Origin of the sequence: Xylophilus sp. GW821-FHT01B05, from assembly GCA_038961845.1 — a bacterium.
GTDB lineage: Bacteria > Pseudomonadota > Gammaproteobacteria > Burkholderiales > Burkholderiaceae_C > Xylophilus.
In genome coordinates this window covers 5,732,144-5,787,673 of sequence record CP152408.1, presented here as the reverse complement: position 1 = coordinate 5,787,673, position 55,530 = coordinate 5,732,144, and the positions used below count along the sequence as shown (strand labels likewise).

Sequence of the window (55,530 nt, the reverse complement as noted above, 5' to 3'; positions counted from 1 at the left end):
GAAGACCATCACTACCTACAGCTTCTCCAAGTGGCTGGGGCTGGCCGGCATGCGGCTGGGCGCGGTGATCGCCAGCCCGGCCACCATAGAGATGGTGGCCACCGCGCCGCCCAACAACCTGGGCAGCAACGTGGTGTCGCAGCGCGCCGCCATCGCGGGCCTCAAGAGCAAGGCCGAGTGGTTCCCCACCATCAAGGCACGCCTGCGTCGCAACCAGGCCGCCGTGCTGGCGGCCGTGCAGAAGGTGCCGGGGCTCTCCATCCCGGTGTACCCGTCACAGGCCAACCTGGTGGTGATAGAGACCATAGACGCAGGCATAAAGCCAGAGGCGCTGGTAGCGGCCTACCAGGAGGTGGGCATCATGATCCGCCAGGGCACCTATCACACGCAACGCTTCGGCCACCGCTTCGTCAAGGTCAGCCTGACCGTGCCGGAGGTCTGGGCCGATGCCTTTTGCGAGCAGCTGCCAGCCATGGTCGAGCGCGCCCGCAGCATCGAATTGCCCGCCCGCCTGTTCTGACGCCGCGAAAGGAATCCCCATGCCCTTCATCACCGCGCGCGACGGCACGCGCCTGCACTTCGAGGAAGCCGGCAGTGGCACGCCCATCCTGTTCGTGCACGAGTTCGGCGGCGACTGGCGCAGCTGGGAGCCGCAGATGCGCTACTTCACACGGCGCTACCGCTGCATCACCTACAGCGCGCGCGGCTACCTGCCGTCGGACGTTCCGCAAGACGTGGAGCGCTACTCGCAGGCCATCGCGGTCGACGACATGGCCGATCTGCTGGACGGCCTGGGTATTGACAAGGCGCATGTGGTTGGCCTGTCGATGGGCGGCTTCGCCACGCTGCACTTCGGCCTGCGCCACGCGCAGCGCGCACTGTCGCTGGTCGTGGCCGGCGCGGGCTACGGCGCCGAGAAGCAGTTGGAAGAGCACTTCCGCGGCGTGTCGCTGGAAGTGGGCCGGCAGTTCGAGGCGCAGGGCGCGCCCGCGTTCTCCAAGGTCTATTCCACCGCCGCCTCGCGCATCATCTTCCAGCAGAAGGACCCGCGCGGCTGGCAGGAGTTCGCCACCCAGCTGGGCGAGCACTCGTCCATAGGCTCGGCCCGCACCATGCAGGGCGTGCAGGCGCGCCGCCCCTCCATCTACGACCTGGAAGCCGAACTCAAGGCCATGGCACTGCCCATGCTGGTGCTGGTGGGCGACGAGGACGACCACTGCCTGCAGCCCGGCATCTTCCTGAAGCGCACCGTGCCGGCCTGCGGCCTGCTGGTGCTGCCCAAGGCGGGCCACACGCTCAACATCGAGGAGCCGGGGCTGTTCAACCAGTTCGTGTCGGACTTCCTGGCCACGGTGGAGCAGGGCCGCTGGGTGCCGCGCGATCCGCGCTCGGTGCCCTCCGAAATCATGAAAACGTCCTGATGCCGGAACGCGTGGCCATGGCTTCTCCCTCTTCCACCCAGGTGCGTGCGTCGGCCCATGTCGATGCGGCGCGCCTGCAGGCACGGCTGGATGCGCTGGCCCGCATCGGCGCCACGGCGCACGGTGGCGTGAATCGCCAGGCGCTGTCGCACGAAGATGCACTGGCCCAGGCCGAGATGACGCGCTGGGGCGCGGCCATCGGTCTGCAGGCCGCGCGTGACGCGGCGGGCAATTTCTTCCTGCGGCTGCCGGGCCGTGTCCCTGCCGCCGCGCCGGTGCTCAGCGGATCGCACCTCGACAGCCAGCCCACGGGCGGGCGTTTCGACGGCGTCTATGGCGTGGTGGCTGCCTTCGAGGCGGTGCAGGCGCTGGTGGAGACCGGCGTCGTGCCCGAGCGGCCGATAGACGTGGTCGCCTGGATGAACGAAGAGGGCTCGCGCTTTGCGCCCGGCATGATGGGCTCGGCCGTGTTCGCGGGCGAGCGCACCCTGGCCGAGACCGAGGCGGCCACCGATGCCGGCGGCACCAGCGTGGGCACTGCGCTGCGCCAGGTGCAGGCCACGCTGGCGCAGATGCAGACCGAGGGCCTGCCCGCCATTGCCGAACGTGCGCTGGGCGGCGCGGTGCATGCCTATGTCGAGGCGCACATCGAACAAGGCCCGCTGCTCGAACGCATGGCAACCCCCGTGGGCGTGGTCACCGGCATCCAGGGCAAGCACACCTGGCGCATCGAGGTGCAGGGCGAGGCTGCGCACGCCGGCACAGCCACCCGCGCCGAGCGCAAGGACGCACTGCTGGCCGCGCTGGCGATGGTGCAGGCCATGGCCGCGGCCTTCCATGACGCCGGCGACGTCACCAGGTTCACCGTCGGCCGCTTCGAGGTCACGCCCAACGCGCCTTCGGTGGTGCCCAGCCGCGTGGTGTTCTCCATAGATCTGCGCCACCCGGACACGACCGAGCTGCAGCGCATGGCCGATCTGGTGGCGGCGCTCTGCGATAAGCACCGCGGCCCATGCGAGGTGGCAGTGCACTTGCTGTCGGCCGCCGACTCGCTCAGCTTTCCAGCTGCGCTGCAGGCCCGCATCCGCGATACGGCGCGGGCGCTGGGCGTGCCCACGCTGGACCTGCCCTCTGCCGCGGGCCACGACGCGCGCTACCTGCACGGCATTGCGCCGGCGGCCATGCTGTTTGTGCCCTGCCACCTCGGCATTACCCACAACGAGGCGGAATACGCGCAGCCCGAGGACCTGTACCAAGGCGCCCGCGTACTCGCCGACGTGCTGCAGGCGCTGGCCTGCGAGCAAGGAGCGCCATGAATTCCGCCGCACTCCCATTCCCGCCTGCCGCAGCCAAGGCTGCGGCGGCCCTGCATGAAAGCACTGCCTTGAACCCTGACGCGCCCACCCCTGCCAGCGCCGCCGCGCCTGGTGGCAATGCCCTGCTCTCCCTGGCCGGCGTGACCAAGACCTTCGGCCCGGTCAAGGCGCTGGAAAACCTCGACGTGGCCATCCGCCCCGGTGAGTTCGTGACCATCGTCGGCCCCAGCGGCTGCGGCAAGAGCACGTTGTTCAACATCGTGGCCGGGCTGGAAGAGCCGGACGCCGGCGGCCAGCTGCGCTTCCTGGGCAAGGACTGCGCCGCGCGCAGCCTGCTGGGCCAAGTCTCCTTCATGCCACAGCGCGACCTGCTGCTGCCCTGGCGCACGGTGATAGACAACGCCATCCTCGCGGTGGAGATGGAAGGCATGCGCCGCGCCGATGCGCGCCGCATTGCGCTGGAGATGCTGCCCGAGTTCGGCCTGGCCGGCTTCGAGCGCCAGTACCCGCACCAGCTCTCCGGCGGCATGCGCCAGCGCGTGGCGCTGATGCGCACCTTCATGTTCAAGCGTGACCTCTTGCTGCTCGACGAGCCCTTTGGCGCGCTGGACGCGCTCACCCGCAGCATGATGCAGCGCTGGCTGCTGGACATCTGGCAGAAGCACCGCCGCACCATCCTCTTCATCACGCACGACGTGGACGAGGCCCTGTTCCTGGGCGACCGCGTGCTGGCCATGACGGCGCGGCCCGGCCGCGTGAAGCTGGAACTGCCGGTGGATCTGCCGCGCCCGCGCATGCCCGACATCGTCACCTCGCCCGCCTTCATGGAGCACAAGCGCGTGTTGCTGGAGGCGATCGAGGAAGAGAGCATGAAGTCCTTCATGTCCACGCAGGGCCGGCCGTGATGGACGCCGACCCGCGCTATCCCCGCCCGGCCCACATCGGTGCTGCCGAATGGCAGGCCCGCGTGGCGTTGGCCGCCACCTACCGGCTGGTGGCGCGGCTGGGGCTGGACGACATGATCTACAACCACATCTCGATGCGGGTGCCCGGCACGCAGGACCAGTTCCTGCTCAACCCGTACGGGCTGCTGTTCGAGGAGGTCACCGCCTCCAGCCTGGTGCGCATAGACCTGCAGGGCCGCAAGCTGGAGGACACGCCCTACGAGGTGAACGCTGCGGGCTTCGTGATCCACGGTGCCATCCACCAGGCGCGGCACGACGCGCTCTGCGTGCTGCACACCCATTCGGACGCCAGCCTGGCCGTCTCCGCGCAGGCCGAGGGGCTGCTGCCGTTGTCGCAGTTCGCCATGCGCTTCTACCGCCGCCAGGGCTTCCACGACTACGAGGGCGTGGCACTGGACCTGGACGAGCAGCAGCGCCTGGTGCGCGACATGGGCCAGCACCCGGTGCTGCTGCTGCGCCACCACGGCATCCTGACCGTGGGACGCACGCCGGGCGAGGCCTTCATGCTGCTCTATTACTTCGACCGCGCCGCGCGCATACAGCTCGACATGCAGGCCGCGGCCGCGGGCGGCGCGCCGATGCTGGTGCCGCCCCATGCGGTGGCTGAACACGCCGCGCGCCAGTTCTGGGAGCAGGACGGCGACATCCTGGTGGCCGGCGAGCGCGAGTGGCCCGGCCTGCTGCGCAGCCTCGACCGCCACGACCCCGGCTACCGCGCCTGAGCGCGGCCAGCCCTCGCATGCGTTTCCTGTTTTCCAACCCTCTCCACCGGAGCCGACCATGACGATGAAGCGACGTTTCCTGACCACCCTGGCAATGGCCGCCATGCTGGGGCTCACCACGCTGACGGCGCAGGCGCAGGCCCCGCTGGCCAAGGCCACGCTGCGCCTCAAGTGGCTGCCGCAGGCGCAGTTCGCCGGCTTCTACTACGCGCAGGCCAAGGGCTACTACAAGGATGCCGGCATAGACCTGACCATCAACCCCGGCGGTCCCAACCTGCTGACCGAGAACCTGGTGGCTACGGGCGCGGACACCTTCGGCCTGTCCGGCGGCACCGACAGCGTGATGGGTGCCATCGACAAGGGCCTGCCCATCGTGGCCGTCGGCGTGGCGCACCAGACCACGCCCTTTGTCTTCGTCACCCGCGCCGACGGCCCGGTCAAGACGCTCAAGGACTTCGAAGGCCGCAAGGCCACCACTTGGTTCACCGGCGCCAACTACGTGCTGTTCGGCATGCTGGCCAACGCCGGCGTGGACCGCTCCAAGGTCGACATACAGCCGCAGCAGGTCAGCGTCACGCCCTTCGTCAATGGCGAGATCGATGTGGTCACCGCCACCTGGTACAACGAGCTGTACACCATCCGCGAGCGCATGGGCGCGGAGAAGCTCAAGCTCTTCGTGGCCGAGGACTTCGGCATGACCTTCCCGCGCGACACCGTGATCGTGTCGAAGGACACCGCGCAGAAGAACCCCGAGCTGGTCAAGGCCTTCCTCAAGGCCTCGATCCGCGGCTGGCGCGACGCCATGGCCAACCCCAAGGAGGCGGTGGACATCGTCATGAAGGCCGCGCCCACGCTCAACCGCGCGCACCAGGAATTCATGCTGACCGAGGCCTATCGCCTGATGACCGCCGGCAAGGCCAAGACCGAGGGCCTGTTCAACATCGACATGGCCGCGATCAAGACCGCGCATGACTTCCTGCTGGCCAACAAGGCGCTGCCCAAGGCGGTGGACTTGAACGCTGCATTCGACCCGAGCTTCCTCAAGGCCATCGACCTGAAGGACCGCCTGCCGTGACGGCCGGCAGCGGCCTGCGGCGCGCCTGGGTGCCTGTGGCGCAGGGCCTGGGGCTGATCCTGGCCGTGGCCGTGCTGTGGGAAGGGGCGGTGGTCCTGTGCGGGATATCGCCCCACTACCTGCCGCGCCTGAGCGTGGTCCTGGCGTCCATGGCGGCCACGCCCGAAGCCTACGTCGCCGGCTTCCTGCGCACCCTGAGCGAGACCCTGCTGGGCTTTTGCGTGGGCACCGTGGTGGGCGTGGCCAGCGGCGTGGTGTTCCGCCAGTCACGCCTGCTGCGCGAGCTGGTGTTCCCGGTGTTCGTGATCTCGCAGACCATTCCCGTGATTGCGTTCGGCGCCGTGGTGGTGTTGTGGCTGGGCAACACCATCTTGGCCAAGGCCATGATCGCCTTCTACCTGACCTTCTTCCCGGTCACGGTCAACACCCTCAACGGCCTGGAGGCGGTGGACCGGCGCCAGGAAGACCTGCTGCGCAGCTTTGGCGCCTCGCGCTGGAAGCTGCTGTGGCAGCTGCAGCTGCCGGCGGCGCTGCCGCAGATCTTTGTGGCGCTGCGTCTGGCCTGCACACTGAGCCTGCTGGGCGCCATCGCCGGCGAATGGTTCGGCGATACGGTGGGCCTGGGCGTGCTGCTGCTGCAGGCCATGTACAACGAGCAGATGGTCGCGCTATGGGGCGCCATATTGGCCGCGGGCCTGCTGGGCACCTCCTTCTTCGGCGTGGTGGCGCTGCTGGAGCGCCGCATCGTCTTCTGGCGGAGCGAACTCTGATGAGCGCAACTGCATCACTGCCAACCGCGGTGGCGGCGGCACCAGCCACATCCCGCACCGTGCTGCGCGGCGCCACCGGCATCCTGGGCATCTTCGTGCTGTGGGAGGTGCTGACGCGCGCGCTGGGCGTGCCAGCCTACATCCTGCCCAGCGTCAGCAGCATATTGGCCGCCATCGGCCGGCAGCGCGGCGTGCTGGGGCCGGCGGCGGCCACCACCTTCTTCGAGGCGCTGGCGGGCTTTGCTGCGGGCTCCATCTGCGGGTTGGCGCTGGCCGTCGTGCTCACCCTGCTGCCGCTGGTGAAGAAGCCGGTGCTGCCGCTGGTGACCGCGCTCAATTCGGTGCCGGTGGTGGCCTATGCGCCGCTGATCCTGCTGTGGTTCGGCATAGGGCCCACCTCCAAGGTCATCATGGTGGCGATCGCGGTGGGCTTCACCGTGTTCCTGCATGCGCTGGCCGGGCTGGCGCGGGTGGACCCGCGCGTGGTCGACCTGATGCGTAGCTTCGGCTCGGGGCCAGCCGCCATCCTGTGGCGCATCCGTGTGCCGGCGGCCATTCCGCTCACCGCCGCAGGCATGCGCGTGTCCACCACGCGCGCCGTGATCGTCGCCATCGTCACCGAGATGCTGGGCGCGCAGCGCGGCCTGGGCTGGACCATCTACCAGGCGGTGCTGCAGGTGGACTTCGTGCAGGTCTGGTCAGCGATCTTCGTGGCCTCGGCCGGCAGCCTGCTGTTCTTCGGCCTCGTCAACTTCGTGGAGAAGCGCTATGTCTTCTGGAAGTAGCACTGCCGGCACGGCCCGTCCCTCGCTGGCCGCCATGGGTGCGCAGCATGCGGCCCAGCCCGCCAATGCGGCCGAGGCACAGGCCCGGTACTTCAACTCGGCCAACGCCTTCAACGTGAAGCTGCCCGCCGTGCCGGCCCAGGCCTTCACGGCGCAGGCCGCCGCCGCGCTGGATGCGGCCTCGCCCACCGGCTGGTGGGCCTGCGACCAGTCGCCCGCGCTGGGCGGCGGCTTTCCCGCCACCACGCCGCTGATGCTGGCGCGCTATGCCCGCATACGCGCGGGCGAAACGCTGGCTGCCGATTTCTGCGCCAGCGGCCTGATCTATCGCGTGATCGAGGGCCGTGGCTGGAGCCGCAGCGGCGGCGAGGAACTGCGGTGGGCGGCCGGCGATGTGCTCTTCCTGGCTGGCGGCCAGCCCTGGCTGCTGGGCGCCGATGCGGGCCAGGACGCGGTGCTGTGGGCCGTGACCGACGAGCCGCTCTATGCCCTGTGCCGCGCGCGCCCGGTGCCTGCGGCCCTGCCCACGGTGCACTACCGCGCCGACGACATCGCGCGCCAGCTGGACGCGGTGCACGCCGCCACGCCGGAGGCGGGCAATGCCGGCCTGGCGGTGGTGTTCTCCAGTGCCGCGCTGGAGGCGGGGCGCAACATCCTGCCCACGCTCACGCTGTCGCTCAACAGCCTGCCGTCGGGCGCCGACCAGGCGCCGCACCGCCACAACTCGGCGGCGATCACACTGGTCGTGCGGGGCGAGCATTGCCACACGCGCATCGACGGCACGCCGTGCGCCTGGCAGCCCTGGGCCACCCTGGTCACGCCACCGGGCGCCGCCCATTCGCACCACAACCGCGGCAGCACGCGGGCCGAGTTCCTGATCGTGCAGGACGGCGGCCTGCACTACCACGCGCGGACCATGGGGTTTGCGTTCCTGGACCAGAATGCTTGAAGAAAAAGGCCTGTATCCCTTATGAATAAAGGGCCTATTGCTATTATTTTGGTGGCGGAGGATCGAAGGCGCGTATCGGTGGCAGCAGGCCCTCGTAGCGCTCGACCTGCACCGTGCTCAGTTGGCCCGCGCAACCCTGGGCCAGCGACGAGGTGCCGATGTCGCGCGTCAGCACATTGGGGTTGCCGTGCGCGCACAGGGGGCGGCCCTGCGCGTCCAGCACCGGGTCGTACCAGGCGCCGGTGGGCAGTTGCACCACGTCTTCGCGCATATCGGCGCTGAGCTGCGCGCTGGCCAGGCAGGCGCCGATCTCGTTGAACAGCCGCACGATGTCGCCTTCGCCGATGCCGCGCGCTGCCGCCGCCGCCGGGTGCAGCGTGCAGACCTCGCGGCCCTGGCGTTTGCTGGCCTGGCTGTGGGCGCCGAAGTCGAGCTGGCTGTGCAGCTTGGTGTGTGGCTGGTTGGCAACCAGCCACAACGGGTGCTCGGCCGTCGGCGCGAATCTTGGTGGCAGCCAGGCCGGGTGGCCGGGGCAGTCGGCGTAGCCAAAGGCCGCCACCGCAGGTGAGCTGATCTGCACCTTGCCGCTGGGCGTGGGCAGCGGCGCGCCGGCCGGGTCCTTGCGGAAGGCGCGCAGGATGCCGCCGTCGTCATCGCGCTGCGGCAGCATGAGCTGGCCGCGCTGCCAGAACTGGTCGAAGGAGGGCGCCTCCAGTCCCAGGCCTTCCAGCCCGGCGCGGGTGCGCTCGTACAGGTGCGCCAGCCATTCGCGCGTGCTGCGGCCTTCGCTGAAGGCTTCCAGGCTGCCCATACGGCGCGCCAGGTCGCAGAAGATGTCGTAGTCGTCGCGGGCCAGGCCATGCGGCTCGGCGATGCGGTGCATGGCCACCACCATCGGGTCGGTCGGCGTGGCGCCGATGTCCTCGCGCTCCAGCGTCATGGTGCAGGGCAGGACGATGTCGGCGTGGCGCGCGGTGGCGGTCCAGGCGATCTCGTGCACGACGAAGGTGTCCAGCCTGCGGAAGGCCGCCGCCAGCCGCTGCAGGTCCTGGTGGTGGTGGAACGGGTTGCCGCCGGCCCAGTAGGCCAGGCGGATGTGCGGGTAGCTGCGGCGCTGGCCGTTGTAGTCGAAGGGCTGGCCCGGGTTCAGCAGCATGTCGCTGATGCGCGCCACGGGGATGAAGTCCTTCACGCCGTTGCTGCCCTGCGGCAGCGCGGCGGCCGGCACCGCGTTGTTGCGCTTGCCGTAGTGCGCCAGCGTACCCAGCGCGTAGTTGTAGCCGCCGCCGGGCAGGCCCAATTGGCCCAGCGCGGCGGCCAGCACCGCGCCCATCCACACCGGCTGCTCGCCATGCTCGGCGCGCTGCAGCGAGTGCGACACCACCACCAGCACGCGCCTGCCCACCAGTGAGCGCGCCAGCGCCACCAACTGCTGCTCCGGCAGGCCGCAGATCGGCGCGGCCCAGGCGCAGCTCTTGGGCTGGCCGTCGCTGTGGCCCATGAGGTAGTCCTCGAACACCTCCCAGCCGTCGCAGCAGCGCGCGATGAATTCGCGGTCGTGCGTGCCGTCGCTGACGAGCTGGTGCACCAGGCCCAGCATCAGCGCGGTGTCGGTGTTGGGCACGGCGGGCAGCCATTCGAACTGCGCCTCGTCGGGCAGGTCGCTCTTCAGCGGGCTGATGCTGACGAAGCGGCAGCCGCGCGCCGCCGCATCGCGCATGGCATTGCGCTCGACATGGCGGCTGATGCCGCCCGAGGCCACGCGCGAATTCTTCAGCGCCATGCCGCCGAAGGCCAGCACCACCTCGCTGTGCTCGACGACCTGCTCCCAGGTGACGTTGCGGCGCGCCACCTCTTCCATGGTGCCGATCACATGCGGCAGCATCGGCCCGGAGGCGCCGGCGCTGTAGCTGTTGACCGAGCGCACGTAGCCGCCCAGCGTGGTGTTGAGGAAGCGGTGCACCTGGCTCTGCGCATGGTGGAAGCGCCCCGCGCTCGACCAGCCATACGAGCCGCCGAACACCGCGCCAGCGCCGTGCCGGTCCTTCACGCGCTGCAGCTCCTTGGCCAGCAGATCCAGCACCTCGCCCCAGGGCATGGCTACGTAGTCGTCGCTGCCGCGCGCGGCGTCCGGCCCCGGGCCGCGCTCCAGCCAGCCCTTGCGCACCATGGGCGTGGTCACGCGCACCTTGTGGCGCAGCGCGTCGGGGAAGTTGTCGATCAGCGGGTTCGGGTCCGGGTCGTCCGGGTTCGGCTTCACGCGCAGCGTGCTGCCGTCCCAGGCGGCGGAGAACACGCCCCAGTGGGAGCTGTGGGGCTGGAAGGCGGGCGTGTCGTGCGTGCTCATGGCGATCAGCTTACGGAGGTCGGGGCGGTAGGGGCCCAGCGCTGGCGAGGGTGGCCTGAGGGACGTGTCACTACTCGGCTTTGAGGCCACCGCGCTCTACCGCGCGCTTGTAGTTGCCAATGTCCTTCACGATGAAGTCGCGGAAGGCATTGCCGGTGAGCGTGGATTCCTGCGCGCCGTCGGCACGGTAGACCTTGAGCAGCTCCGGGTCCTGCATGGCGAGCTTCACTGCGTGCGCGATGGTGTCGACCACATCCTTGGGCGTGCCGGCCGGCGCGGCCAGGCCGTACCACTGGGTCATGACCACGTCGATGCCCGACTCCTTGAGCGTGGGCACCTGCGGCAACGCGGCCACACGCCTGGCGCTGCTCACCGCCAGCAATCGCACCTTGCCGCCATTGATCTGGCCCATGAGCGGCGTGTAGGGCGCGAAGAAGCTGTCGACCTGGCCACCGAACAGGTCGTTGAGCGCCGGGCCCGAACCCTTGTAGGGGATGTGCAGGATGTTGAGGTCGGCCTGCTGCTTGACCATCTCCATCACGATCTGCGCCGCGCCGCCGGTGCCGGTGGAGGCATAGGTGAGCTTGCCGCCCTTGGCCGCCTCCACGTATTCCTGCACGGTCTTGATTTTCGAGTTGCTGCCGACCATCAGGCCAAAGGGTGTCTCCACCAACTGCGCGATGGGCACGAAGTCCTCCGGCACCTTGTAGGGCAGGTTGGGGCGCAGTGGGACCGTGCTGCCGAAGTTGCCGCTCATGGCGAGGATCAGCGTGTAGCCATCGGGCTTGGACCGTGCCACGGCCTCGGCCGCGATGTTGCCGCCCGCCCCGGCCTTGTTGTCCACGATCACGGTCTGGCCGATGTGCTTGCTGAGCGCCATGGCAATGGTGCGGCCATACAGGTCGCCGCCGCCGCCGGGCGGGAAGCCGACCACCAGCTTGATCGGCTGCTCCGGATAGGCCGCGTGGGCCACGCCGGCCAGGCCCAGCAGGCTGGCCGTGGCCACGAGGGCGGCAGTGCGGCGAAGAAGGTCACGTGTGCGCATGGATGTCTCCTGTGAATGGAATCTTTATTCGTCTATGAATGCAGCGCGGTCCAGGCCATGGACAGCGCAATGCCCGCCGCCAGCACGGCAAAGCCGCGCTGCAGCAGGCTGGCGGGCACATGCGGCGCCACGCGCCGCGCGGCCAGCATGCCGCCGGCCGCGCCCAGCGCGAAGCGCCAGGCCAGGGGCGCGTCCAGGTGGCCCATGGCGGCCGAGGCCGCCACGCCCCAGGCCGACACCAGCGCCACCACGGCCAGCGAGGTGCCGATGGCGGCCTCCATCGGCATGTCGGTGAAGCGGTGCAGCCCCGGCACGATGACAAAGCCGCCGCCCACGCCCAGCAGGCCCGAGAGCGCGCCCGCCGCCGCCCCCATGGCCGCCAGCGCGCGGGCGCAGGGCAGGGTCCAGAACAGGCGCCCGGTGCTGGTGTCCAGCCGGCAGGGCATGCGGGCGCCGGCATCACCGCTGCCGGGCTGCGCGCCGCGCCGCCACATGCTCCAGGCGACCCAGCCCAGCACTGCCGCAAAGGCCAGCGCCAGCGGTGCGGCCGGCAGCCGCTGCGCCAGCCAGAGGCCGGCGGGCGATGCGGCAATGCCCACGGCCGCCATCAAGGCTGCCGCGCGGTAGCGCACCCGCTGCGCCCGCCAGGCCAGCACGGCGCCCAGCCCCGCCGCCATGGCGACCGCGGTGAGCGCCACGGGCGCCACCACGGCCAGCGGCGCATGGGTGCCGGCCATCAGCAGCGGCACCGCCAGCACGCCGCCGCCGGCGCCGGTCAGGCCCAGGGCGGCACCGATCAGCAGGCCCAGCAGCAGCGTGGTCATGGGCAGGCTCAGTGGGCGCCGGTGGCGATGGGCGCGCCGGGCTGGGCGCTGTATTCGCTCCACGAGCCCGGGTACAGCGCCGCGCCCTTCAGGCCCGCGACCTCCATGGCCAGCAGGTTGTGGCAGGCCGTCACGCCCGAGCCGCACTGGTTGATCAGCTCGGCAGCGGGCCGGCCGCCGGTGATGGCGTCGAACTCCTGGCGCAGCTGGGCGGCGGGCTTGAAGCGGCCGTCGCTGCCAAGGTTGTCCTTGAACAGGCGGTTGCGCGCGCCGGGGATGTGGCCGCCGATCGGGTCCAGGGTCTCGTTCTCGCCGCGGAACCGGTCGGGCGCGCGCGCGTCCAGCACCTGCTGGCCCTTGCTCGCGATGTTGGCCTGGATGCCGGCGTAGTCCACGGTCTTGACCAGCGGGCTGCGCAGGCTGAAATTACCGGCCGAGCGCGCCGCGGGCGCATCGGTGGCGAGCGCCTGGCCGGCGGCCTTCCAGGCGGCAACGCCGCCGTCGAGCACGGCAGCGGCCCGGTGGCCAGCCCAGCGCAGCATCCACCACAGGCGCGCGGCGTACATGCCGCCGGCGTTGTCGTAGGCAACGACCTGGGTGTCGTCGTCCAGGCCCAGATCGGCCATGGACTTTGCGAAGGCCTCGCGCGTGGGCAGCGGGTGGCGGCCGTTGCTGCCGGTCTTGGCGGCCGACAGCACGTGCTCCAGGTGCACGTAGCGGGCGCCGGGCAGGTGGCCGGCGTCGTAGGCCTGCTGGCCGGCCTGCAGGTTGGTCAGCTCGAAGCTGCAGTCGAGCACCACGGGCGGCTTGGCGCAGCAGAGTTCGCAGGCAAGCTGCTCGACGGAGATGAGGGTGTCGTAGGTCACGGCTGTCATTCCTTGAAGTCGCCCAGCGCATCCATGGCGCGCAAGGAGTAGATGTAGGCGGCGCCGGCGTTGAGCGCGATGGCTGTGCCCAGGGCCTCGCTCAGCTCGGCCTCGGTGACGCCGGCCTTGCGCGCGGCGGCGGCGTGCGCGGCGATGCAGCCGTCGCAGCGGGTGGTGACGGCCACCGCCAGCGCGATCAGTTCGCGTGTCTTGGCGTCCAGCGTGCCGGTGGCGCCCTGCGCGGCGTTGAGCGCGCGGAAGGCCTCGATCATCTTGGGGTTGTGCTCGACCAGTGCGCCGGCGGCGCGCTTGTTGTTGGAGAGGGCGCTGGCCCAGTCATTCAGCAGCATTTGCGTTTCCTCAGAGGTGTGCGTTAGGGGGAAATTTCCTTGAGCAGCGCCGGTGTCATGGCGCGCTTGTAGCGCTCGATGTCGTCCAGGATGAAGCGGCGAAAGCCCTCCATCGGCAGGTCGCGCTCGGTGGCGGCGTCGCGGCGGATGGCCTCGCGTACCTCGGGCATGGCCAGCGCCTTGCTGAGGCTGGCCGAGAGGGCGCGCACGATGGGCTCCGGCGTGCCCGCGGGCGCCACCAGGCCATACCACTGCACCACGGGTACGTTGACGCCCAGCTCCTTGAAGGTGGGCACGTCCGGGATGGCGGCATTGCGCGTGTCGCCGGTGATGGCCAGCAGGCGCAGCTGGCCCTGGCGCACTTGACTGACGAGCGGCGAGGCGGTGGCGAAGAAGCTGTCCACCTGGCCGCCCAGCATGTCGGTGATGGCCGGGCCCGAGCCCTTGTAGGGCACGTGCAGCATGTCGATGCCGGCGGACTGCTTGACCATCTCCATGCCGATGTGCGCCGAGCCCCCCGTGCCGGTCGAGCCGAAGCTGAGCTTTTGCGTGCGCGCTGCATCCAGCAGCTCGCGCGCGGTCTTGAAGCGCGAGTTGTGGGCCACGAACAGGCCGTGCGGCGCCTCCAGGATCAGGCCGATCGGCGCGAAATCGTCAGGGGCCTTGTACGGAAGGCTCTGGGGCTTGATGGCGGGGGAGAGCGCCAGGTTGCCGCTCATGGCCAGCAGAACGGTGTAGCCGTCGGGCCGCGCCTTGGCGACGATGTCGGCGGCGATGTTGCCGCCGGCGCCGGCGCGGTTGTCCACCAGCACCGTCTGTCCGAGCGCCTTGCCCATGGCATTGGCGATCAGGCGTCCGTACAGGTCGCCGCCGCCGCCCGGGGGGAAGCCCACCACCAGCTTCACCGGCTGGTCGGGATAGGCCGCCCGCGCGGGCGTGGCGGCAAGGGCCAGCAGGCTTGCGCCGGCCAGCGCGAGGGCGCCCAGGCGCCGGCGGGTGGGGCTTCTCATGCTCTTGTCTCCATCTCTTTTCTTATGCGCCGCAAGGCGCGCTACACAGGCCGGCGGCCTATCTGGCCCAGCTTTGCTGTGCCACCACGCGATCCACCGAGGCGCCGCACTGGCCCAGGTAGGCGCTGGGGTCGGTCAGATCGCGGATCTCGTCGTCGCTCAGCAGCTTGCCCAGGCCTTCGTGCTGGCGCATGGCGTCGGCAAAGCTCAGCTTGCCGGTGATGCCGTGCATGGAGGCTTCGTAGATCCACTCGTGCGCGGTCTGCTTGCCCACGCGCTCGGAGAGCTCCAGCATCACGCGCTCGGACAGCAGGTAGCCGCGCATCTTGTCGAGGTTGGCGGCCATCACGTCGGCATTGACCTTCAGGCCGGCCAGCAGGTTTCTGGCCTGGAACAGCATGGCGCCGGCGATCAGGCAGCACTCGGGCAGCGCCTTCCATTCCATCTTCCAGGCGATGCCGTCGCGCTCGCTCTCTTGCACCATGCCCTCGACCATCATCGCGGCGTTGTAGCGCAGCGGGCGCGACAGGCCGGCCAGGTTCTCGGCCGAGGTCGGGTTGCGCTTGTGCGGCATGGTGGACGAGCCCAGCTTGCCTTCGGAGAAGCCTTCCTCGACCTCGCCGAACTCGTTGCGCTGCATGTTGAAGAGCTCGTTGCCGATCTTCGACAGCGTGGCGCCGATCATGGCCAGCAGCAGGGTGTATTCGGTGAAGCGGTCGCGCGCCGGCGCCCAACTGATGGCGGGCGTGCCCAGGCCCAGCTTGTCCAGCATCAGGCGCTCCAGCTGCTCGGCCTTCGGGCCCAGCGAAGCCTGGCTGCCGACGGCGCCGGCCAGCATGCCGACCAGCACCCGCGGCGCGGCCTGCAGCAGGCGCTCGTGGTGGCGGCCCAGCTCGTCCAGCCACAGCGCGCACTTGTGGCCGAAGGTGATCGGCAATGCCTGCACGCCGTGCGTGCGGCCGGCCATGGGCGTGTCGCGGTGCGCCACGGCCAGGCGCGCCAGCTCCCGGCCCACGGCCTGCATGTCGCGCAGCACGACCGCATGGAATTCCTTCAGCTGCAGCGCCACGCCGGTGTCCACCACGTCCTGCGTGGTGGCGCCGTAGTGCACCCACTCGCCGTTCTCCTTGGAGCAGGCGGCCTGCAGCTGCTTGAGCGCGGGCACCAGCGAATGCTTGATGCGGCGGATCTCGGCCGACATGGCGGCGATGTCGATGTTGGCGACCTGGGCCTTCTCGGCGATCTGCCTGGCGGCTGCGGCCGGGATGATGCCCAGCTCGGCCTGGGCGGCGGCCAGGGCGGCCTCGAAGTCGAGCCACTTCTGGATGCGGTTCTCTTCCGAGAAGATGGCGCGCAGTTCATCGGTGCCCCAGAGGTGCTGGAGCGATTGCATGTCGAAGACGGAAACGGGCATGGGAGTCCTGGTGGTCTAGAGGGAGGCTTGCGGGGCGACGAGCGCGCGTGGCAGCACGCGGCCCGGGTTGAAGGTGTTGGCCGGGTCGAGCGCGCGCTTGATGCGCGCCATGGCGTCGAGCGCGACCGGGCTCTTGTAGTGAAGAAAGGCGGCCTGCTTCTGCCGGCCTATGCCGTGCTCGGCGGAGATCGATCCGTGCAGCCGCGCGGCCGTGGCATGCACGATGTTGTGCACCGCCTCTTCCTGCGCGCGGAAGTCGGCATCCGCCATGCCGGCGGGCTTGCTCTGGTTGTAGTGCAGGTTGCCGTCGCCCACATGGCCGAAGCAGACGATGCGGATGCCGGGCATCAGTTGCTCCAGCGCCGCACCGGCCTGGGCAATGAAATCAGGGATGCGCGAGATGGCGACCGAGATGTCGTGCTTGATCGACGGGCCCTCCAGCCGCTGTGCCTCGGGCACGTGCTCGCGCAGCGCCCAGAAGGCATGGGCCTGGCTGTCGGAGGCGGCCAGCGCGGCGTCCTGCACCAGGCCATCTTCCATGGCGGCGGCCAGCACCTCTTCCACGGCCGGCTGCGGGTCCATGTGGGAGGAGACCTCCGACACGTCGAACAGCACCGACCATGGATGCACTTTCCCCTGCGGCGCGCGCATGCCGGCCGTGCCGTGCTGGAGCACCAGCGCGAGCGGCCCGCTGCCGATCAGCTCGAACGCCGGGATGCGCTCGCCCACGGCATCGGTCAGCCGTGACAGCAGCTCCACCGCGGCCTGCGGATCGCGCAGCGCCACCCAGGCCGTCAGCACCTTGCGAGGATGCGAGAAGAGCTTGAGCGTGACCGCGGTCACGATGCCCAGCGTGCCCTCGCCGCCGATGAACAGCTGCTTCAGGTCATAGCCGGTGTTGTCCTTGCGCAGCGCGCCCAGCAGGTCCAGCACGCGGCCGTCGGCCAGCACCACCTCCAGGCCCAGCACCAGTTCGCGGGTATTGCCGTAGCGCAGCACTTGCTCGCCGCCGGCATTGGTGGACACCACGCCGCCGATGGTGGCGCTGCCCTCGGACGCGAGCGACAGCGGAAACAGCCGGCCCGTGGCCTCGGCCGCCTGCTGCGCCGCCAGCACGGTGCAACCGGCCTCGACCGTCAGGGTGTTGTCCAGCGCGTCGGTGCGGCGCACCGCGCGCATACGGTCCAGGCTCAGCACCACCTCGGTCCGCGAATCGTCGGGCGTGGAGCCGCCCACCAGGCCGGTGTTGCCGCCCTGCGGTACCACCGGCACGCCGGCCGCGGCGCAGGCCGCCACCACGCGCGACACCTCTTGCGTACTCGCCGGGCGCACCACGGCGCGCGCCGCGCCGGGATAGCTGCGGCGCCATTCGGTCTCGTAGCGGGCCATGTCGGCGGCGTCGGTCAGCACATGCGCGCGGCCGACGCAGGCGGCCAGTGTGTCGAGCAGCTTGTCTGCGCTCATGCGGCCGTGCCGCTGTGGTGGCGGGAAAGAATCATGCTGTGTCTCCGTCAGGATGTGCGGGCCCGCTGCGGCCCGTGAGGGACATCCGCCCTGGGGTACGCTGCGGCCAGCCATCCTGGTGCTTGTGGTATTTCAATGAATGAAATACATTTCGTTAATCAAAACTATAGCCCGCTGCAAAACCAGTGTCAACGGGGCCTGCCCGGTCCCGCGCCGCGGGTTTGCGTCTGTTCACGATGACTCAGAAACCCAAAAAAACCGCCCCGGCGCAGGCCGCTGCCGACGCACCGCAGCCGCCCTCCGGCGTGCTGGAGCGCGGCATCACCATCCTGGAGTGCTTCACCGAAGAGCGCCTGCGGCTGCAGCTGCGCGAGCTGGCCGAACTCACCGGCCTGGACAAGGCCACCCTGCTGCGCCTGCTGGGCGTGCTGGTGCGCGCGCGGCTGGTGCACCGCTTCGACAACGGCGCTTACGCGCCCGGCCCGGCGCTGCTGCACATGGGCATGCTGTATCGCCGCACTTTCGACCTGGGCTCGCGCCTGCAGCCGGCGCTGCAGGAGGTGATGCGGCAGACCGGTGAGACGGTGGCCTTCTATGTGCGCGACGGCAATGAGCGGGTCTGCCTGTACCGCGAGAACAGCGCCAACGAGGTGCGCCACCACGTCGAGGTGGGCACGCGTATCGCGCTGGCGGCAGGGGGCTCTTCCTCGCATGTGCTGCGTGCCTTCACCGGCGGCAGCACGCCGCAGGCTGCCGCCATCGCGCGCGACGGCTTTGCCATCACGCGCGAGGAGCGCGTGCCGCAGATCGCCTCCGTGGCGCTGCCGGTGTTCGACAGCGACGGCAGCTTCCAGGGCGCGCTGGTGGTGATAGGCCTGGCGCCGCGCCAGAGCGCTGCGGCCCAGCGCAAGGCGGTGGAAGTAGTGCGCCATGAACTGGCGCAGCGCGGGTTCGCCAGCCGGCCGCCCAAGGATTGGCGCTAGCGCGCGCCGAAAAGAGCCAGCCCTGGCGCGCAAGCCGCGCCATCCCGCGCCGGATCGGCAAAGCCTTCGCACCAGGCGGCCAGGGCGTGTGCCGTGGCTGCATCCACTTGCGGCGCAAAGGCACGCAGGCGTGCCTGCAGCGCGGGCCAGGTGAAGGGGTCTTCCGGGTCGCCGCGGCGCAGCTCGCGGTAGGCGCTGAGCTGGCGGCCGTCGTGCAGCGTGACGGTCACGCGGCTGGGCCGGCGCTGCGGGAAGGCTTGCTGGAAGGCCTCGCGCGGCTGCACCGTCATGCGCGCGGCCAGCGCGTGCAGCCTGGGGCTGTTGATGTCCGGTGCTTCCGTGTCGGCAATGCCCAGCGTGCCTTTTTCCAGCAGCACCGCCAGCACGTAGCGCAGGCAGAAGCTGGCCTCGGCCGGCCTGGCGGGCCACTGCACGCCGGCGATCTTGAGCGCGTGCGGGAAGATCTCTATCTCCATGGATTGCACGTCGGCGCCGGTGATGTGGTGTTCGTCCATCAGCGCGCGCGTGGCGTCCAGCGGCGTGAACAGCATGGCGCAGGCGGGCCAGGCCTTGATGGTGGCGGTGTGCAGGCGCTCGGGCGCCTGCAGCCCGCCGTCGATGGCGGCCAGCGGGCCGTCACCGGCCAGCGCCGCGTACAGGCCGCGCCGGCCGGTCATGAAGGCGCGTGCGCCGGGCAGGCCGGCGCGCGCGGCATAGGCGGCCGTCATGCCATTGCGCACCGCGAACGCGGGGTGCAGCGACTTGGCCTCGTGCGCGTCGTCGTCCACCAGTTGCCACAGGCCGGCGGCCTGGGTTGCGGCAATGCCCAGCGCATGGTGCAGCCGCGTGGCATCCAGGCCCAGCGCCACGCCGCTGGCGGCAGCCGCGCCCACGGCGCCGGCCGTAGCCGTGGCATGGAACAGCCCCGCATGGCGCGCCCCCAGCGCCTCGCCCAGGCGCAGCGCCACCTCATAGCCGGCAACGACGGCCTGCGCCACGCGCTGCTGCGTCAGGCCCAGCGCCGGCGCCAGGGCCAGCACCGGCGACACCGCCACCACGCCTGGGTGCAGCATGGCGGCGCGGTGCGCGTCGTCGATTTCGCGCAGGTGGGCGATACCGGCGTTGGCAAAGCCCGCGGCCAACGGCGTGGCGCTGGCGCCGCCGAACACGGCCGCGTTGCCGGCGCCGGGAAACAGCTCCTGCGTCAGGCCGTGCAAGCTGGCTGCGGCCGGCATATCAAGCGCCGACCAGCCGGCGGTGAACCAGTCCAGCAGCGCCTGCGCCAGCCGCTCGCGCGTGGCCATGGATGGCGGCCGCGCGGCCTGCGCCAGCACATGGGCCACCAGCCGGGATTCGGGCAGATCGTGCGATGCGGGGCTGGACGAATGCATGGTGCAGTTTTATTCAATGAAATAACTTTCATTATATAAAATGGCACTTCTTCTGTGCGGAGCCTCCCATGAGCCTGTCCATCCAAGCGTTCTTCGATCCAGCCACCTCCACCTTCTCCTATGTGGTGGACGATGGCGCCGGCACCTGCGCGGTGATCGATCCGGTGATGGGCTTCGACCAGAAGGCCGGGCGTACCGACCCGCAGCCGGCGCAGGCCGTGGCCGCGCACATCGAAGCCCATGATTTGCAGCTGGCCTGGCTGCTGGAGACGCATGCGCACGCCGACCACTTGTCTGGCGCACCCTGGCTGCAGCGGCGCCTGGGCGGCGCGCTGGCGATAGGCGCGGGCATCACCCAGGTGCAGCGCGAGTTCCACGGCATCTTCAATGCCGGCGAAATGGCCGTGGACGGCTCCCAGTTCAACCACTTGTTCGCCGATGGCGAGGCCTTTGCCATCGGCCGACTGCAGGCCTGTGCGCTGCATGTGCCGGGCCACACGCCGGCCGACGTGGCCTACCGCATCACCGACCCGGCCGGCGGGCCGGACGCGGTGTTCGTCGGCGACACCCTGTTCATGCCCGACCTGGGCACGGCGCGCTGCGACTTCCCCGGCGGCGACGCGCACGTGCTGTACCGCTCGATCCGGCGCCTGCTGGCGCTGCCGCCGCAGACTGTGCTCTACCTGTGCCACGACTACCCGCCCGCGGGGCGCGAGGCCAGCTGCCGCAGCACGGTGGCGGCGCAGCGCGCGCACAACATCCACGTGCGTGAGGGCATCGCAGAGACCGACTTCGTCGCCCGCCGGCAGGCGCGCGACGCCACGCTCGCGCTGCCGGCGCTGATGCTGCCCTCGGTACAGGTCAACATGCGCGCCGGCCGCCTGCCGCCGGCGGAGGGCAATGGCACGGCCTACCTGAAGATTCCCATCGACCGCTTCTGAAGCCGCAGCACCTGCGGCGAAATATCGTAACTACTCACCCCCGTTCGCCCTGAGCCGGTCGTTGGGCTTGGTGATGCGTGGCAGGGCTTCGACAAGCTCAGCCCGAGCGGTGTGGGGGCTGAGTAGTTACGAAATATCAGGGAAATATGCCTTTTGCCAAGGCTGGTCATGGGCATATAGCTATAAAAATAGAAGCGATCGACAGTCGTTGCGACCAGTGTTGTATTTGCGCGACCGCTGGCTTCAAGTCAGCTTCGCAGGAATAGGCTCGCCAAGCCAAAAGCAAGCAAGAACGATTCGCGTTCATGTGGCCACTATTCCAACGTACTCCAGGCAAGGCAGCAACACCATGCAATCCCGCTTTCTTCCCCCGCGGCGCGCCATCGCGCAGGCCGCTTTCCTGGCGCTGACCGGCGCTGCCGTACAGGCGCAGACCCTGCCGCAGGTGGATGTCACCGCCGGCCAGGAGCATGGCGCCCACTACGCGCCGGCCGCCACCGCCACGGCGGCCAAGGTCGATGCGCCGCTGCGCGACATCCCGCAGACGGTCAACATCGTCACGCAAGAGGTCATGCGCGACCAGGGCGCGCGCAGCGTCCAGGACGTGATGAAGACCATCCCCTCGGTTGGCCTGGCCACCGGCGACGGCCAGCGCGATGCCATCGTGATCCGTGGCTTCACCGCGCTCTATGACATCTACCTGGACGGCGTGCGCGACGACGCGCAGTACTTCCGCGACCTCTACAACATCGAGCGCGTGGAAGTGGTCAAGGGCCCGGCCGCAGCGCTCTACGGGCGCGGCTCTTCGGGCGGGCTGATCAACCTGATCACCAAGAAGCCCAGCTTCACCAACAGCGGTGACGCCGGCGTGACGCTGGGCAGCTATGGCCTGAAGCGCACGGATCTGGGCCTGAACCGCGCCGTGTCGGACACGGTGGCGGTGCGGCTCGATGCGGCGGTAGAGGATTCGGGCAGCTTCCGCACCAACGGCTATCTGCGCAGCCAGGCCGTGTCGCCCAGCCTGCTGTGGAAGGACGGCAACCAGAGCCTGCTGCTGCAATACAACTACCAGCACCAGGAGCGCGGCATCGACTTTGGCGTGCCGGGCCTGGCCTCCACCGGCCGGCCGGCCAATGTGCCGAACAGCACCTACTACGGCGCGGCCAATGCCTACGGCCTGGACCACACCATCTCCACCATCGAGAGCAGCACCGCGCAGTACAAGCTGCGCCTGTCCGACAGCACCTCGTTTACCGACACGCTGCGCTACTACGAGTACTCGCTGGACCGCCGCCACACCCGCATCGGCTCCATCAACGACAGCGGCGCCGTGCCCATGGCGCTGCTGTCGCGCGGCGCGGTGCAGCGCTATGAGCACGGCTGGTTCAACCAGAGCGAGGTCAGCCACGACCTGGCCTGGGGCAGCACCACGCACAAGCTGCTGGCCGGCGCGGAGTTTGGCGAGCAAGGCCGCCAGCAGGCCATCACCAACGCCGCCACCAACAAGGCCGGCTACTCCTTCAGCACGCCGGTGTTCGCGCCTGTGGGGCAGGATTTGCCCTACCTGGTGCCGGTGGCGCAGGCCTCGAGCCCGGCGGTGGGCTACACCACCAACACCACGCGCAGCCTGTACGTGCAGGCGCTTTCCACCTGGACGCCCACCATCAAGAGCATGCTGGGCCTGCGCTACGACGCCTTCGGCCAGAAGTACGACGACCAGTTGCCCAGCAATGCCGACCTGGCCCGCACCGACCGCAACATCTCGCCGCGCGCCGGCCTGGTGTGGCAGCCCACGGCCACGCAGAGCTATTACGTGTCGGCCACCAAGTCCTACCAGCCCTCGGGCGAAGCGGGCGCGCTGGCCACCAACAACGCGCAATTGAAGCCCGAGCAAAGCGTGAACCTGGAGATCGGCTCCAAGACCGATTTGTTCGATGGCGCCGCTTCCTTCACCGCCTCGCTCTACCAGCTCACGCGCAGCGACGTGAAGTACACCGACCCCATCTTGAACACCTTGCTCAACATCGGCGAGCAGCGTGCGCGCGGCGTCGAGCTGACCTTCTCCGGCCAGGTCGCGCCCGGCTGGCAGGTGCTGGCCGGCTACTCGTACCTGGATGCGCTGGTGACCACCGGCGTCGGCACCGTGACCGCGCCCTTCAGCTCGGCCAAGGCCACGCCGCTGCAGGGCAAGACCCTGGCGCTGGCGCCGCGCCATACGCTGAGCCTGTGGACGCTGAAGTCGCTCGACGCCTGGCTGCCCGGCGTGCAGGCCGGCGCCGGCCTGAGCGCACGCAGTTCGCAGTTCGCCAACGTCGACAACGCCGTCAGCCTGCCCGGCTACGCCACGGTGGACCTGGCGCTGTACTGGCGCCCCGCGCCCAAGGGCTGGAGCATGGCGCTCAACCTGAAGAACGCGTTCGACCGCAAGTACTACATCTCGGCCAATAACGACGTGGCCATCATGCCGGGCGCGCCACGCTCGGTGGAGCTGAGCGCGCGCTACGCGTTCTGAGGGTACGTGCCCTCGGGGTTTGGTAACTACTCAGGTTCCCATACCGTTCGGGCTGAGAAGGCGTGAAAAAATCAACTCCCATGCGCCAACAGGCGGCTTGAAGGCCGCGGTGGCCAATTGAACGGGGCTGCGGCGAGCTCCTGGCCTCTCGGAGGTCCCAGAGCGCCCAGCCGCAGTCTTGGGGCCTTGTGGAGGCTGCAGGGCGAGCCCGCAAGCGCGCTCAGTTCACCCCCCGAGCGCAAACCCCAGCGAGCGCATGCGCATCAAGTTATGCGCCAGCGCGTGCCACAGCAGCACCGCGCGTGCCTTCAACTTGCCGCACACATTCAGGCGGTACAAGCCCCGTCGCCTGAGCTGCGCATTGGCGCATTCGATACTTGCGGCGCGGCGCCTGTAGAGCTTCTGGCCCTCGTCACTGGCCATGAACGCGCGCCACTGCGCAATCAACGGTGAGTCACTGGCCTTGGGGCTGAGCGGATCGAAGCCAGGTTTGCGGCTGCGCGAGGGCGGCACCACCGGCTGCGTGCCGCGACGGCTGAGTTCCTCGAGTGCGTCGTACTGGGGGTAGCCACCATCGGCCAGCCAGTGCGTGGGCGTGCGGCCGTAGCGCTGCTCGATCTGGCGATGCATGGGCGCCATCTCATGCATATCGCTGCCCGCGCAGACCACCGCGATACCGGCGATCAACTGCGTGGCCTCGTCCACCAGCACCTGCGCGTTGTAGGCCGGACGGAATCCTCCGTCGGCCATCTTCATCACCCGGGCGTCTGCATCCGTGGTGCTGACCCGCTTGGGCGCGCCTGCGCTGGACTTCGGCTGCGCCTCGCCGCTGGCGGGGCGTGGCTCGGCAGGTGGGGCGTCGGGTTCGGGCAGGGCGCTGGGAGCATCCCCGGCGGGGCTATCACCTACTGGGGCCTGGCCAGACTTGCCTCGCCTGGCACGCGCACTGGCCTTGTTCTTGATCTTGTCGAGTGCGCCCCGCTCGATCTCGCCGAAGGTCTGCAGTGCCCGGGCCAGGCGCTCCTCGCGCTCCCGTGCGGCGCGTTCGCGCGCGGCGGCCTTGCGCCGCGTGCTGGCGCCCGCATCGGCCTCGAGTTCGCTCTTGAGGGCGTTGACCTGGGCGAGCGCCAAGGCATGCAGCTCGCCCAGGCGCTCCTTGCGCCGGAAGCTCGAGGCCTTGGCGTGGGCGCGAACGCGCAGGCCGTCCTGGGCGACTACGTCGAGCGTGACCAGCTTGCGCTCCATGAGCGCGGCGATGCTGCGGGTGAGTTGCGCATCGAGCCACTCGGTGTTGGCTGTGCGAAAGCTCGCCAGCGTGTGGTAGTTGACCCCGACGCCACCGCAGAGCCAGCGGTAGATGTCGTCGCGCTCGCACAGCCGGTCGATCTCGCGGGCCGAGCCCACGCCCTCGACGGTGGCCCACAGCCACAGCGCCATGAGGATGGCCGGATCGATGGCGGGTGCGCCGGCCGAGCCTTGCACCGACTTGACCTGGGCGTAGAGCGGCGCGAGGTCCAGCGCCTGCACAAAAGCCCAGACGCTGCGCGCGGGATGGTCTGCCGCGACAAGGGCATCGAGGTCGCAGGGGCGTAGCTCGATCTGCTGGCGATCGGCGTGCAGCAGGCGTGGCGTGCCTGCTGTGTGCGCCGGCTTTGCTGGCCGTGGCGTTGCAACTACGGCGCCATCTGCGGGCGCTTCGTGGAACAGGGCCGCTTGTTCGGATGTCTTGGGGGCGTTGCTTGCGTTGGCCATTCGCTATCAACGCACGGGGGCGGATATTCGTTCACACCTTCTGAGCTTGTCGAAGCCCTGCCACGCATCACCAAGCCCTTCGACAGGCTCAGGGCGAACGGGGTGTGAGTAGTTACGGGGTTTGAAGGAAAAGTGCCTTCAGACCTTATTCCGCCTGGACTATTAGCTATATATTTAATAGTTCCGGGCGGAACATTTGGCAGCGCCACGCTGTCGTCAACGCGCGTCTGCACCAGAAGCTGACGGTGGCCTGACTTTCTGGGTTGATTCGCAACATTGCGATACAATGCGAATCATTCTCGTTGTCAACCGCGGCATTGCGCGTGACATCTCCAGCCCGCCGGACTGCACATGGTGCAGGGACGTGCCAGCCAACCCCGGTCTTTCTGCCTCCGCTTGCTGCGGGCCCTGCGCGGCCCTGCGGCGGGCGGGCGAAACGGTGACGGCCGGGGCGTGTCCTTTCCCACTCTTGTCCACACCATGCCCTTGCAGCTCGTCTCCATGTCGGTCGTCCGCCGCCCTCTCGTTTTCCGTGCCGTCGCCGTTGCCGCCGCGCTGGCCGCCCAGTCCGCTGGCGCCCAGCAGGACGGCGCCAGCCGCAGCCTGCCCTCGGTCACCGTCAGCGCCGAGCAGGACCGCGCCAGCACCGAAGGCACCGAGCGCTACAACAGCACGCAGGCCACCATCGGCAAGACGGCGGCCGAGCTGCGCGAGATCCCGCAGTCGATCACGGTGGTGACGCAGCAGCGCATGGAGGACCAGAATCTGCGCAATGTGGAAGACGTGCTGGAGCAAAGCATCGGCTACGTGTCTGAGCGTTTCGACAGCGAGACGGCGGCCTATTCCTCGCGCGGCTTCGCCATCAACAACTACCTGATCGACGGCGTGCCCGCACCCGGCACGGCCGCGGCCTGGGACTCGGTGCTGTTCGACCGCGTCGAGCTGCTGCGCGGCCCTTCGGCGCTGTTCAGCGGCGTGTCCAGTTCGGGCGGCGCGGTCAACCTGGTGCGCAAGCGCCCGCAAGAGCACTTCCAGGCGAGCGCTGCGGTGCAACTGGGCAGCTGGTCGACCAAGCGGGTCGAGGCCGACGTGACCGGGCCGCTCAACAAAGAGGGCACGGTGCTGGGCCGTGTGTCGGCCGCCAAGCAAGAGGGCGGCACCTACCAGACCGGTGCCCAGCGCGACCGCTATGCGCTGGCCGGCGCGCTCGACTTCCGGCTCACGTCTGCCACCAGCCTGCTGGTGGGCGCGCATGCGCAGAAGGTCGACGGTTGGCTGACCGGCGGCCTGCCCTCGTACACCACCGGCGCGCTGATCGACGTGCCGCGCTCGACCTGGCTTGGCGCCGACTGGAACCGCTCTGCGCAGGACGAGAAATACCTGTTCGCCGAGCTGACGCACCGCTTCGCAGACGACTGGCGCGGCCGCCTGCAATGGAGCCGCTACCAGAACGACCAGTCCACCAACTACCTCTACCTGCCCAATGGCCAGGTCACGCCCACCAATGGCGTGGTGGGCCTGATGCTGTGGTTCAACCAGAACCGGATCGAGCAGGACAGCCTGGACGCGAATCTGAGCGGCAGCTTCTCAGCCCTCGGCCGCCAGCACGACGTGGTGGTAGGCGCGGATTGGCGGCGCAACCAGACGGCGAGTGTCTCTGGGCGCTATGCCAACTACGTCTACCAGGATGTCTACGCGCCGGATCACGCGGCCGTGCCCTATCCCGACCGGCCGCCCACGGCGCAGTCGGAGGCCGAGACCTCGCAGCACGGCCTGTACGGCCAGACCCGGCTGCGCCTGGCGGATCCGCTGACGCTGGTGCTGGGCGGGCGGCTCAGCTGGTATGACACCAAGAGCCGCTCGCTGATGCCCACCACCGGCGCCTGGACCACCAACAAGGTCGACCAGCAGTTCAGCCCCTATGCCGGCCTGACCTATGCGCTCACGCCGCAGATATCGGCCTATGCCAGCTACAGCGACGCCTTCACGCCGCAGACCCAGCTTGCGTTTGGCGGCGGTGTGCTCAAGCCCATCGTCGGCAAGCAGCTGGAGGCCGGCTTGAAGGGCGAATTCTTGGACCGCAGCCTGAGCGCCTCGGCCGCCGTCTACCGCATACGCGAAGTCAACCGCGCGCAGGCCGACCCGATCAACACCGGCTTCTCCGTGGCCCAGGGCGAGGTAGAGAGCCGGGGCGTGGAGCTGGAGGTGTCAGGCCGCATCACGCGCCAGTGGAACGTCTACGGCGGCTACGCCTACAACCAGAACCGCTACCTGCGCGATGCCACCAGCGGCGGCCTGCCGCTCAATGCGCTCACGCCCAAGCACTCGGCCAAGCTGTGGTCGCAGTACCGCTTCAATGAAGGCCTGCTGGATGGCCTGGGGCTTGGCCTGGGCGTCAACGCCTACGGCAGCGCCAGTGGCGGCAATGCGGCCACCAACACGCACCGGCCGGGCTTTGGCATCGTCAACGCCGCCATCTCCTACCGCATCGACCCGCGCTGGTTGGTGGCGCTCAACATCAACAATCTGACCGACAAGGTGTACTGGCAGCGCGTCTACACCACCGGCCGCAGCAACTTCTACGGTGAGCCGCGCAATGCGTCGGTGACCGTGCGCGCGCTGTTCTAAGTTTCATCCACCGTCAAGGAGCTTTCCATGTTCAAGAAATCCCTGCTCGCCGTGCTGCTCGCCAGCGCCGGTTTGGCCCAGGCGCACTTTGTGTGGCTCGACCCCGTGGCCGCCGATGGCACGGCCAAGGCTTACTTCGGCGAATGGGCCGACGACGTGCGCGAGACCGAAGCCGGCTACCTGAAGATGATCACCGCGCCGCGCGCCGTTGCGGCCGACGGCACGCAGCTGCCGGTCACGCGCCACAACGACTACCTGGGCTTCCAGGCGCCGGCCGGTGCCGATGCGCGCCTGGTGGGCGGCTTTGTCAGCGACAAGGGCGTGGCCAACCTGTACCAGGCGCGCAGCGGCCGCACCGAGACGGTGGCGCGCCACCCGCTGGAGCTGGTGCCGACGCAGCCGGGCGCCAACACCTTCACCCTGCTGCTGGCCGGCAAGCCGCTGGCCGACAAGGAAGTGGTGCTGTTTGGCCCGCCCAAGTGGGAGAAGAAGTTCACCACCGACAAGCAAGGCCGCGTGACGCTGCAAACCCCCTGGCCCGGCCAGTACGTGGCAGAGATCGGCCACGTCGACAAGGAAGGCGCCGGCACTTGGGAAGGCAAGCCGCACACGCAAACCCGCCACGTCGCCACGCTCACTTTTGTAGTCGCGCCCTGATCCTTCCATCGCCATGAGCCACCACGCCCCGCCCCATCCATCGCCCGCCGCGCAGCAGGCCGATGCCTCGCCCTCCACCCGGCACCGCTGGTTGCCGGTGGGCGGTGAGGGCCTGCGCTACCGGCTGGGCGTGGCGGTGCGCGCGGTGGCGGCGATGGGGGGCGGCTACGGGCTGTCGGCGCTGTCGGCGGCGGTGCTGGCGCTGTACCTGCCCACCACGCGCGCAGAAGCCGCGCTGACCGCGACCATGCTGGCCTTTGTCATCTACCCCTGCGCGGTGATGTGGGTGTTTGCGGCGCGCAGCGCGGCGCGCGCCTGGCTCGGGCTGCTGCTGCCGGCCGTGGTGCTGGGGGCCATGCTGCTGGCGCGCTACGGCTTTGGGGGCGCGGCATGAAAGAAGGTTTTCGCCAGTCCATGGCCTGGCTGCACACCTGGAGCGGCCTGCTGGTCGGCTGGGTGCTGTTCCTGGTGTTTGCGGCCGGCACCGCCACCTACTTCAAGGACGAGATCACGTTCTGGATGAAGCCCGAGCGGCACCGCGCCAGCCTGGTGCTGCCGCCGCAGGCGCAATCGGCCGAGGCGGCCGTGGCCACGCTGCAGCAGCGCGCGCCGCAAAGCCCGCGCTGGTTCATCAACCTGCCGAGCGAGCGCGAGCCCTCGGTGAACGTGAGCTGGACCAAGCCGCCCCCGCCGCCCGGCGAGCCGCCGGCCAAGGGGCGCCGCGCCCGCTTCGACAGCGCCGAGCTGGACGCGGCCACCGGCCAGGTATTGCAAGCCCCGCGCGAGACGCGCGGCGGCGAGTTCATCTACCGCCTGCACTTCGACCTGCACTACATGCCGGCGATCTGGGCGCGCTGGATCGTCGGCTTTTGCGCCATGTTCATGCTGGTGGCGATCCTCTCGGGCATCGTCACGCACAAGCGCATCTTCAAGGACTTCTTCACCTTCCGCCCCAGGAAGGGCCAGCGCAGCTGGCTGGACGCGCACAACGCCACCGCGGTGCTGGCGCTGCCCTACCACCTGATGATCACCTACACCGGCCTGGTCACCCTCATGTTCATGTACATGCCCTGGGGCCCGCAGGTGGCCTACAAGGGCGACCAGAACGCCTTCTTTGCCGAGGTCTTTCCCGCTACCTCTGCGCGCAACGCCAAGCCTGCGGGCACGCCCGCGCCGCTCACGGCGATCGCGCCGCTGGTCACGCAGGCGCAGGCCCATTGGGGCGGCGCGCCGGTCGGGCGCATCACCGTCAACCACCCGAATGACGCCAACGCCACCATCAGCCTGCAGCGCCAGGACGGGCACGGCATGTCCGCCAGCCAGCCGTCCATGCTGTTCGATGGCAGCAGCGGCCGGCTGCTGTCCACCGCCGGCGACGTCGAAGGCGCGGCGGTGCAGACGCGCGGCGTGCTCTATGGGCTGCACATGGCGCGCTTCTCCAGCCCGCTGCTGCGCGGCCTGTTCTTTCTGAGCGGGCTGGCCGGCTGCGCCATGGTGGCCACCGGCCTGCTGCTGTGGGCCGTGAAAGAGCGGCAGAAGTACGCCAAGGCGCTGAAGCACGGCGGGCGCATCAGCTTCGGGCTGCGCCTGGTGGATGGCCTGAACATCGGCGCCATCGCCGGCGTGCCTATGGCCATGGCGGCCTACTTCTGGGCCAACCGCCTGCTGCCCGTGGGCCTGGCCGGCCGGCCAGAGGCCGAGATCCGCTGCTTCTTCGCCGCCTGGGGCATCGCTGCCGTGGCCGGCCTGGCCTGGCCGGCCAGGCGCATGTGGCAGGTGCAGCTGGCCGTGGGCGGCGCGCTGTTTGCGGGCGTGCCGCTGCTCAATGCCTTCACTACCGACACGGCGCTGTTCGTGGCGGCGCGCGCGGGGCTGTGGCGCGTGGCGGGCTTTGACCTGGTCTGCCTGGGGCTGGGCCTGGCGCTGCTGGCAACGGCCTGGTGGGTGGGGCGGCGCAAGCCGGGCAAGGCGGCAGCCAAAGCGGTGGCCAAGCCTGCCGTGCGCCCCGCCGAGGTGAGGACATGAGCGCCGCCTGGCCGCTGGCCACTGGCGCCTTCAGCGCCGCACTGGCCGGCTTTGCCGCGCTGGCGCTGGCCATGGACCGGCATTTTGAAGACAGCTACGGCCGTGGCCGCGAGCCCGGCCGCCTGCGCCCCTGGCTGCGCGCGGGCGGCAGCGCCGCGCTGCTGCTGTCGCTGGCCGCCAGCCTGTCACTGGCCGGCCTGGCGCAGGGCTGGGTGCTGTGGTGCGGCGTGCTCACCGCCGGTGCGCTGGCGCAGGCCCTGCTGCTGAGCTATGCGCCGCAGCGCGCGCCCCAATGCGCGCTGCTGGCCGGCGCGGTCGCCGCAGCGGCCTTGCTGCGGGGCTGGTGCTGAATACAGAATTTAGTAACTACTCACCCCCGTTCGCCCTGAGCCTGTCGAAGGGCTTGGTGATGCGTGGCAGGGCTTCGACAAGCTCAGCCCGAACGGTGTGGGGGCTGAGTAGTTACAGAATTTATAAGAAAAGTGGCTGAAGCCAAGGCAGGGCCTGGGCATATAGCTATATAAAAAGTAGCGCGCACTGCGCCTGTCATGGCCAGGTCATCACGGAGCGGCAGGCTGGGGTCTTTCCTTGCTGTCACACAAAACATGAACCGCTCCAGCGTTCTTCCCACCTGCGCCGCCATATTGGCCGTTACCGCCGCCATGCTGGGCCTGCCGGCCCAGGCCCAGACGGATGGGCCGGCCGCTTTCACCGCCACGCTCGCCGGCCACGCCGTGCTGCCGGCGCAAAGCTTTATCCCCGCCCCCAAAGACGCCCCGGCCGATCTGCAGGCCAGCGGCAAGTTCACCACCGGCAAGCGGGTAGACAAAATCGGCAGCGTCGAAGGCCAGTCCTTTGGCCGCCCGACCGGCGTGTCGCTGCCCTTCAAGGGCCAGCCGCTGCAGGGCGACTCGGGCATCAAGCACATGGCCGATGGCAGCTTCTGGGTCATCACCGACAACGGTGCCGGCAGCAAGGCCAACTCGCCCGACTTCATGCTCTACCTGAACCACTACAAGCTGGACTTCAAGGGCGGCAAGTTCCAGCACCTGGGCACCATCTTTTTGCACGACCCGGACAAGAAGGTGCCGTTTCGCATCGTCCACGAAGGCAGCCAGCAGCGCTACCTGACGGGTTCTGACTTTGACACCGAGAGCTTCCAGTTCGCCAACGGCGCGCTGTGGATCGGCGACGAGTTCGGCCCCTTCCTGATCAAGGCCGACCTGAAGGGCAAGGTGCTGGCGGTGTACGACACGCTGGTGGACGGCAAGGTGGTGCGCTCGCCCGATCACCCGGCCATCACCACGCCCGGCCTGCCCGGTGGCACGGTGGATTTCCAGATCAAACGCTCCAAGGGCTTCGAGGGCATGGCCTCGTCGCCCGACGGCAGCAAGCTCTACGCGCTGCTGGAAGGCCCGGTGTGGAACGCCGAGGCCAAGGAGTTCGAGAAGGTGGAGGGCAAGGAAGTGCTGCGCGTGCTGGAATTTGACACCCACGCCGGCCAATGGACCGGCCGCTCGTGGAAGTACCCGCTGGAGGCCAGCGGCAACGCCATTGGCGACTTCAACCTGATCGACGCGACCACGGGTTTGATCATCGAGCGCGACGACGGCGAAGGCACGGCCGACAAGGCCTGCCCCGCCGGCCAGAAGGGCAGCGACTGCTTCCCCACCATCGCCAAGTTCAAGCGCGTCTACAAGATCGAGCTGAGCGAAGCCAACGTCGGCAGCCTGGTGCGCAAGATCGGCTACATCGACCTGCTCAACATTCAAGACCCGCAAAAGCTCGCGCGCAAGCCGCTGAATGACGGCGTGCTCAAGTTCCCCTTCTTCACCATCGAGAACGTCGACGTGGTGGACGCCACCCACATCGTCGTCGGCAACGACAACAACCTGCCCTTCTCCAGCAGTCGTGAGCCCAACCAGGCGGATGACAACGAGATGGTGTTGCTGGAGGTGGGAGAGTTTCTGAAGGCGCGGTGAGCATGCTGCTGCGCAGCTTCACGATTCCAGGAAGAGATCCGAGATAACCGATCGCAACCATCGGTTGGCCGGGTCTTGCTGGTAGCGGTCATGCCAATGCTGCTTGATGGGGAAGCCGGGCAGATCGAACGGTGGCGGCAGCACCTTTACTGCGGCAATGCGCCGCAGTGTTTCAGCGACCCTGTGCGGCACCGTCACTATCAGGTCGGTGTTGGAAACCAGGGCGCCTATGCCAAGAAAATTCGGCAGCCGCAGCGTGACATTGCGGCGCACGCCTATGCGCTCCAGCTCCTCCTCCACCAGGTTGTGGCCCGTACCCACGGCGGTCACGATGACGTGGCTCTCCCGCTTGAACATGTTCTGCGTGAGCCGCGCGCGCACACGCGGATGGTCTTGCCGCACCACGCAGGAGAAGTGCTGCTCGAATAGCTTCTGCTGATAGAAGCCGGCCTCCAGCTGCGGCATGAACCCCACGGCCAGGTCCGCTTCGCCGGACTCGAGCATCTTCGGCGTCTGGGCGGAGATGTGCGTTATCTCGACATTGATCGCCGGGGCGATCTCGCCCAGCCGGTTGATGAGTGAGGGCAGCAGGGCGAGATGGGTGATGTCGGTCATGCAGATGCGAAAGCAGCGCTGCGCGCTCGCAGGATCGAACAGCGCCTGCTGCCGGGTGATGCCGCGCAACAGTTCCAGGGCCTGCCGGATCGGCGCGACCAGTGCAATGGCGTGCGGTGTCGGCTGCATGCCGTCTGACGTGCGCACAAAGAGCGGGTCGCCAAAGTGCCGCCGCAGCCTGGCCAGCGCAATGCTGATGGACGACTGCGGCATGCCCAGGTTCTCGCCCGCGCGCGACACGCTGCGTGTCTTGTAAACCTCATCAAAGATGGTGAGCAGCTTCAGGTCCATTATTTAATTTTCCGTTTTTGCCTATATGCGCCATGCCATTGGCGGAATAGTGGGGCGAATCTAGCATTCGTGCCCTTGCAGGCATCCAACGGAGCACACGAATGAAATCGACCCTTGTCCACGAGGTCGCACGCGACACGGAAGTGTTTGGAGAGTTCGACGTCGTAGTCCTTGGCGGCGGCCCCGCCGGCATAGCGGCTGCCGCCGCTGCGGCCCAGGCTGGGCGCCGCACTCTGCTGGTCGAGCACTACGGCTTTCTTGGCGGCATGGGGACTGCGGCGGGCGTGACCAACTTCTGTGGCTTGCATGCCAACGTGCAGGGCAAGATCCAGCAGGTCGTGCATGGTGTGGCCGATCAGTTGCTGGAGCGCATGCGCGCGCTTGGCGGCCTGAACGAGCCGCACGTGATATTTGGCGGCAAGATCGCGGCGCAGGCGTATGACAACACGGCACTGAAAGTGGCTGCCGACGGCCTGGTGATAGACAGCGGTGCGCAGTTGCTGTTCCATGCGTCGGCGGTGGGCGTGCTGATGCGCAGCCCCCACGAGATCGAGGCGCTGCTGATCGAGACAAAGTCCGGCCGGCGGGCCGTGATGGGCAAGGTCTACATCGACTGCTCGGGCGACGGTGACCTGGCCGCACACGCCGGGGCGCCATTCGAGAAGGGCACCGACAGCGAAGGCATGCTCTATCCGTCGACCATGTTTCGCGTCAACGGCGTTGACCCCGAGCGCGCGGGCGACGCCTGGAACCATTTCGGGCGCTGGATGGAAGCCGCCGAGCGCGATGGGCGGCGGTTCCCGCGCAAGACACCCATCATCCGCCCGCAGAAGAACCCGATGGAATGGCGCGCCAATGTCACGCAGCTCGCCAACCCGGACGGCTCGCCCGTGGATGGCACCGATGCCCGGCAACTGAGCTGGGCCGAGGTCGAGGGCCGGCGCCAGATCGTGGATTTCTTCCAGTTCCTCCGCAGCTCGGCGCCGGGTTTTGAGAACGCCTACATCCTTGAGATCGCGCCCCAGGTCGGCGTGCGCGAGACGCGCCGCATCGTCGGCGAATACCAGTTGACCGAAGAAGACGTCCTGCAGTGCGTCGACTTCGACGACAGCATTGGCGTCAATGGCTGGCCCATCGAAGCGCATGTGGCGGGCGATGTCTTGTTCAAGTGGCAGGACATCCCCCGCGTTCGCGGCTTCAACCATCTGCCCTATCGCATGCTGCTGCCGCAGCGGATCGACAACCTACTCGTGGCCGGGCGCTGCGCGTCGATGACGCACATGGGGCAATCCGCAGCGCGCGTGTCTGGTGCCTGCTTCGTCATGGGGCAGGCGGCGGGCACTGCAGCCGCACTGTCGCTGGCGGCCGGATGCCGCCCGCGCGACCTGGGCACCCAGGCATTGCAGCAACGCCTGGCGCAAGACGGCGCCGAGCTGGGCCGCGGCGGCTGATCACGGCACGATCCATTCACAACACTACAAGGAGACATCCATGAAACGCAGCCTATTGGCGGGCCTGTGCCTGCTCGCTGCCCTGACCACCGCCACGGCGCAGGAGTGGCCCACCAAGCCGGTCCGGATCATTGCGCCGTTTGCGCCCGCATCGACACCCGACACCTTGGCCAGAGTGCTGGCGCAGAAGCTGCAGACGCGGCTGAAGCAGCCCTTCGTCGTCGACAACAAACCAGGCGCGGGCGGCATGCTGGGGACCGATGCCGTGGCCAAGGCGGCGCCAGACGGCTACACGCTCGGCCTCAGCGTAGTGGGGCCGCTGGTCAACAACACCCAGCTGTACAAGAAGATGCCCTATGCGCCAGAGCGGGACCTGGCGCCCATCACGGTGGCCGTGACCCAGCCAAGCCTGCTGGTGGTGCGCAGTGATTCGCCTGCGCACAACCTGGCGGAGTTGATGGCCGAGCTGAAGAAGAACCCTGGCAAGTTCAACTACTCCTCCATCGGCAATGGATCGCTGTCGCATCTGACGATGGCATTGATCGCGCTCAAGAGCGGCACCGACATCATCCACGTGCCCTACGCGGGCTCAAGCCAGGCCATGCTCGCCGTGATGTCTGGCGATGTCCAGATGGCCATCCTTCCCGCCCTGTCGGTGCTGCCCCAGGTAAACGCCGGCAAGCTGCGCGTCATTGCCGCCAGCACGGCGCGGCGCTCAAGCCTGTTGCCCGATGTGCCCACGCTCAAGGAGCAAGGCCTGGCCGACGTCGATGCCGGCGCCTGGATCGGTGTGGTGGCGCCAGCCGCCGTGCCCAAGCCGCTGCAGCAGCGCATCTACCAGGAAATCGCGGCGGTTCTCAAAGACCCGGAGGTGGTCCAGACCTTGCGCGGGCAGATGATGGAGGTAGTGGCGAGCCCGCCCGAAGACTTCGCCGCGTTCATGCAGGAAGAGCGCGAGCGCTGGACGCCGGTCATCGTCAAGAACAAGATCACGCTGGATTGACGCGCAAGGTTTGCGCGACCCCATAGAGATCGCCAACACGTTCCTAACCCAATATCCGCGCGATGGCGTCTTCGAACGAGGGGTTGTCCATCTCCACGTGGCCGAGCGGGAAGGTGGTCTCCACCAGGTTCATGCCGGAGTAGCGCCGGGCCGCGATCCGCTTGTACAACTCATCCACATACACCGCGTTTGTGGTGTTTCCCGCCGCGCCGCGGGCCAGGATCAGCGTAACGGGGAGGTCCTTGCCCGCTACCGCATCGAACATCTGCTGTTCCAGGGTCTGGATCACATCGGGTTGCTGCCAGAAGGCGCCTTCGGCGGAGAGGAAGTAGGTGAAGACCAGGTTCTGCGGCGCCTCGATGAACAGCGCGCTGGCGGCAAAGTTTCCTCCCGAGGACAGGCCGGACAGCATTCGCTTGCGGGTGTCGGCGCGGAACTGCGACTCCACGTAGGGGATCAGTTCCTGCGCGATGAACGCGTGGTATGCGTATGCGCCGGGAAAGTTGAAGTCCGTCTGCCGTCGCGCCGTCCCGCCAATGCCGACCAGAATCGCATTGGTTCCGCGCCGCTGCAGGATGTTCTTGAGGTTGCTGAACCGATTCAGCGTGCCGGAGAAGACGGCGTCGCCATCCAGCGCGTAGATCGTCGGATACGAGGCATTCCCTGTCTCGTAGGACGGCGGAATATAGATCTGGATGGGGTAGCTGTATCCGGTCTTGGCGGATTTGACGTCCGCCAACACGATGCGCCCGCCCGAAGAGTCTGGCGCCGCGCTGGAACTGCCACCGCCGCCCCCGCCGCAGCCGGTCAATGCGGCCAGCGCGGCACAGGCCAGCGCGGCCAGGAAGGCCCTGAGTGATGTGGTGAGCTGCATGCGAGCTTGTCCTTCATGGGATGCACGGCGTCGCCATGCGCCCGCGTAGCTTAAAGACCGTGGTGGGCCATGCACTGGGATCTACCCGGGGGGCTTGCAGAATGAGTGGAGCCGCGCTGCCAGGGTCTAAACCCTGTGCTTACGCCGCATCTACAGACCACCAGCGCGGTCGCGTCGACACATGGGAGTGCGCCAAAGGCGCCAGCTCCTTGCGATTCGGCGAATCAAAGCAGCCCAGGGCAATCGCCAGCGTGGGTGGCCAATGGTGCTGCCGGCTGAGAAGCGGATGCTGCCGCACAGGCAGCCGCCTGCGTAGGTTGTGGGTTGTGCCATGGGGTGCGGTGAGTGCTCAGGCTATTGGCACTGGCATACCTGCCGGTAGCCGCCCCTGGTCGACATCGGGTAGTTCTTGTCCGCGATCAGTTCGCCGTGTCTGGGCTTGCATTGCTTGAGACAGTCGGCGCGCTCGTCGCGGGCCGGAGGGCTGATGGCCGCGATGAGCAAGGTCCCCAGCATGACGGCAGCGAAAGCAGCGCCAGCGGCCCAGGCCGGTGAGATCCTCTTGAGGGCGCCATGCAGGCGATGCCGAAACTTCATGCGTGCAGGTTCAGCCCGGTACGGCCAAGCCTGGCAAGCCGTCCAACGGCCGGTCCCCATAGGTCTTGATCACCTCGGATATCACCACCCGGTAGCCATCCAAACCGCTTCTTGGCAAAGATGAAGGTGGAGGAGTACATGCGTACGCTGGCCTCAACTGCCCTTGGCCCACACCGGCGTCAGCGCCGTGACCTGCGGCGGCTCGAACAGCAGGGGCTCGACCTCCTTCAGGTAGGCCGTGTAGCTGGCGGTCTTTAAAAACTGCTCTGCCGCCTCGGCGCTGGCGTAGTGCTGGAAGGCGCAGATGCAGTCCGGGTCGGCGTTGTCGAAGCAATAAAGATAGGACAGATGCCCGGGGTTGGCCGAGACGGCGGGCGCCATGTGCTTCTCCCAGATCGCGCGAACCTCGGGCCGCATGCCGGCGCGGGTGCGGTGTTTGATGATGAGGGCGAAAGAGGTCATCGACGATCCTTGTCGCTAAGGTTGGCGCAGTGCCCGTCGCCGGGCTGCGAGGGAAAGATAGAAATAGAGCCACAACATTCCAGGGGCGGCATACCAATACTGCCCAAGGAATAGAGACAGAGCCGTCAGCGCGAACGTCAGTGTCGACACTACTAGCAGCCACGGGTTTGCACTGCGCGAAAACGCCAGCGCCAGCGGGATCGCAGTTGAGGGCTGAGACCGCAAGAACGCCAAGTGCGCGACGGCCCACAAAAGAGAGACGATCAGCAAGATCAGGGCGCCCGCAAGAGCAATGCCCATCGAATCAGCCCAGTGCGGATACTCGTACCTCGAATAGGCCTGCCGAAGATCGAAGACACCGGCGACCGTGGTCAGAAATGGCGCCAGGAGACTCAGCGCAACAAATGTGGAGCGAGTCCTTGGAGCGCACAGCCTCTTCAGGCTACGGCGTGCGCCTGCGAATGCGCCAACCGCCAGAGTGATGGCAGTGAGGCCATAGTCTTGCAGGGCGTACTTCGGCGTCAGCGCTTTCTCCCGGAGCCGCTGATATTCATCGCCTTGGCCTTCCTGCATGCTGATGGCACGCGCTTCAAACCCCTGCTGGTCTTCAAACGGCGGGAGCGCCAAGGACCAGGCAAGCAGCGCTGCTCCGACAACTAGAAGGGTTATGGCGAGTCGCATAAAGAAGTCTTGCTGGCTCCATGCCGCCTAATGCAGGTGGCTTGCTTCAAGCCCAGGCGGCTCCTGGGCTGAACGGCATGGCCACCATTTAGGCAAACATAAACCTAACCCGCCATCAGCGAGCAGAAGCGCTCCATATCCACATTGCCGCCGCTCACCAGGACGCCCACGCGCTGGCCCTTCAACTGCTCCTTGCGGGCGAGCGCGGCCGCAAAGCCCAGGCAGCCGGTGGGCTCGACCACCAGCTTCATGCGGGTGAAGACGAAGCGCATGGCGGCCACCAGCTCGGCGTCGGTGGCGGTCAGGATGTCGTCCACGTTCTGCTGGATCAGCGGGAAGGTGATGTGGCCCAGGTGCTGGGTTTGCGCGCCGTCGGCGATGGTCTTGGGCGTGGCGATGTGGACGATGCTGCCGCTGCGAAAGGACTGCTGGCCGTCGTTGCCGGCTTCGGGCTCTACGCCGTAGACCTTGCATTGCGGCGCCAGCGCGCGCGCCGACAGCGCCGAGCCCGACAGCAGGCCGCCGCCGCCCAGGGGGACGAACAGGGCGTCGAGCGGGCCGGTTTCTTCGAGCAGTTCCTTGACGGCGGTGCCCTGGCCGGCGAGCACGTCGGGGTGGTCATAGGGCGGGATCAGGGCCAGGCCGCGCTCTTCGGCCAGGCGGCGGCTCAGGGCCTCGCGGTCTTCGGTGTAGCGGTTGAAGGTGATGACTTCGCCGCCATAGCCGCGCGTGGCGGCCAGCTTGGCGGCGGGGGCGTCCTCAGGCATCAGGATGGTGGCGGGAATGCCCAGCTCGCGCGCCGACAGGGCGATGGCCTGCGCATGGTTGCCCGAGGAAAACGCCAGCACGCCCGCACGGCGCTGGGCCGCGTCCAGCCTGGACAGCGCATTGAACGCGCCACGGAACTTGAACGCGCCCATGCGCTGTAGGTTCTCGCACTTGAAGAACACCTGGGCGCCCAGCGCGGCGTCTGCGGTGCGCGAGCGCAGCACAGGCGTGCGATGGGCATGGCCGGCAATGCGCGTGGCAGCGGCAGCAACGTCGTCGTAGGTAGGCAGGGTCGTCGTCATGGCAGGTAGAAGGTCGATGGCAAGGGAATCGTGAAATCGAGCGGCGTGGTGGCACCAAAGGCCGCGGAGCAGGCCATGCCCAAACATCCGCGGAACTGGCTTTGCCAGGCCGCAGGATGTGCCCCCTGCAAGGGGGAAGGCGAAGACGCGAAGCGCGTAGCCTGGGGGTGTTCCAAGCTAGCCCCACATGCGGCGCAACACCGCCTCCTTGTCGAAGAACTGGTGCTTGAGCGCGCCGGCCACGTGCAGCGCGAACACCGCATACAGCACATAGGCGCCGCCGCTGTGCAATTGGCCAAGCAGGGTGTGCAGCATTTCCTTGGTGTCGGCCGGCACGCTGGCGATGAAGCCCACGCGCGGCCACTCGAAGGTGCCGAACCAGTACATGGGATGGGTGGCGGCGTCCTTCCAGGCCGAGTCATGGAACCAGCCCGACAGCGGCATCCACAGCATCAGCCCGTACAGCAGGATGTGCACGGCGTGGGCCGAGGCGCGCTCCCAGCGCGGGTAGTCGGCCGGCAGCGGCGGCGCCGGATGGGTCAGGCGCCACAGCAGGCGCAGCAGCACCAGGCCCAGCACCGTGACGCCTATGGATTTGTGGCCGTCGATCACCGGGCGCACCAGCGCGTCGGGGAAGAAATCGACCGTCAGGATCAGGCCAACGTTGAGGGCGATCAGCAGCGCGATCAGCCAGTGCAGCACGATGGCGGTGCGGGTGTAGCGCGGGGAGAGCGTCATGCGGGGCGTCGGGGAATGGAAACCGATGGGCCCTCCATTAAAACCCGCAATCCAAACCCGTATCCGGGGCGGCATCCGGATGGCCCCGCGGCGCGTACCCTCTCTGCTGGCGGCAAGGGAACGTTCGCGCTCCGCCGCGCTCCATCCACCGGTCTGCCCGCCCATTCCTGCCTCCTGCCCCCCGCTCTGCATGTCCACCGATCCCCTCCGCCAGGCGCTGGCGCTTGCGTCCCCGCAACTCAGGCCGGGGCAGACGCCCTGGCGCAGCCTGCTTATCCACGCGGCGGTGCTGGGCGTATGGGCGCTGCTGTTCGCCATGGCCTTTGCCCGTGGCGGCGTGCTGGCCTGGTCGGTCGGCGTGGCCTATGTGACGTATGACACGCTGCTGCTGGTCTTTGTGGGCTGGCAGACCTGGGCGCTGCACCGCGCCGCGGCGGCCACGCCGGTCGCGCCGCAAGCGGCACTGCCGCGCCTGAGCTTGGGCGTGCTGGTGGCCGCGCACAACGAGGCAGCCGTGCTGCCCGTGACCCTGGCCGCGCTGCTGGCGCAGACCGACCCGCCCGAGCAGATCGTGGTGGTGGACGACGGCTCCAGCGACACCACCGGCGCCCTGCTGACGCAGCGCTACGGCGTGCCCGAGCCGGCACTGGGCCAGTGCAGCGCCGCCGGCAGCGCCTACCCCACGCTGCGCTGGCTGCGCCTGCCGCACGGCGGCAAGGCGGTGGCGCTGAACGCCGCGCTGCCGCTGGTGGGCACCGACACCGTGCTGACCGTGGATGGCGACACCCTGCTCGACCCCGGCGCCATTGCCGCCGTGCGGCGCGCCTTCTCGGCCGAGCCCGCGCTGGTGGTGGCCACGGGCGTCGTCACGCCGGTGTGCGGGCCTTCGCTGTCGGGGCGCATCTTCCAGTGGTTCCAGACCTACGAGTACATCCGCAACTTCCTCTCGCGCTATGCCTGGATGCAGGTCGACAGCCTGCTGCTGGTGTCCGGCGCCTTTGCCGCCTACCGGCGCGACGCCCTGCTGGCCGTGGGCGGCTTCGACCCGGCCAGCCTGGTAGAGGACTACGAGCTGACCCACCGCCTGCGCCGCCACGCCGTGCGCCACGGGCTGGACTGGCGCGTGCGCGTGCTGGGCGACGCCCGCGCCCGCACCGAGGCGCCCGGCACCCTGGGCGCCTTCCTGCGCCAGCGCCGGCGCTGGTTCGGCGGTTTCCTGCAGACGCAGTACCGCTACCGCGAGATGGTGGGCGACCGGCGCTACGGCTGGCTTGGCCTGCTGATGCTGCCGGTCAAGGCGGTGGACACGCTGCAGCCGCTGTACGGGCTCACCGCCTTTCTGCTGCTGGCCTACTACCTGGCCTCTGGCCGCCTGGGCGTGCTGGGGGCGGCGGCCAGCGTCATCGGCATCAAGCTGGCGATCGACTTGGCGTTTCACCTCTGGTCCATCCACCTGTACCGGCGCTGGGCCGGTGGCAACGCCCGCATTCGCATCGGCCAGGGCCTGCTGGCCGCGCTAGCCGAGCCCTTTACCTTTCAGTTGCTGCGCCACACCGGCGCCGCGCTGGGCTGGGTGGTGTTCCTGACCGGGCGCGGCCATTGGGGCCGGCAGCAGCGCAGCGGGCTGGTGGACGAGGGCGAAACCAAGCTGCCTTGAAGTTGCCACCCGATTGGCGCAAAATGCGCCAATCAGGAGATCACCATGGCATCCACCGCTTTTGCTTCCGTCAAACTCCCCGGCGCCTTGGTCGACAAGGCGCGCGAGGCCGCCCAGCCCATGCGCCGCTCGGTCGCCAGCCAGATCGAGTATTGGGCCACGCTGGGGCAGGTGGTCGAGCACACCGGCCTGAGCGTGCAAGAGGCCCGCACCGCCATCGAGCAGTACGAGCGCGCCGCGTCTGCCCAGGCCCAGGCACCGCAATCGGTGGACGAACTCACCGCGCGCCTGGTGGCGGCGCAGTCGCGCGGCACGCTGGCCCAGCGCGTGCGCGAGGTGGTGCAAGAGAACCTGGCACGCGCAGTCTGACCGACGCATGCCGACGCCCGCACCCGTCTGGTTCCACCTGCTGGCCGGCCCCAACGGCGCCGGCAAATCCACGCTCTATCGTGCGCTGGTGCGTGACGGCATCGTGGGCAAGGCACTGGAATTTGTGAATGCCGACCTGCACGAGCGTGACCAGCTGCAGCACATGGCCGACCCGCAGCAGCGCTCTGAAGCGGCCCGTGCCTGGGCCGACGCGCGTCGTGCGCAACTGTTGGCCGCGGGTACCGCGTTCGTCAGCGAGACGGTGTTTTCGCACCCATCCAAGCTGCAGCTGCTGCGCGAGGCGCGGGCCCACGGCTTCACGGTGGCGCTGCATGTGGTGGCACTGGACGATCCGCAGCGCCTGCTGACCCGCGTGGCCCAGCGCGTGCGCGAAGGCGGCCATGGTGTGCCGGCCGAGCGCATCCTGGCGCGCTATGCCCGCACCATGGCCCATCTGGCGCAGGCCGTGCTGCTGGCCGATGCCGCCTATCTCTACGATGCGCGCGACGTGGCTGACGGCGGTCCGCGCCTGGTGGCGGTACGTACCGCTGGCGGGGTCACGGTGATCGACGCGCCGCTGCCGCCTTGGGCCATGGCCATGTTGGGCGTCTAGCCCTCGGCCCACCCCCGCAACACCGCAGCCGTCTGCGCATCCGACGGAAAAAACGACTCCACCGCCAGCTCCTGCAGCGTCACATCCACCGGCGAGCCAAACACCGTGGTGGTGCTGATGAAGGCCAGCGGCCCCGCCGCGCTGCGCAGGATCAGCGGCACCACCACGCCCGGGTGCTCGCCTGCGGCGTGGGCGGCGCTGGGGTCGTCACAAGGATAGGCGCGCAACTCATCCAACAAGGCGGCCAGCACCGGGTCGCCGGTGGCGGCGATCTGCTGGCGCAGGCGCTCGAACAAATGCCCGCGCCACTGCGCCAGGTTGACGATGCGCGGCGCCAGGCCCTGCGGGTGCAGCGACAGGCGCAGCACGTTGATGGGCGCTTGCAGCAGCGCGGCATCCGCACCCTCCAGCAGCCGTGGCAGTACGCGGTTGGCGGCCAGCATCTGCCAGTGCCGGTCTACCGCCAGCGCGGGATAGGGCTCGTGGCCGCGCAGCACCAGCTCTACCGCCTCGCGCGCGGCGGCCAGGGCCGGGTCGTCCAGCGGGCGCTCGCGGTAGAGCGGGGCAAAGCCGGCGGCCATCAGCAGCACGTTGCGTTCACGCAGGGGAATGTCCAGCCGCTCGGCCAGGCGCAGCACCATCTCGCGGCTGGGCTCGGCGCGGCCGGTTTCCACATAGCTCAGGTGCCGGGTGGACACGGCCGCCTCCTGCGCCAGCGCGAGCTGGCTCAGCCGCCGGTGCTCGCGCCAGTGGCGCAGGTGTTCGCCTATGCCCAGGCGGCGGGCGGGAGCGTGTGCGGTGGGGGCGTGCATGGCCGCATGATGCGCGATTAGGCGCCCGCGATGTAGTCGAGGAAACCAGTGACGCGGCGCAGCCGGCCATCGCTGTCGAGCTCGGCCACGTCGGTGCCGCGTGCCACCGGCGCTGCGCCATCGGCCGCCAGCGACCACGAGAAGCGCACCACGTCGTGGTGGCCTTCGGGCGTGCCCTCCAGCGTGAAGCGGTGGCCGGCAAAACGCTGCTGCACGGCGGCGATCAGGCCGGCCACACCGTCGTGGCCGTGGCCGTCCATCATCGGGTCGAGGTAGTAGGTGTCGGGCGCGAAGCTGTCGGCCACCAGGCGGCTGCGGCGGGCGGCATCGGGCTCGTTCCAGGCGGCCAGGTAGCGCGCGGCAACGTCGGCGGGGGCCGTGGTGATGAGGGTGTCGGCAACGGTGTTCATGGCAATCTCCAAGGGGTGGATCGAAGGCGTCGATGGGTTCGACGGAATCGATTCTGGAGGTCGCCCCGCCGCGGGTCGATGACCTCGGAGGTCATGGCCTACCAGCTCAGCGGGTTCACCCGGTAGAACAGGCCCAGCTCGCGGAACAGGGCCGGGTGCCAGCGCGCCAGCTCGGCCGGGCGCTCGAAGAAGGTCTCCGAGGCCACGGCAAAGAACTCGGCCGGGTCGGTGGCGCCATAGGCGTCGAGCAGGGTCGGCTCCGCGCGCGCCACGGCCGCCTGCAGCCGCGCGAAGTCGGCCGACAGCACCTGCGCCCAGCGTGCGCGCCGCGCCCGTCCGGCCACCGGCGGCGCACCATTGGCCACGCCCTTTTCCTGGTCGAGCTGGTGGGCAAACTCATGCAGCACCACGTTGTGGCCGTCGTGCGCATCGGCCGCGCCCCGCAGCACATCGTCCCAGGACAGGATCACCTGGCCCTGTACCCAGGATTCACCCGACAGCGCCCGGCGCTGCTCCTGCTGCAGGCCGTTGCCATCGGCCTGCACGCGCTCCACCACGAAGGCGCCGGGGTACAGCAGGATCTGCCGCAGCGAGGGAAAGTAGTGGTTGCGCCGGTTCAGGATCAGCAGGCAGGCCTGCGCGGCGATGGTCACGCGCATCTCGTCGGTCACCACCAGCCCGCCGCAGCCGATGAAGGGCTTCTCGGCCAGGAACACCAGGATGTGGCGCTTCAGCTGCAGTTGCAGGTCCGCCGGCAATTGCTGGAAGTAAGGCACGCGCCGCCGCAGGATCTGCCGCCACTCCGCCGGGAACGGCCGCCGGCGCAGGCGGCCACGGCGCAGCGCGGTGGCGATCGGCTGGCGCAGCAGGGCCGCCAGTGCCAGCACGGCCAGACAGATAAGAAGCACAGGGGCCATGGCCAGCGTTGCGGGTAGTGGGGTACCCGGAAGCTGGGTGGGCAGCCGTGCTTTTTCAAGCGCTGCTGCTGTGATTAAGGCGCGGCGTGTTTGCCAACACTGGCCTCGCAAGAAGACCCGCCTGGAAGCCCAAGGGACACTAGTGTCGCGTCAAGCATGATCTGCCGGTGTGCGCTTGCCCTCGCCGCGCATCGCTGCGTTGCAGCCCTTGCCCAGGCGTAAAGCCTGGGCGGCGGCCTACGCCTTGCGCTGCACGCCGATGCCTTCGCACCCATCCGTCACCTCACGCTTGACGCGACACTAGAGATCCGTACCGCGCTGCTGCACCAGCCCCATGGCGAACAGGCCATGGCCGACCGACCAGTCGGAGTAGTCGTTCTCGTGGGTGAAGATAAAAACATCGGCCGGCCTGAGCTGGGCCTGTTCCTCCAGGTTGCGCGCGATCTGGGCATAGAGCGCCTTCTTCATGGCGTCGCTGCGGCCGCGACGCATGGTGATTTCCACCACCACCAGGCGCTCCGAGCGGGCTACGCCGTTGAAGCTGCGGTTGTAGAAGAACTGCTCTGGCGCATAAGGCGTGACCAGGTTGAACAGCTCGTCCTGCGGCATGCCGATGCTGTCCACCAGCGCCTGGTGGATGCCATCGACGATGGCCTGCCGCTGCTCGGCGGAGGTGTCTTGGGGGAGGGCGGTCTTGATGAAGGGCATGGCAATTTTCTCAATAAACAAGGCGGTCGCAGCTGTTGCTGCAGCCTTTGTTTATAAGTAGCCAGTGCCTGTCCAGCAAACGATGTATCGGCCGCCGCTATGTGCCATAAACTCACTTCATGAAGCAGCATCTTCGCCACATGAATGCCTTGCGCGCCTTTGAGGCGGCGGGCCGCCTCGGGCGCATGACGGCCGCCGCGCAAGAGCTGCATGTCACGCCCGGCGCCGTCAGCCGGCAGGTGCGGCAGCTGGAAGAGGCGCTGGGCGTCACGCTGTTCGACGGGCCCAAGCAGCGACCGCAGCTCACGCCTGCGGGGCGGCTGCTGCAGCCCGCGCTATCGGCGGCGTTTGGCCAGATCGAACGGGCGGTGGATGCCGTGCTGCGGCAGCAGGGCGCCACGCTGGATGTGTCTTGCCTCAGCACCTTCACCATGCGCTGGCTGATCCCGCGCCTCTATGCCTTCCATGCCCGCCACCCGCAGATCAACGTGCGCCTGCAGTCCACCGACCAGGGAGCGGAAGCGCCCGCGTCGCGCTGTGATGTGGCGATCACGGTGGAAACGGCCGCGCCGTCGAGTGGCGATGGTCTGCCGCTGTTTGCGGAAATGCTGGGGCCGGTGCTGGCGCCCGGCCTGGCGGCCCAACTGGCGTTGGGCTCACCTGACGACCTGGATGGCCTGGCGCTGCTGCGCACCCGTACGCGCAGCAATGCCTGGGCGATGTGGAGCGCGGCCTCTGGCCACACGCCGCGCGTGCTGCCGGGGCCTGAATTTGCGCACTACTACTTCACGCTGGAGGCTGCGGTGGGCGGCCTGGGCATCTGCATCGCGCCCTGGCATCTGGTGATGGACGACCTGCGCTCAGGCCGGCTGGTCGCACCCTTCGGGTTTTGCGCCAGCGGCTACCACTATGTGGCCAAGCTGCAGGCTCCGGGGGATGAGGCGGTGCGGCATTTTTGCGCCTGGCTGCAGGAAGAGGCTGCGGCCATGCCGCTGGCTTAGCGACAGCGACGCTAAGCGCGCATCAGCGCCTCGATCTCATTCCCCTCCACCGGCACGCCGCGCGTCACCAGCTCGCAGCCGCTTTCGGTGACGATGGCGTCGTCCTCGATGCGGATGCCGATGTTCCAGAACTGTTCGGGCACGCCCTCGGCCGGGCGCACGTACAGGCCGGGCTCGATGGTGGTGACCATGCCCGGGCGCAGGATGCGGCTGGGGCGGTCCTTGACGATCTCGCCCGACAGCGCGTCGCGGCGCTCGCTGATCTGGCCGGCCTCTGTCGGCTCCACGTAGCTGCCGCAATCGTGCACGTCCATGCCCAGCCAGTGGCCGGTGCGGTGCATGTAGAAGGGGAAGTAGGCGCGTTGCTCGATCACGTCCTGCACGTTGCCGACCTTGGTCGCATCCAGCAGGCCCAGGTCCAGCAGGCCCTGCGCCAGCACGCGCACCGTGGCCTCGTGCGGGTCGTTGAAGCGGCTGCCGGCCTTGGTCACCGCCACGGCGGCGGTCTGGCTGGCCAGCACCAGGTCGTAGAGCGCGCGCTGCGGGCCGGTGAACTTGCCATCGGCCGGGAAGGTGCGGGTGATGTCGCCGGCGTAGCTGTCGTATTCGCAGCCGGCGTCGATCAGCACCAGCTCGCCAGCGCGCACCGGCGTCACGTCGGCACGGTAGTGCAGCACGCAGGCATTGGCGCCCGCAGCGACGATGGAGGTGTAGGCCGGGAACTGCGCGCCGTGGCGGCGGAACTCGTGCAGCAGCTCGGCCTCCAGGTGGTACTCGCGCACGTCTTCGCCGGCGCGCAGCATGCGTGCGCTGGTCTGCATGGCGCGCACATGGGCCTGGGCGCTGATCTGGCCGGCGCGGCGCAGCAGGGCCAGTTCGTGCGCGTCTTTCACCAGCCGCATTTCGTCCAGCGGGCCGCACAGGTCACGCTGCTGCTCGGGGCACAGCGCGCCAAAGCGCACGCGCGCGCGCACCTTGGCCAGCCAGCCGTCGACACGCGTCTCCAGCCCGGTGTGGGTGGCAAACGGGTACCAGACCGCACTGCGGTTTTCCAGCAGGCGCGGCAGGCGGTTGTCCAGCTCGGCCACCGACACGGCCTCGTCCACGCCCAGCGCCTCAGGGGCAGCGTCGGGGCCCAGGCGGTAGCCGTCCCAGATCTCGCGCTCCAGGTCCTTGGGCGCGCAGAACAGCGTGCTGCGGCCGTCGCCGGTCAGCACCAGCCAGGCATTGGGCTCGGTGAAACCGGTGAGGTAGTAGAAGTAGCTGTCGTGCCGGTAGGGAAAGTCGCTGTCGCGGTTGCGGGCGCGCTCGGGGGCGGTGGGGATGAGGGCGATGCCGTCGGTGCCCAGCGCGGCGGCCAGGCGCGCGCGGCGCGCGGCGTAGAGGGAGGTGTCGGTCATGGCGTGTGGTTGAGCGAGGCGAGCCGTTCGGGTGTGCCCACATCGGTCCAGCGACCGGTGTAGAGCGCAGCACTGACCTGGCCATTGTCCATGGCTGCGCGCAGCAGCGGCGCCAGCGGCTGGGCAATGCCCTGCGGGTTGCCGGACGGGATGTCGCACCAGGGCGGCTCGAACAGCGCGCGCCGGTACAGCGCGATGGTCGAGAAGGTGTAGCGCGGCGCGGCCGGGTCGGCGGTCTGGTTCAGCGCCAGGCCGCCATCGCCCAGGCCGAAGTCGCCGCGCGGGTGGTGCGCCGGGTTGGGCACCAGCCACAGGTGGGCCAGCTTGCCGCTGGCGGCAAAGCGCTCGCGCTCGGCCGGCGCAAAGGCGAAGTCGGGCGCATACACATCGCCCGCAGCCACCCAGAACACGTCGCCCAGCAGCGGCAGCGCGCGCACGATGCCGCCCAGGGTCTCCAGCGCGTAGCCAAAGTCCTGCTGCTCGCGCGAATATGAAATTGATAGCGGCAAGCCCTCGTCCAGCTTGGGTTGAGGGCCAAAATGGCCCTCAATCTGCTCGCCCAACCAGCCGGTGTTGACCGCGATGTGCCGGGTGCCGCTAGCGGCCAGCGCCTCCATCGGCCACTGCATCAGCGGCTTGCCGCGCACCTGCAGCAAGGGTTTGGGAGTGCTGTCGGTCAGCGGCCGCATGCGTTCGCCGCGGCCGGCAGCCAGGACCAGCGCGCCAGCCGGCGCAGCGTCGGGGATGGGGGAAGCCATGCGCCGGATTATCCGGATGCCCGCCGCTTCGCGCATGGCGCGCCCATAATGCCGGCGGCCCCACAGGAGCACTTGCCGTGTTGAACCCCGATCTCTACCTTCGCCAGCTTTCCTGGAGCGACGCGCAGCGCTTCGCGCAGTCGCGCGTGACTTTTTTCGTGGGCGACACGGAGGCCGCGGCCATGCCGCTGGATGTCATCGCGGTGGCTGAGCGGCCGCCCATGGCTGGCGGGCACCAGTTCACCATCACCTTCCAGGGTGCGCGGTCGCCGGTGCTGCCGCAGCAGACCTACCAGGTGCGCCATCCCGAGCTGGGCGACTTCGCCATCTTCGTCACGGCCATCGGCCAGAGCGCCGAGGCGACCCAGTACGAAGCCTGCTTCTCCCATGTGGCCTGAAGCCCCGGCGTGGCCCGTGCCGGGCATGGGGCTGCGCCTGGCCGAGGCGCGCGACGAAGCCTTTCTGCGTGCGCTCTACCGCAGCGTGCGCGACCCCGAACTGGAGTTGACCGGCTGGCCCGAGCCGCAGCGGCAGGCGTTCGCCGACTCCCAGTTCGGCCTGCAGGACCGCTTCTACCGCGAGCACTATCCCGAGGCCGTCTTCCTGGTGGTGGAGCGCGACGCGGCGCCGCTCGGCCGCATCTACGTGGACCCGGCCCCGGGGCCGCTGCGGCTCATGGATATTGCCCTGCTGCCGGCCGTGCGCGGCCAGGGGCTGGGCACGGCGCTGCTGCAATGGGTGCTGGCGCGGGCCGAGCATGAGGGGCGTGACGTGCTGCTGTACGTGGAGTCCCACAATCCGGCCCGCCGGCTCTATGGCCGCCATGGCTTTCTTGACGACGGCGTAGAGGGGCCCTACATCCGCATGCGCCGGGCGCCGTCTACAGGCGGTTGAACACGGCCTCCACGCTGCGGCCCTCGGCATCGTTGGGGCTCACGAACACCGTGTGGCTGCCCAGGCGGGGGTGGCTGAGCAGCCAGGAGTCCTGCACCACCTGCTGGCCTGCGCCCACGGCAAACAGCAGTTGAAAGCAGCGGTCCGTGTCCGCCGCGCCCGGCAGCGGGGTGGCTGAGACCAGGGTTGCGCCTGCCGCCGGCAGGCCGTCGCGCGCAAAGCCAAAGTGCTCACCGACCAGGGGCATGAAGTGGCTTCTGCGCATCTCGGCGCCTGCGGCCAGCGCGGGCGTGGCCGCGAAGCCCGTGGCTGCGGCCACCGGCACGGCACCCGCGGATTGGAGAAAGCTGCGACGGCTACGGCTCATGGGGCGCTCCGGGAAGTGGGGCAAGGCTGCGAATCATAGAAGAGGCGCCGCATCCCATGCGGCTGGGCCGTTAGCCAGCTGGTTTGCGTTCTGGCCGGAGGGCGCTTCTAATACCTGCCACGCGTTGCATCTAGATGCTTTTATCGTTTTTGTTTACGGCAACTTTGCTGCTGGTACATCTCCATGTCGGACCCCTATGTTGGCGAGATTCGCATGTTTGCGGGCAACTTTGCGCCCGTGAACTGGGCGTTCTGCAACGGCCAGCTACTGTCGATCGCCGAGAACGACACGCTTTACACGCTGATCGGCACGACCTATGGGGGTGATGGGGTGGTCGCCTTCGCATTGCCTGACTTGCGCGGCCGCATCCCCTTGCATATGGGCAGGGGCAACACTGGCACGACCTATCTGCAGGGGCAGCGCGCCGGGGCTGAAACCGTCCAGCTCAGCACCCAGGAAATACCCGAGCACAACCATCAGCTCATGGCGGCCTCCAGCGCCGGCTACCTGGCCAGCCCGGAAAACGGCCTGCCCGCGCGGCACCGCGATTACAAGGCCTTCGTGGCCACGGGCGCGGGTATGGGCGGCACGCCGCTGCATACCTCCAGCCTTTCGGCAACGGGCGGCAACCAGCCGCACGAGAACCTGCCGCCTTATATGTGTGTGTCCTTCATCATTTCTCTGTTCGGCATTTTTCCGTCGCAGAACTGAGCAGCCATGTCGCAACCCTATCTCGGTGAGATCCGGATCGTTTCATTCGATTTCGCCCCACGAGGCTGGGCGCTCTGCAATGGGCAACTGATGCCTATCAACCAGAACCAGGCGCTTTTTTCGCTGATGAGCACTCGGTACGGCGGCGATGGCACCACGAACTTCCAATTGCCGGATCTGCGAGGCCGCATGCCCATGCATCAGGGATCAGGCTTCGTGCAAGGGAAAAGCGGCGGCGAAGAGCGCCACACGCTTACTGTCGGCGAGATGCCCGGCCACAATCATCTGCTGATGGGCACCTCCGCCACCGGCCGCGCCACGGCCCCGGCGGGCAATGTGCTGGCGGCGGCCCGCGGCCACTATGCAGAGGGCGCAGGCGTGGCACTGGATGCGCAGTCCGTCTCAAGCACTGGCGGCAACCAGTCGCACGACAACATGCCGCCCTACCTGGCGCTGAATTTCGTCGTTGCATTGGCGGGCATCTTCCCGTCGCGGAACTAGGCCCACGCCATGTCCAACCCATTCGTTGCCGAGATCCGTATCGTCACCTTCAATTTCGCCCCAACGGGCTGGGCGCAATGCAACGGCCAACTGATGCCGATATCGCAGAACACCGCGCTGTTCTCGCTGCTGGGCACGAACTATGGCGGCGATGGGAACACCACTTTTGCGCTGCCCAATTTCCAGGGAAGTTTCCCCCTGCACCAGGGGCAGGGGCCCAGTCTGTCCTCATACGACATCGGACAGATCGGTGGGGCTTCGAGCGTGACCTTGCTGTCGTCAGAGTTGCCATCGCATAGCCACAACATCGTGCCGGGCGCTCCGGCCAATGCCGCGGTGGCCGACCCGCAGGGGGCAGCGCTGGGGGCTTCGCCTTCCCGGCCCTACAGCAGCACGGCCGCGCCGAGCGTGGCGATGTCCCCAGCCGCCGTGGGCGTTGCCGGCGCGGGGCAGCCGCACAACAACCTGCCGCCTTATCTGGTGCTGAACTTCATCATCGCCATGCAGGGCATTTTTCCTTCGCGGCCATAGGCTCCGACCATGCGCCGCTCTGCTGCCGCTATCGCGCTTGCCGCATGTGCCATGCCTGTTTTGGCAGGGGGCGAGCCTCTGGTCCAGCGCGAGTTCGCAGGCCGGGGCAACCGCTTCATCGCCATGCCCGCGGGCGATGCGGCTGCGGGCTTCCGCGCCATGGCCGCGGGCCGGCGACTGGCCTTTGGCGTGTCGGACATACAGGTACAGATGAAAGGCGATGCGCTGCAGGCCAAGCGCCTGGGCGGCAGCAGCGCGCTGCGCTATGCGTTTGACGGCGGCGCGGCGGTGGCGCCGCAGGGCGTGGACCCTTCGGCCACCCTGTACCACTGGCTGGTGGGTGAGCGCGCGCAGTGGCTTACCGGCCTGAAGAGCTATGGCGGCATTGCTTACCGTGGCGTCTGGCCCGGCACCGATGCGGTGTTTGCCGGGGACGCGCAGGGCTTCAAGTACCAGTTCGAGCTGGCCGCCGGGGCCGACCCGGCGCGCGTGGCCTGGCGGGTCGATGGCGCCGACGACGTACAGGTGAACGCGGCGGGCGCGCTGGTCTGGCACGTGGGCGGCGAAACCGTGGTGGACGACGCGCCGGTGGTGTACCAGCCCGTGGGCGCGGCCCGGGTGCCGGTGGCTTCGGCCTACCGCATCGAGCCGCTGGGTGCCAACAGCTGGCGCATCAGCTTCTCCCTGGCCGCCTATGACACGTCCAGGCCCTTGGTGATCGACCCCGCGTGGATCGGCTACTCCGGCCTGGTGGGCGGCAATGCCGACGACCAGGTGCTGGCCGTGGCGCGCGATGTGCCGGGCAACACCTATGCCTGCGGCGTGACGCGCTCGCTTGACCTGCCGGGTGCCAGCAGGCTGGGCTCGCAGGGGAGCGACGACGCCTTCGTGGTGAAGTTCAACGCGCAGGGCACCGCGCAGTTCGTGACCTACCTGGGTGGCAGCAACAACGACAGCTGCAACGGCATTGCCCTGGATGGCGCGGGCAATATCTACCTGGCGGGTGGCACGGCCTCCAGCAACTTCCCCGTGGCGGGCAGCGATGGCGCCAACAGGTTGCGCCGCACCAAGGGCAGCGACCGCGATGCATTCGTCACGCGGCTTGCGCCCAGCGGCGCCAGCGTCGGCTACTCCGGCTTCATTGGCGGTTCGGAAGACGACCAGGCCAACGCGATTGCGGTGGACAGCGCGGGCCGCGCCTATGTGACGGGCTTCTCGACCTGCACCGCAACACAGGCGGCGGGGTGTGTGACGGCGAGCACCGCCTTCCCCGCGCTCACTGGCCCGCGCCTCACCCACGGCGGCGACGCGCTCGGCACCGGTGGCATGGACGCCTTTGTCGCACGCGTGGCGGCCGACGGCGGCACGCTGGAGTACGCCGGCTTCATTGGCGGCGACGGCGGTGCCGAGATGGGCAACGCGATTGCCGCAGGCGACGACGGCACGGCCTATGTGGCAGGCAGCACCGACTCGGCCAGCGGCCTGGCGGCGCCGGGCGGCTTTCGCACCACGGCCAACCCCCGCGCGGTGGATGCCGCCGACGGCTTTGCCGCCAAGGTCCTGGCCGACGGCAGCGGCCTGGGCTATTTCACCTTGCTCACCGGAAGCCCGCCGGCCAATGGCGAATCCGGTGCCGACCGGGCGTTGGCGATCGCGCTGGAAAACGACGGCTCGGTCGTCGTGGGGGGCGAGACGGATTCGGCCAACTTCCCGGCCTCGGAGGCCAATGCCCGCGTGGGTACCGGGCCGCAAGTGGCATCCGGCGGCGGCATGGACGGCTTCGTGCTGCGCCTGGACGCTGCGGGCGCCAGCATCGACCTGGCCAGCTATGTCGGTGGATCGGGCTATGACTTCGTCTCTGGCGTGGCCACCGATGGGCTGGCGTTCTACCTGGCCGGCGTGACCAACCCGGGCACCGGTTTTCCCACGGTGGCGCAAGGCGGCCTGAGCGCCACGCGCCGCGGCGGCCAGGATGGCTTCCTGGCCAGCATCGCGCGTGCCACGCCCATGGCCTTTGCCTACGCCGGCTTCATCGGCACGCCGGCGTCGGACGCCCTCTACGCACTGGCTGCGACCGAGGCTGATGGCGGCACCATCCTGTCGCTGGGCGGCGTGACAACCACCAGTGGCACCAGCGGCCTGACGCTGCCGACCACCGGTGCCAGTTCTGCGAGCGCCGCCGCCTCCAACGGCCTGGTGTTGCGCATCGATCCCTTCGGCCCGCCGGCCAACGTGGCCGTGCAGGCCGGCACGCCGCAAAGCGCTCCCATCAACACCGCCTTTGCCACGGCCCTGCAGGTCAAGGTGCTGGACGGCGACGGCGCACCCATGCGCAGCGTGGTGGTGAGCTTCACCGCGCCGACCAGCGGCGCCTCGGCCAGTTTCACGCCGTCCGCCTCGGTGGCCACCGACGCCAACGGGCTGGCTTCGGTGACAGCCACGGCCAACGGCACGGCCGGCAGCTACAGCGTGACGGCGCAGGCGGGGACCGTCAGCGCCACGTTCGCACTGACCAACAGCCCGGGCAGCCAGGCCACCCTGCGCGTGACCGCCAGCCCGCCCGCCATCGCCTACAACGGCACGGCCGCGCTGGTCACCGACGGGGGCTCGGGCAGCGGCACCGTGTCCTATGCGGTCACGGCGGGCACCGGCTTCTGTACGGTCGCAGGTAGCACGCTCACCGGCATTGGCGTGGGCACCTGCACCGTGACGGCAACCAAGGCCGGGGACAGCAGCTACGGCCCGGCCTCTGCCACCGTCGATGTGACCGTGGGCCTGGCCCAGCAGGCGGCATTGAATGTGACGGCGCCCGCCAGCATTGCGGTCAATGGCAGCGCCACGCTCAGCGCCAACGGGGGTTCCGGCGGCGGTGGGGTTTCCTTCTCGCTGGTATCGGGCGCAGCCAATTGCGCGCTCTCGGGCGCGACGCTGACCGGCACGGCCGTGGGCAGTTGCACCGTCATGGCCACCAAGGCCGCCGACACCCACTACCAGCAGGCCACGGCACAGGCCACGGTGAACGTGGGCAAGGCAGACCAGACCATCAGCTTTGGCGCCTTGCCCGACAGGGTGCTGGGCAGCGGCGACTTCAATGCCGGCGCCAGCGCGTCATCGGGCCTGGCGGTCAGCCTCAGCAGCCAGAGCGCGGGCGTGTGCGCAGTCGAGCCAGATCAGACGGTGCATCTGTTCACCGCAGGCCAGTGCACGCTGCGCGCCGAGCAGGCGGGCGACAGCCGCTACAACCCGGCGCCCGGCGTGGACCAGAGCTTTGCCGTGACGCTGCCCGCCGGTACCAGCACGAACCTGGCGGGCACGGTCGGCTCGGGCGGCGGCACGGTCACGGCAAGCGTGGGTGGCGCGGGCTGGGTCTTTGCACCGCAGTCGGCCGGATTCATCCCGTTGCAGGGCCACCCGCAATCGCCCGCCGTGGCGCCCCCGGCGGGTGTGAGCTTTCCGGTGGGCCTGTTCGACTTCGTCGCCATCAATGGCACGCCGGGCTCCAGCATGACCGCCACGCTGACCTATTCCCAGCCCCTGCCTGCGGGCACGCAGTACTGGAAGTTCGGCCCCACCGCCGCCAACACCACGCCGCACTGGTATGCGTTCCCGGGGGCCGTGATCTCGGGCAATACGGTGACCCTCACCATCGTGGACGGCGGCCTGGGTGACGATGACCTGCGGGCCAACGGCACGGTGGTCGAGCCCGGCGGCCCGGCACTGGTGGCTGCGGCGGTGGGTGCCGGCGCCACGGCAATCCCGACCCTCTCGGAGTGGGGCCGGCTGCTGCTGCTGGCCTTGCTGTCGCTGGCCGCATGGCACGGCCTGCGGCGCCGGCAAAGGGCCTGAGCGGCGCATTGCACGCCTGTTCTTCGAAATATTGGCGAAAAGTGGTCTAAACCCAGGTG

53 protein-coding genes (1 of these 53 running past the window's edge) are annotated in these 55,530 nt (G+C 68.8%); 30 read left to right on the top strand and 23 right to left on the bottom strand.

From position 1 onward, the window contains the following. The 9 genes in view from AAFF27_26970 to AAFF27_26930 are tightly spaced (at most 58 nt apart) and all read left to right on the top strand, a layout consistent with a single transcriptional unit that may run on beyond the window. Positions 1-520 carry the end of a pyridoxal phosphate-dependent aminotransferase gene (locus AAFF27_26970; protein XAH23570.1) on the top strand. It extends 638 nt beyond the left edge of the window, so the window shows 520 of its 1,158 coding nt (coding positions 639-1,158); its start codon lies off the left edge, out of view; its stop codon occupies positions 518-520. 19 nt (positions 521-539) lie between these two features. Further along, entirely contained in the window at positions 540-1,421 is an 882-nt protein-coding gene (locus AAFF27_26965; protein ID XAH23569.1) for an alpha/beta hydrolase, read from the top strand. A 17-nt stretch (positions 1,422-1,438) separates the two neighbouring features. Next, the gene (locus AAFF27_26960; GenBank protein XAH23568.1) at positions 1,439-2,737 is read left to right on the top strand and encodes a M20 family metallo-hydrolase; all 1,299 of its coding nucleotides are present in this window, start codon (positions 1,439-1,441) and stop codon (positions 2,735-2,737) included. After that, a complete protein-coding gene (locus AAFF27_26955; GenBank protein ID XAH23567.1) occupies positions 2,734-3,642 on the top strand; it encodes an ABC transporter ATP-binding protein in 909 nt (302 codons plus the stop codon). Before AAFF27_26960 ends, AAFF27_26955 begins: the two co-directional genes overlap by 4 nt. Beyond that, entirely contained in the window at positions 3,642-4,424 is a 783-nt protein-coding gene (locus AAFF27_26950; GenBank protein ID XAH23566.1) for a class II aldolase/adducin family protein, read from the top strand. Before AAFF27_26955 ends, AAFF27_26950 begins: the two co-directional genes overlap by 1 nt. 58 nt (positions 4,425-4,482) lie before the next feature. Continuing rightward, on the top strand, positions 4,483-5,499 hold the full coding sequence (locus AAFF27_26945; protein XAH23565.1) for an ABC transporter substrate-binding protein: 1,017 nt from the start codon (positions 4,483-4,485) through the stop codon (positions 5,497-5,499). After that, positions 5,496-6,269 (top strand): ABC transporter permease, encoded by a 774-nt coding sequence (locus tag AAFF27_26940; protein ID XAH23564.1) that lies wholly within the window; start codon positions 5,496-5,498, stop codon positions 6,267-6,269. The genes AAFF27_26945 and AAFF27_26940 overlap by 4 nt, the downstream gene beginning before the upstream one ends. Then, on the top strand, positions 6,269-7,054 hold the full coding sequence (locus AAFF27_26935; protein XAH23563.1) for an ABC transporter permease: 786 nt from the start codon (positions 6,269-6,271) through the stop codon (positions 7,052-7,054). Before AAFF27_26940 ends, AAFF27_26935 begins: the two co-directional genes overlap by 1 nt. Next, positions 7,038-8,003, top strand: coding sequence for a cupin domain-containing protein (locus AAFF27_26930; GenBank protein ID XAH23562.1), 966 nt, complete (start codon positions 7,038-7,040; stop codon positions 8,001-8,003). Before AAFF27_26935 ends, AAFF27_26930 begins: the two co-directional genes overlap by 17 nt. 43 nt (positions 8,004-8,046) lie before the next feature. Here AAFF27_26930 and AAFF27_26925 read toward each other — a convergent pair whose 3' ends face one another. From AAFF27_26925 to AAFF27_26890, 8 genes are all read right to left on the bottom strand, one after another. Next, entirely contained in the window at positions 8,047-10,350 is a 2,304-nt protein-coding gene (locus AAFF27_26925) for a molybdopterin-dependent oxidoreductase (GenBank protein ID XAH23561.1), read from the bottom strand. A 70-nt stretch (positions 10,351-10,420) separates the two neighbouring features. Beyond that, on the bottom strand, positions 10,421-11,395 hold the full coding sequence (locus AAFF27_26920; protein ID XAH23560.1) for a tripartite tricarboxylate transporter substrate binding protein: 975 nt from the start codon (positions 11,393-11,395) through the stop codon (positions 10,421-10,423). A 32-nt stretch (positions 11,396-11,427) separates the two neighbouring features. Then, positions 11,428-12,219, bottom strand: a complete 792-nt coding sequence (locus tag AAFF27_26915) for a sulfite exporter TauE/SafE family protein (protein XAH23559.1) — start codon at positions 12,217-12,219, stop codon at positions 11,428-11,430. Between the two features lie 8 nt (positions 12,220-12,227). Next, positions 12,228-13,094, bottom strand: coding sequence for a sulfurtransferase (locus tag AAFF27_26910; GenBank protein XAH23558.1), 867 nt, complete (start codon positions 13,092-13,094; stop codon positions 12,228-12,230). Next, positions 13,091-13,432, bottom strand: coding sequence for a carboxymuconolactone decarboxylase family protein (locus tag AAFF27_26905; protein ID XAH26340.1), 342 nt, complete (start codon positions 13,430-13,432; stop codon positions 13,091-13,093). Before AAFF27_26905 ends, AAFF27_26910 begins: the two co-directional genes overlap by 4 nt. Positions 13,433-13,458: 26 nt before the next feature. Beyond that, positions 13,459-14,445, bottom strand: a complete 987-nt coding sequence (locus AAFF27_26900; GenBank protein XAH23557.1) for a tripartite tricarboxylate transporter substrate binding protein — start codon at positions 14,443-14,445, stop codon at positions 13,459-13,461. A 58-nt stretch (positions 14,446-14,503) separates the two neighbouring features. Further along, entirely contained in the window at positions 14,504-15,859 is a 1,356-nt protein-coding gene (gene purB, locus AAFF27_26895; protein ID XAH23556.1) for an adenylosuccinate lyase, read from the bottom strand. A 15-nt stretch (positions 15,860-15,874) separates the two neighbouring features. After that, positions 15,875-17,323, bottom strand: a complete 1,449-nt coding sequence (locus tag AAFF27_26890) for an FAD-binding oxidoreductase (GenBank protein XAH23555.1) — start codon at positions 17,321-17,323, stop codon at positions 15,875-15,877. A 236-nt stretch (positions 17,324-17,559) separates the two neighbouring features. On the opposite strand from AAFF27_26890, the gene AAFF27_26885 reads away from it, so the two are divergent. Further along, positions 17,560-18,306 carry an IclR family transcriptional regulator gene (locus AAFF27_26885; GenBank protein ID XAH23554.1) on the top strand — a complete coding sequence of 249 codons (747 nt, stop codon included), beginning with the start codon at positions 17,560-17,562 and terminating at the stop codon, positions 18,304-18,306. Here AAFF27_26885 and AAFF27_26880 read toward each other — a convergent pair. Beyond that, positions 18,303-19,697 (bottom strand): MmgE/PrpD family protein, encoded by a 1,395-nt coding sequence (locus AAFF27_26880; GenBank protein ID XAH23553.1) that lies wholly within the window; start codon positions 19,695-19,697, stop codon positions 18,303-18,305. The genes AAFF27_26885 and AAFF27_26880 overlap by 4 nt on opposite strands. A gap of 68 nt (positions 19,698-19,765) precedes the next feature. Here AAFF27_26880 and AAFF27_26875 point away from each other — a divergent pair, with 68 nt between their 5' ends. Next, entirely contained in the window at positions 19,766-20,638 is an 873-nt protein-coding gene (locus tag AAFF27_26875; GenBank protein XAH23552.1) for an MBL fold metallo-hydrolase, read from the top strand. Positions 20,639-20,987: 349 nt separating this feature from the next. Next, positions 20,988-23,150: a TonB-dependent siderophore receptor gene (locus AAFF27_26870; protein ID XAH23551.1), complete on the top strand. Its 2,163-nt coding sequence runs from the start codon at positions 20,988-20,990 to the stop codon at positions 23,148-23,150. A 225-nt stretch (positions 23,151-23,375) separates the two neighbouring features. Here AAFF27_26870 and AAFF27_26865 read toward each other — a convergent pair whose 3' ends face one another. Further along, positions 23,376-24,773 (bottom strand): IS1182 family transposase, encoded by a 1,398-nt coding sequence (locus AAFF27_26865; GenBank protein XAH26339.1) that lies wholly within the window; start codon positions 24,771-24,773, stop codon positions 23,376-23,378. 609 nt (positions 24,774-25,382) lie between these two features. On the opposite strand from AAFF27_26865, the gene AAFF27_26860 reads away from it, so the two are divergent. From AAFF27_26860 to AAFF27_26835, 6 genes are all read left to right on the top strand, one after another. Next, a complete protein-coding gene (locus AAFF27_26860) occupies positions 25,383-27,530 on the top strand; it encodes a TonB-dependent siderophore receptor (protein ID XAH23550.1) in 2,148 nt (715 codons plus the stop codon). 27 nt (positions 27,531-27,557) lie between these two features. Further along, positions 27,558-28,187 carry a DUF4198 domain-containing protein gene (locus AAFF27_26855; protein XAH23549.1) on the top strand — a complete coding sequence of 210 codons (630 nt, stop codon included), beginning with the start codon at positions 27,558-27,560 and terminating at the stop codon, positions 28,185-28,187. Positions 28,188-28,200: 13 nt separating this feature from the next. Continuing rightward, a complete protein-coding gene (locus AAFF27_26850; GenBank protein XAH23548.1) occupies positions 28,201-28,581 on the top strand; it encodes a DUF3649 domain-containing protein in 381 nt (126 codons plus the stop codon). Continuing rightward, entirely contained in the window at positions 28,578-30,212 is a 1,635-nt protein-coding gene (locus AAFF27_26845) for a PepSY-associated TM helix domain-containing protein (protein ID XAH23547.1), read from the top strand. Before AAFF27_26850 ends, AAFF27_26845 begins: the two co-directional genes overlap by 4 nt. Then, the gene (locus tag AAFF27_26840; protein ID XAH23546.1) at positions 30,209-30,562 is read left to right on the top strand and encodes a DUF3325 family protein; all 354 of its coding nucleotides are present in this window, start codon (positions 30,209-30,211) and stop codon (positions 30,560-30,562) included. Before AAFF27_26845 ends, AAFF27_26840 begins: the two co-directional genes overlap by 4 nt. A 255-nt stretch (positions 30,563-30,817) precedes the next feature. After that, the gene (locus AAFF27_26835; GenBank protein ID XAH23545.1) at positions 30,818-32,194 is read left to right on the top strand and encodes an esterase-like activity of phytase family protein; all 1,377 of its coding nucleotides are present in this window, start codon (positions 30,818-30,820) and stop codon (positions 32,192-32,194) included. A gap of 18 nt (positions 32,195-32,212) precedes the next feature. On the opposite strand, the gene AAFF27_26830 is transcribed toward AAFF27_26835, so the two are convergent. Next, positions 32,213-33,100 carry a LysR family transcriptional regulator gene (locus AAFF27_26830; protein ID XAH23544.1) on the bottom strand — a complete coding sequence of 296 codons (888 nt, stop codon included), beginning with the start codon at positions 33,098-33,100 and terminating at the stop codon, positions 32,213-32,215. A 101-nt stretch (positions 33,101-33,201) separates the two neighbouring features. Here AAFF27_26830 and AAFF27_26825 point away from each other — a divergent pair, with 101 nt between their 5' ends. Then, the gene (locus tag AAFF27_26825; GenBank protein ID XAH23543.1) at positions 33,202-34,551 is read left to right on the top strand and encodes an FAD-dependent oxidoreductase; all 1,350 of its coding nucleotides are present in this window, start codon (positions 33,202-33,204) and stop codon (positions 34,549-34,551) included. A 40-nt stretch (positions 34,552-34,591) separates the two neighbouring features. Then, positions 34,592-35,554 (top strand): tripartite tricarboxylate transporter substrate binding protein, encoded by a 963-nt coding sequence (locus AAFF27_26820; protein XAH23542.1) that lies wholly within the window; start codon positions 34,592-34,594, stop codon positions 35,552-35,554. 43 nt (positions 35,555-35,597) lie between these two features. On the opposite strand, the gene AAFF27_26815 is transcribed toward AAFF27_26820, so the two are convergent. The 5 genes from AAFF27_26815 to AAFF27_26795 all read right to left on the bottom strand — a co-directional run bounded on the left by AAFF27_26815 (position 35,598) and on the right by AAFF27_26795 (position 39,976). After that, positions 35,598-36,428 carry an alpha/beta hydrolase-fold protein gene (locus tag AAFF27_26815; protein XAH23541.1) on the bottom strand — a complete coding sequence of 277 codons (831 nt, stop codon included), beginning with the start codon at positions 36,426-36,428 and terminating at the stop codon, positions 35,598-35,600. 750 nt (positions 36,429-37,178) lie between these two features. Beyond that, on the bottom strand, positions 37,179-37,487 hold the full coding sequence (locus AAFF27_26810) for an antibiotic biosynthesis monooxygenase (protein ID XAH23540.1): 309 nt from the start codon (positions 37,485-37,487) through the stop codon (positions 37,179-37,181). 15 nt (positions 37,488-37,502) lie between these two features. Next, a complete protein-coding gene (locus AAFF27_26805) occupies positions 37,503-38,168 on the bottom strand; it encodes a hypothetical protein (protein ID XAH23539.1) in 666 nt (221 codons plus the stop codon). 104 nt (positions 38,169-38,272) lie between these two features. After that, positions 38,273-39,238, bottom strand: a complete 966-nt coding sequence (locus AAFF27_26800) for a threo-3-hydroxy-L-aspartate ammonia-lyase (protein ID XAH23538.1) — start codon at positions 39,236-39,238, stop codon at positions 38,273-38,275. Positions 39,239-39,415: 177 nt separating this feature from the next. After that, on the bottom strand, positions 39,416-39,976 hold the full coding sequence (locus AAFF27_26795) for a cytochrome b/b6 domain-containing protein (GenBank protein XAH23537.1): 561 nt from the start codon (positions 39,974-39,976) through the stop codon (positions 39,416-39,418). Positions 39,977-40,166: 190 nt separating this feature from the next. On the opposite strand from AAFF27_26795, the gene AAFF27_26790 reads away from it, so the two are divergent. From AAFF27_26790 to AAFF27_26780, 3 genes are read left to right on the top strand one after another with little or no spacing between them, the layout of a single operon-like run. Next, entirely contained in the window at positions 40,167-41,633 is a 1,467-nt protein-coding gene (locus tag AAFF27_26790) for a glycosyltransferase (protein XAH23536.1), read from the top strand. A gap of 45 nt (positions 41,634-41,678) precedes the next feature. Further along, positions 41,679-42,002: a hypothetical protein gene (locus tag AAFF27_26785; GenBank protein ID XAH23535.1), complete on the top strand. Its 324-nt coding sequence runs from the start codon at positions 41,679-41,681 to the stop codon at positions 42,000-42,002. A 7-nt stretch (positions 42,003-42,009) separates the two neighbouring features. After that, positions 42,010-42,615 (top strand): AAA family ATPase, encoded by a 606-nt coding sequence (locus AAFF27_26780; GenBank protein ID XAH23534.1) that lies wholly within the window; start codon positions 42,010-42,012, stop codon positions 42,613-42,615. Here AAFF27_26780 and AAFF27_26775 read toward each other — a convergent pair. The 4 genes from AAFF27_26775 to AAFF27_26760 all read right to left on the bottom strand — a co-directional run bounded on the left by AAFF27_26775 (position 42,612) and on the right by AAFF27_26760 (position 45,462). Next, positions 42,612-43,427 carry a helix-turn-helix transcriptional regulator gene (locus tag AAFF27_26775; GenBank protein XAH23533.1) on the bottom strand — a complete coding sequence of 272 codons (816 nt, stop codon included), beginning with the start codon at positions 43,425-43,427 and terminating at the stop codon, positions 42,612-42,614. The genes AAFF27_26780 and AAFF27_26775 overlap by 4 nt on opposite strands. 17 nt (positions 43,428-43,444) lie before the next feature. Continuing rightward, positions 43,445-43,837, bottom strand: a complete 393-nt coding sequence (locus AAFF27_26770; GenBank protein XAH23532.1) for a nuclear transport factor 2 family protein — start codon at positions 43,835-43,837, stop codon at positions 43,445-43,447. Positions 43,838-43,935: 98 nt separating this feature from the next. Further along, a complete protein-coding gene (locus AAFF27_26765) occupies positions 43,936-44,754 on the bottom strand; it encodes a M90 family metallopeptidase (protein ID XAH23531.1) in 819 nt (272 codons plus the stop codon). A 300-nt stretch (positions 44,755-45,054) separates the two neighbouring features. Further along, complete coding sequence (locus AAFF27_26760) at positions 45,055-45,462, bottom strand: tautomerase family protein (protein ID XAH23530.1); 408 nt, start codon at positions 45,460-45,462, stop codon at positions 45,055-45,057. A 119-nt stretch (positions 45,463-45,581) separates the two neighbouring features. On the opposite strand from AAFF27_26760, the gene AAFF27_26755 reads away from it, so the two are divergent. Then, positions 45,582-46,463 carry a LysR substrate-binding domain-containing protein gene (locus AAFF27_26755; protein XAH23529.1) on the top strand — a complete coding sequence of 294 codons (882 nt, stop codon included), beginning with the start codon at positions 45,582-45,584 and terminating at the stop codon, positions 46,461-46,463. Between the two features lie 11 nt (positions 46,464-46,474). On the opposite strand, the gene AAFF27_26750 is transcribed toward AAFF27_26755, so the two are convergent. Both AAFF27_26750 and AAFF27_26745 read right to left on the bottom strand, forming a co-directional pair. After that, on the bottom strand, positions 46,475-47,863 hold the full coding sequence (locus AAFF27_26750; protein XAH23528.1) for an aminopeptidase P N-terminal domain-containing protein: 1,389 nt from the start codon (positions 47,861-47,863) through the stop codon (positions 46,475-46,477). Beyond that, a complete protein-coding gene (locus tag AAFF27_26745; protein XAH23527.1) occupies positions 47,860-48,621 on the bottom strand; it encodes a nucleotidyltransferase family protein in 762 nt (253 codons plus the stop codon). The genes AAFF27_26750 and AAFF27_26745 overlap by 4 nt, the downstream gene beginning before the upstream one ends. 77 nt (positions 48,622-48,698) lie before the next feature. On the opposite strand from AAFF27_26745, the gene AAFF27_26740 reads away from it, so the two are divergent. Further along, positions 48,699-49,019: a hypothetical protein gene (locus AAFF27_26740; GenBank protein ID XAH23526.1), complete on the top strand. Its 321-nt coding sequence runs from the start codon at positions 48,699-48,701 to the stop codon at positions 49,017-49,019. Next, positions 49,009-49,515: a GNAT family N-acetyltransferase gene (locus AAFF27_26735; GenBank protein ID XAH23525.1), complete on the top strand. Its 507-nt coding sequence runs from the start codon at positions 49,009-49,011 to the stop codon at positions 49,513-49,515. The genes AAFF27_26740 and AAFF27_26735 overlap by 11 nt, the downstream gene beginning before the upstream one ends. Here AAFF27_26735 and AAFF27_26730 read toward each other — a convergent pair. Further along, on the bottom strand, positions 49,502-49,882 hold the full coding sequence (locus AAFF27_26730; protein ID XAH23524.1) for a hypothetical protein: 381 nt from the start codon (positions 49,880-49,882) through the stop codon (positions 49,502-49,504). The genes AAFF27_26735 and AAFF27_26730 overlap by 14 nt on opposite strands. A gap of 183 nt (positions 49,883-50,065) precedes the next feature. On the opposite strand from AAFF27_26730, the gene AAFF27_26725 reads away from it, so the two are divergent. From AAFF27_26725 to AAFF27_26710, 4 genes are read left to right on the top strand one after another with little or no spacing between them, the layout of a single operon-like run. After that, positions 50,066-50,593: a tail fiber protein gene (locus AAFF27_26725; protein XAH23523.1), complete on the top strand. Its 528-nt coding sequence runs from the start codon at positions 50,066-50,068 to the stop codon at positions 50,591-50,593. Between the two features lie 6 nt (positions 50,594-50,599). Further along, positions 50,600-51,094, top strand: coding sequence for a tail fiber protein (locus AAFF27_26720; protein ID XAH23522.1), 495 nt, complete (start codon positions 50,600-50,602; stop codon positions 51,092-51,094). A 9-nt stretch (positions 51,095-51,103) separates the two neighbouring features. Continuing rightward, a complete protein-coding gene (locus AAFF27_26715) occupies positions 51,104-51,625 on the top strand; it encodes a tail fiber protein (protein ID XAH23521.1) in 522 nt (173 codons plus the stop codon). Between the two features lie 9 nt (positions 51,626-51,634). Then, entirely contained in the window at positions 51,635-55,471 is a 3,837-nt protein-coding gene (locus AAFF27_26710) for an IPTL-CTERM sorting domain-containing protein (GenBank protein XAH23520.1), read from the top strand. The last annotated feature ends 59 nt before the right edge of the window (positions 55,472-55,530 follow it).

Bases quoted from the DNA above. Each gene is read 5' to 3' on its own strand.
- AAFF27_26810 (XAH23540.1), bottom strand. From the start codon at position 37,487: ATGACCTCTTTCGCCCTCATCATCAAACACCGCACCCGCGCCGGCATG.
- AAFF27_26795 (XAH23537.1), bottom strand. From the start codon at position 39,976: ATGACGCTCTCCCCGCGCTACACCCGCACCGCCATCGTGCTGCACTGG.
- AAFF27_26770 (XAH23532.1), bottom strand. From the start codon at position 43,837: ATGAACACCGTTGCCGACACCCTCATCACCACGGCCCCCGCCGACGTT.
- AAFF27_26805 (XAH23539.1), bottom strand. From the start codon at position 38,168: ATGCGACTCGCCATAACCCTTCTAGTTGTCGGAGCAGCGCTGCTTGCC.
- AAFF27_26855 (XAH23549.1), top strand. From the start codon at position 27,558: ATGTTCAAGAAATCCCTGCTCGCCGTGCTGCTCGCCAGCGCCGGTTTG.
- AAFF27_26745 (XAH23527.1), bottom strand. From the start codon at position 48,621: ATGGCTTCCCCCATCCCCGACGCTGCGCCGGCTGGCGCGCTGGTCCTG.
- AAFF27_26780 (XAH23534.1), top strand. From the start codon at position 42,010: ATGCCGACGCCCGCACCCGTCTGGTTCCACCTGCTGGCCGGCCCCAAC.
- AAFF27_26785 (XAH23535.1), top strand. From the start codon at position 41,679: ATGGCATCCACCGCTTTTGCTTCCGTCAAACTCCCCGGCGCCTTGGTC.
- AAFF27_26815 (XAH23541.1), bottom strand. From the start codon at position 36,428: ATGCAGCTCACCACATCACTCAGGGCCTTCCTGGCCGCGCTGGCCTGT.
- AAFF27_26835 (XAH23545.1), top strand. From the start codon at position 30,818: ATGAACCGCTCCAGCGTTCTTCCCACCTGCGCCGCCATATTGGCCGTT.
- AAFF27_26800 (XAH23538.1), bottom strand. From the start codon at position 39,238: ATGACGACGACCCTGCCTACCTACGACGACGTTGCTGCCGCTGCCACG.
- AAFF27_26925 (XAH23561.1), bottom strand. From the start codon at position 10,350: ATGAGCACGCACGACACGCCCGCCTTCCAGCCCCACAGCTCCCACTGG.
- AAFF27_26910 (XAH23558.1), bottom strand. From the start codon at position 13,094: ATGACAGCCGTGACCTACGACACCCTCATCTCCGTCGAGCAGCTTGCC.
- AAFF27_26900 (XAH23557.1), bottom strand. From the start codon at position 14,445: ATGAGAAGCCCCACCCGCCGGCGCCTGGGCGCCCTCGCGCTGGCCGGC.
- AAFF27_26820 (XAH23542.1), top strand. From the start codon at position 34,592: ATGAAACGCAGCCTATTGGCGGGCCTGTGCCTGCTCGCTGCCCTGACC.
- AAFF27_26960 (XAH23568.1), top strand. From the start codon at position 1,439: ATGGCTTCTCCCTCTTCCACCCAGGTGCGTGCGTCGGCCCATGTCGAT.
- AAFF27_26880 (XAH23553.1), bottom strand. From the start codon at position 19,697: ATGCATTCGTCCAGCCCCGCATCGCACGATCTGCCCGAATCCCGGCTG.
- AAFF27_26965 (XAH23569.1), top strand. From the start codon at position 540: ATGCCCTTCATCACCGCGCGCGACGGCACGCGCCTGCACTTCGAGGAA.
- AAFF27_26830 (XAH23544.1), bottom strand. From the start codon at position 33,100: ATGGACCTGAAGCTGCTCACCATCTTTGATGAGGTTTACAAGACACGC.
- AAFF27_26720 (XAH23522.1), top strand. From the start codon at position 50,600: ATGTCGCAACCCTATCTCGGTGAGATCCGGATCGTTTCATTCGATTTC.
- AAFF27_26955 (XAH23567.1), top strand. From the start codon at position 2,734: ATGAATTCCGCCGCACTCCCATTCCCGCCTGCCGCAGCCAAGGCTGCG.
- AAFF27_26950 (XAH23566.1), top strand. From the start codon at position 3,642: ATGGACGCCGACCCGCGCTATCCCCGCCCGGCCCACATCGGTGCTGCC.
- AAFF27_26760 (XAH23530.1), bottom strand. From the start codon at position 45,462: ATGCCCTTCATCAAGACCGCCCTCCCCCAAGACACCTCCGCCGAGCAG.
- AAFF27_26935 (XAH23563.1), top strand. From the start codon at position 6,269: ATGAGCGCAACTGCATCACTGCCAACCGCGGTGGCGGCGGCACCAGCC.
- AAFF27_26850 (XAH23548.1), top strand. From the start codon at position 28,201: ATGAGCCACCACGCCCCGCCCCATCCATCGCCCGCCGCGCAGCAGGCC.
- AAFF27_26875 (XAH23552.1), top strand. From the start codon at position 19,766: ATGAGCCTGTCCATCCAAGCGTTCTTCGATCCAGCCACCTCCACCTTC.
- AAFF27_26735 (XAH23525.1), top strand. From the start codon at position 49,009: ATGTGGCCTGAAGCCCCGGCGTGGCCCGTGCCGGGCATGGGGCTGCGC.
- purB (XAH23556.1), bottom strand. From the start codon at position 15,859: ATGCCCGTTTCCGTCTTCGACATGCAATCGCTCCAGCACCTCTGGGGC.
- AAFF27_26915 (XAH23559.1), bottom strand. From the start codon at position 12,219: ATGACCACGCTGCTGCTGGGCCTGCTGATCGGTGCCGCCCTGGGCCTG.
- AAFF27_26845 (XAH23547.1), top strand. From the start codon at position 28,578: ATGAAAGAAGGTTTTCGCCAGTCCATGGCCTGGCTGCACACCTGGAGC.
- AAFF27_26725 (XAH23523.1), top strand. From the start codon at position 50,066: ATGTCGGACCCCTATGTTGGCGAGATTCGCATGTTTGCGGGCAACTTT.
- AAFF27_26890 (XAH23555.1), bottom strand. From the start codon at position 17,323: ATGAGCGCAGACAAGCTGCTCGACACACTGGCCGCCTGCGTCGGCCGC.
- AAFF27_26885 (XAH23554.1), top strand. From the start codon at position 17,560: ATGACTCAGAAACCCAAAAAAACCGCCCCGGCGCAGGCCGCTGCCGAC.
- AAFF27_26920 (XAH23560.1), bottom strand. From the start codon at position 11,395: ATGCGCACACGTGACCTTCTTCGCCGCACTGCCGCCCTCGTGGCCACG.
- AAFF27_26840 (XAH23546.1), top strand. From the start codon at position 30,209: ATGAGCGCCGCCTGGCCGCTGGCCACTGGCGCCTTCAGCGCCGCACTG.
- AAFF27_26930 (XAH23562.1), top strand. From the start codon at position 7,038: ATGTCTTCTGGAAGTAGCACTGCCGGCACGGCCCGTCCCTCGCTGGCC.
- AAFF27_26825 (XAH23543.1), top strand. From the start codon at position 33,202: ATGAAATCGACCCTTGTCCACGAGGTCGCACGCGACACGGAAGTGTTT.
- AAFF27_26715 (XAH23521.1), top strand. From the start codon at position 51,104: ATGTCCAACCCATTCGTTGCCGAGATCCGTATCGTCACCTTCAATTTC.
- AAFF27_26755 (XAH23529.1), top strand. From the start codon at position 45,582: ATGAAGCAGCATCTTCGCCACATGAATGCCTTGCGCGCCTTTGAGGCG.
- AAFF27_26710 (XAH23520.1), top strand. From the start codon at position 51,635: ATGCGCCGCTCTGCTGCCGCTATCGCGCTTGCCGCATGTGCCATGCCT.
- AAFF27_26775 (XAH23533.1), bottom strand. From the start codon at position 43,427: ATGCACGCCCCCACCGCACACGCTCCCGCCCGCCGCCTGGGCATAGGC.
- AAFF27_26945 (XAH23565.1), top strand. From the start codon at position 4,483: ATGACGATGAAGCGACGTTTCCTGACCACCCTGGCAATGGCCGCCATG.
- AAFF27_26750 (XAH23528.1), bottom strand. From the start codon at position 47,863: ATGACCGACACCTCCCTCTACGCCGCGCGCCGCGCGCGCCTGGCCGCC.
- AAFF27_26870 (XAH23551.1), top strand. From the start codon at position 20,988: ATGCAATCCCGCTTTCTTCCCCCGCGGCGCGCCATCGCGCAGGCCGCT.
- AAFF27_26730 (XAH23524.1), bottom strand. From the start codon at position 49,882: ATGAGCCGTAGCCGTCGCAGCTTTCTCCAATCCGCGGGTGCCGTGCCG.
- AAFF27_26790 (XAH23536.1), top strand. From the start codon at position 40,167: ATGTCCACCGATCCCCTCCGCCAGGCGCTGGCGCTTGCGTCCCCGCAA.
- AAFF27_26765 (XAH23531.1), bottom strand. From the start codon at position 44,754: ATGGCCCCTGTGCTTCTTATCTGTCTGGCCGTGCTGGCACTGGCGGCC.
- AAFF27_26860 (XAH23550.1), top strand. From the start codon at position 25,383: ATGCCCTTGCAGCTCGTCTCCATGTCGGTCGTCCGCCGCCCTCTCGTT.